Annotated in this window: 53 protein-coding genes, 1 pseudogene and 1 CRISPR repeat array (2 of these 55 only partly in view); of the genes and pseudogenes, 30 read left to right on the forward strand and 24 right to left on the reverse strand. The window is 65.7% G+C overall.

The window, feature by feature from the left end; all coding sequences use genetic code 11:
* The 4 genes from IEV83_RS03290 to IEV83_RS03305 all read left to right on the forward strand — a co-directional run.
* Positions 1-477, forward strand: partial view of an AmiS/UreI family transporter gene (locus IEV83_RS03290; RefSeq protein WP_181761857.1) — the 3' portion only. The gene continues 36 nt to the left of window position 1, outside the view; 477 of the gene's 513 nt are visible here — the last part of the coding sequence; its start codon lies beyond the left edge, outside the window; it ends in the stop codon at positions 475-477.
* Positions 478-557: 80 nt separating this feature from the next.
* A complete protein-coding gene (locus tag IEV83_RS03295; protein WP_181761856.1) occupies positions 558-860 on the forward strand; it encodes an FmdB family zinc ribbon protein in 303 nt (100 codons plus the stop codon).
* A 200-nt stretch (positions 861-1,060) separates the two neighbouring features.
* A complete protein-coding gene (locus IEV83_RS03300; RefSeq protein ID WP_181761531.1) occupies positions 1,061-1,765 on the forward strand; it encodes a Crp/Fnr family transcriptional regulator in 705 nt (234 codons plus the stop codon).
* Positions 1,762-2,349, forward strand: a complete 588-nt coding sequence (locus tag IEV83_RS03305; RefSeq protein WP_181761532.1) for a DUF4202 domain-containing protein — start codon at positions 1,762-1,764, stop codon at positions 2,347-2,349. The genes IEV83_RS03300 and IEV83_RS03305 overlap by 4 nt, the downstream gene beginning before the upstream one ends.
* A 52-nt stretch (positions 2,350-2,401) precedes the next feature.
* On the opposite strand, the gene IEV83_RS03310 is transcribed toward IEV83_RS03305, so the two are convergent.
* The 8 genes from IEV83_RS03310 to IEV83_RS03345 form a co-directional block, all read right to left on the reverse strand.
* Positions 2,402-3,445, reverse strand: coding sequence for a linear amide C-N hydrolase (locus tag IEV83_RS03310; protein WP_181761604.1), 1,044 nt, complete (start codon positions 3,443-3,445; stop codon positions 2,402-2,404).
* A gap of 206 nt (positions 3,446-3,651) precedes the next feature.
* Positions 3,652-3,930 carry a nitric oxide reductase F protein gene (locus IEV83_RS03315; protein WP_181761533.1) on the reverse strand — a complete coding sequence of 93 codons (279 nt, stop codon included), beginning with the start codon at positions 3,928-3,930 and terminating at the stop codon, positions 3,652-3,654.
* Positions 3,931-3,933: 3 nt separating this feature from the next.
* Positions 3,934-4,494 carry a cytochrome c oxidase subunit 3 family protein gene (locus tag IEV83_RS03320; protein ID WP_181761534.1) on the reverse strand — a complete coding sequence of 187 codons (561 nt, stop codon included), beginning with the start codon at positions 4,492-4,494 and terminating at the stop codon, positions 3,934-3,936.
* Positions 4,491-6,428, reverse strand: a complete 1,938-nt coding sequence (locus tag IEV83_RS03325; RefSeq protein WP_181761535.1) for a nitric oxide reductase activation protein NorD — start codon at positions 6,426-6,428, stop codon at positions 4,491-4,493. The genes IEV83_RS03320 and IEV83_RS03325 overlap by 4 nt, the downstream gene beginning before the upstream one ends.
* 8 nt (positions 6,429-6,436) lie before the next feature.
* Entirely contained in the window at positions 6,437-7,243 is an 807-nt protein-coding gene (locus IEV83_RS03330; RefSeq protein WP_181761536.1) for a CbbQ/NirQ/NorQ/GpvN family protein, read from the reverse strand.
* A gap of 5 nt (positions 7,244-7,248) precedes the next feature.
* Entirely contained in the window at positions 7,249-8,619 is a 1,371-nt protein-coding gene (locus IEV83_RS03335; RefSeq protein WP_181761537.1) for a cbb3-type cytochrome c oxidase subunit I, read from the reverse strand.
* A 10-nt stretch (positions 8,620-8,629) separates the two neighbouring features.
* Positions 8,630-9,082 carry a c-type cytochrome gene (locus IEV83_RS03340; protein WP_181761538.1) on the reverse strand — a complete coding sequence of 151 codons (453 nt, stop codon included), beginning with the start codon at positions 9,080-9,082 and terminating at the stop codon, positions 8,630-8,632.
* Between the two features lie 212 nt (positions 9,083-9,294).
* Positions 9,295-11,376: a NosR/NirI family protein gene (locus IEV83_RS03345; RefSeq protein WP_181761539.1), complete on the reverse strand. Its 2,082-nt coding sequence runs from the start codon at positions 11,374-11,376 to the stop codon at positions 9,295-9,297.
* Between the two features lie 131 nt (positions 11,377-11,507).
* On the opposite strand from IEV83_RS03345, the gene IEV83_RS03350 reads away from it, so the two are divergent.
* The 18 genes from IEV83_RS03350 (at position 11,508) to IEV83_RS03435 (ending at position 30,574) form a co-directional block, all read left to right on the forward strand.
* A complete protein-coding gene (locus IEV83_RS03350) occupies positions 11,508-13,265 on the forward strand; it encodes a nitrite reductase (RefSeq protein WP_181761540.1) in 1,758 nt (585 codons plus the stop codon).
* A 71-nt stretch (positions 13,266-13,336) separates the two neighbouring features.
* A complete protein-coding gene (gene cobA, locus IEV83_RS03355; RefSeq protein WP_181761541.1) occupies positions 13,337-14,122 on the forward strand; it encodes a uroporphyrinogen-III C-methyltransferase in 786 nt (261 codons plus the stop codon).
* Positions 14,115-14,477, forward strand: coding sequence for a c-type cytochrome (locus tag IEV83_RS03360; RefSeq protein ID WP_181761542.1), 363 nt, complete (start codon positions 14,115-14,117; stop codon positions 14,475-14,477). The genes cobA and IEV83_RS03360 overlap by 8 nt, the downstream gene beginning before the upstream one ends.
* Positions 14,474-15,637 carry a cytochrome D1 domain-containing protein gene (locus tag IEV83_RS03365; protein WP_181761543.1) on the forward strand — a complete coding sequence of 388 codons (1,164 nt, stop codon included), beginning with the start codon at positions 14,474-14,476 and terminating at the stop codon, positions 15,635-15,637. The genes IEV83_RS03360 and IEV83_RS03365 overlap by 4 nt, the downstream gene beginning before the upstream one ends.
* A gap of 4 nt (positions 15,638-15,641) precedes the next feature.
* Positions 15,642-16,631: a siroheme decarboxylase subunit beta gene (gene ahbB / locus IEV83_RS03370; protein WP_181761544.1), complete on the forward strand. Its 990-nt coding sequence runs from the start codon at positions 15,642-15,644 to the stop codon at positions 16,629-16,631.
* On the forward strand, positions 16,628-17,101 hold the full coding sequence (locus IEV83_RS03375) for an Lrp/AsnC family transcriptional regulator (protein WP_181761545.1): 474 nt from the start codon (positions 16,628-16,630) through the stop codon (positions 17,099-17,101). Before ahbB (IEV83_RS03370) ends, IEV83_RS03375 begins: the two co-directional genes overlap by 4 nt.
* A complete protein-coding gene (ahbB, locus tag IEV83_RS03380) occupies positions 17,098-17,586 on the forward strand; it encodes a siroheme decarboxylase subunit beta (protein ID WP_181761546.1) in 489 nt (162 codons plus the stop codon). Before IEV83_RS03375 ends, ahbB (IEV83_RS03380) begins: the two co-directional genes overlap by 4 nt.
* Before the next feature lie 3 nt (positions 17,587-17,589).
* Positions 17,590-18,816, forward strand: coding sequence for a heme d1 biosynthesis radical SAM protein NirJ (gene nirJ / locus IEV83_RS03385; protein ID WP_181761547.1), 1,227 nt, complete (start codon positions 17,590-17,592; stop codon positions 18,814-18,816).
* On the forward strand, positions 18,791-20,371 hold the full coding sequence (locus tag IEV83_RS03390; RefSeq protein WP_181761548.1) for a cytochrome D1 domain-containing protein: 1,581 nt from the start codon (positions 18,791-18,793) through the stop codon (positions 20,369-20,371). The genes nirJ and IEV83_RS03390 overlap by 26 nt, the downstream gene beginning before the upstream one ends.
* Entirely contained in the window at positions 20,355-21,083 is a 729-nt protein-coding gene (locus tag IEV83_RS03395) for a CbiX/SirB N-terminal domain-containing protein (protein WP_181761549.1), read from the forward strand. The genes IEV83_RS03390 and IEV83_RS03395 overlap by 17 nt, the downstream gene beginning before the upstream one ends.
* Entirely contained in the window at positions 21,080-21,343 is a 264-nt protein-coding gene (locus tag IEV83_RS03400) for a hypothetical protein (RefSeq protein ID WP_181761550.1), read from the forward strand. Before IEV83_RS03395 ends, IEV83_RS03400 begins: the two co-directional genes overlap by 4 nt.
* Before the next feature lie 524 nt (positions 21,344-21,867).
* Positions 21,868-24,021 (forward strand): NosR/NirI family protein, encoded by a 2,154-nt coding sequence (locus tag IEV83_RS03405; protein WP_244628042.1) that lies wholly within the window; start codon positions 21,868-21,870, stop codon positions 24,019-24,021.
* A gap of 29 nt (positions 24,022-24,050) precedes the next feature.
* Positions 24,051-25,976, forward strand: a complete 1,926-nt coding sequence (gene nosZ, locus IEV83_RS03410) for a TAT-dependent nitrous-oxide reductase (RefSeq protein ID WP_181761552.1) — start codon at positions 24,051-24,053, stop codon at positions 25,974-25,976.
* A gap of 2 nt (positions 25,977-25,978) precedes the next feature.
* Entirely contained in the window at positions 25,979-27,256 is a 1,278-nt protein-coding gene (locus tag IEV83_RS03415) for a nitrous oxide reductase family maturation protein NosD (RefSeq protein ID WP_181761553.1), read from the forward strand.
* Positions 27,253-28,158 (forward strand): ABC transporter ATP-binding protein, encoded by a 906-nt coding sequence (locus IEV83_RS03420; RefSeq protein WP_181761554.1) that lies wholly within the window; start codon positions 27,253-27,255, stop codon positions 28,156-28,158. Before IEV83_RS03415 ends, IEV83_RS03420 begins: the two co-directional genes overlap by 4 nt.
* A gap of 3 nt (positions 28,159-28,161) precedes the next feature.
* Entirely contained in the window at positions 28,162-28,992 is an 831-nt protein-coding gene (locus IEV83_RS03425) for an ABC transporter permease (RefSeq protein WP_181761555.1), read from the forward strand.
* Positions 28,989-29,567, forward strand: coding sequence for a nitrous oxide reductase accessory protein NosL (locus IEV83_RS03430; protein WP_209002947.1), 579 nt, complete (start codon positions 28,989-28,991; stop codon positions 29,565-29,567). Before IEV83_RS03425 ends, IEV83_RS03430 begins: the two co-directional genes overlap by 4 nt.
* Positions 29,564-30,574 carry an FAD:protein FMN transferase gene (locus IEV83_RS03435; protein WP_181761556.1) on the forward strand — a complete coding sequence of 337 codons (1,011 nt, stop codon included), beginning with the start codon at positions 29,564-29,566 and terminating at the stop codon, positions 30,572-30,574. Before IEV83_RS03430 ends, IEV83_RS03435 begins: the two co-directional genes overlap by 4 nt.
* 133 nt (positions 30,575-30,707) lie before the next feature.
* Here IEV83_RS03435 and IEV83_RS03440 read toward each other — a convergent pair whose 3' ends face one another.
* Entirely contained in the window at positions 30,708-32,198 is a 1,491-nt protein-coding gene (locus IEV83_RS03440) for a UbiD family decarboxylase (protein WP_181761557.1), read from the reverse strand.
* Between the two features lie 169 nt (positions 32,199-32,367).
* Here IEV83_RS03440 and ubiT point away from each other — a divergent pair, with 169 nt between their 5' ends.
* From ubiT to IEV83_RS03465, 5 genes are all read left to right on the forward strand, one after another.
* Positions 32,368-32,928 (forward strand): ubiquinone anaerobic biosynthesis accessory factor UbiT, encoded by a 561-nt coding sequence (gene ubiT, locus IEV83_RS03445; RefSeq protein ID WP_181761558.1) that lies wholly within the window; start codon positions 32,368-32,370, stop codon positions 32,926-32,928.
* On the forward strand, positions 32,925-33,941 hold the full coding sequence (gene ubiU / locus IEV83_RS03450) for a ubiquinone anaerobic biosynthesis protein UbiU (protein ID WP_181761559.1): 1,017 nt from the start codon (positions 32,925-32,927) through the stop codon (positions 33,939-33,941). The genes ubiT and ubiU overlap by 4 nt, the downstream gene beginning before the upstream one ends.
* Positions 33,942-33,953: 12 nt before the next feature.
* Complete coding sequence (gene ubiV, locus IEV83_RS03455; protein ID WP_181761560.1) at positions 33,954-34,850, forward strand: ubiquinone anaerobic biosynthesis protein UbiV; 897 nt, start codon at positions 33,954-33,956, stop codon at positions 34,848-34,850.
* Positions 34,851-35,083: 233 nt separating this feature from the next.
* Positions 35,084-35,293 carry a cold-shock protein gene (locus tag IEV83_RS03460; protein WP_181761561.1) on the forward strand — a complete coding sequence of 70 codons (210 nt, stop codon included), beginning with the start codon at positions 35,084-35,086 and terminating at the stop codon, positions 35,291-35,293.
* A 154-nt stretch (positions 35,294-35,447) separates the two neighbouring features.
* On the forward strand, positions 35,448-36,518 hold the full coding sequence (locus IEV83_RS03465; protein WP_425332210.1) for a fatty acid desaturase: 1,071 nt from the start codon (positions 35,448-35,450) through the stop codon (positions 36,516-36,518).
* A 61-nt stretch (positions 36,519-36,579) separates the two neighbouring features.
* Positions 36,580-38,041: direct repeats of the CRISPR family, unit length 31 nt; unit sequence GTTTCAATCCACGCCCCCGTGAGGGGGCGAC.
* Between the two features lie 270 nt (positions 38,042-38,311).
* On the opposite strand, the gene cas7c is transcribed toward IEV83_RS03465, so the two are convergent.
* The 12 genes from cas7c to IEV83_RS03525 all read right to left on the reverse strand — a co-directional run bounded on the left by cas7c (position 38,312) and on the right by IEV83_RS03525 (position 51,934).
* On the reverse strand, positions 38,312-39,262 hold the full coding sequence (gene cas7c / locus IEV83_RS03470; protein WP_181761562.1) for a type I-C CRISPR-associated protein Cas7/Csd2: 951 nt from the start codon (positions 39,260-39,262) through the stop codon (positions 38,312-38,314).
* A complete protein-coding gene (gene cas8c, locus IEV83_RS03475; protein ID WP_181761563.1) occupies positions 39,259-41,022 on the reverse strand; it encodes a type I-C CRISPR-associated protein Cas8c/Csd1 in 1,764 nt (587 codons plus the stop codon). The genes cas7c and cas8c overlap by 4 nt, the downstream gene beginning before the upstream one ends.
* Entirely contained in the window at positions 41,019-41,684 is a 666-nt protein-coding gene (gene cas5c, locus IEV83_RS03480; RefSeq protein WP_181761564.1) for a type I-C CRISPR-associated protein Cas5c, read from the reverse strand. The genes cas8c and cas5c overlap by 4 nt, the downstream gene beginning before the upstream one ends.
* 131 nt (positions 41,685-41,815) lie before the next feature.
* Positions 41,816-44,065, reverse strand: a complete 2,250-nt coding sequence (locus IEV83_RS03485; protein ID WP_181761565.1) for a CRISPR-associated endonuclease Cas3'' — start codon at positions 44,063-44,065, stop codon at positions 41,816-41,818.
* A 145-nt stretch (positions 44,066-44,210) separates the two neighbouring features.
* Complete coding sequence (locus IEV83_RS03490) at positions 44,211-45,143, reverse strand: LysR family transcriptional regulator (protein ID WP_244628043.1); 933 nt, start codon at positions 45,141-45,143, stop codon at positions 44,211-44,213.
* A 90-nt stretch (positions 45,144-45,233) separates the two neighbouring features.
* Positions 45,234-46,667: a gamma-aminobutyraldehyde dehydrogenase gene (locus tag IEV83_RS03495; RefSeq protein WP_181761566.1), complete on the reverse strand. Its 1,434-nt coding sequence runs from the start codon at positions 46,665-46,667 to the stop codon at positions 45,234-45,236.
* Between the two features lie 69 nt (positions 46,668-46,736).
* On the reverse strand, positions 46,737-47,786 hold the full coding sequence (locus tag IEV83_RS03500) for an ABC transporter ATP-binding protein (RefSeq protein ID WP_181761567.1): 1,050 nt from the start codon (positions 47,784-47,786) through the stop codon (positions 46,737-46,739).
* A gap of 3 nt (positions 47,787-47,789) precedes the next feature.
* Positions 47,790-48,593 (reverse strand): ABC transporter permease, encoded by an 804-nt coding sequence (locus IEV83_RS03505; RefSeq protein ID WP_181761568.1) that lies wholly within the window; start codon positions 48,591-48,593, stop codon positions 47,790-47,792.
* Entirely contained in the window at positions 48,586-49,410 is an 825-nt protein-coding gene (locus tag IEV83_RS03510) for an ABC transporter permease (protein ID WP_181761569.1), read from the reverse strand. Before IEV83_RS03510 ends, IEV83_RS03505 begins: the two co-directional genes overlap by 8 nt.
* Positions 49,411-49,494: 84 nt before the next feature.
* Positions 49,495-50,532: an ABC transporter substrate-binding protein gene (locus tag IEV83_RS03515; protein ID WP_181761570.1), complete on the reverse strand. Its 1,038-nt coding sequence runs from the start codon at positions 50,530-50,532 to the stop codon at positions 49,495-49,497.
* Positions 50,533-50,602: 70 nt separating this feature from the next.
* Positions 50,603-51,079 (reverse strand): DUF3830 family protein, encoded by a 477-nt coding sequence (locus IEV83_RS03520; RefSeq protein ID WP_181761571.1) that lies wholly within the window; start codon positions 51,077-51,079, stop codon positions 50,603-50,605.
* 93 nt (positions 51,080-51,172) lie between these two features.
* The gene (locus IEV83_RS03525) at positions 51,173-51,934 is read right to left on the reverse strand and encodes a gamma-glutamyl-gamma-aminobutyrate hydrolase family protein (RefSeq protein ID WP_181761572.1); all 762 of its coding nucleotides are present in this window, start codon (positions 51,932-51,934) and stop codon (positions 51,173-51,175) included.
* Positions 51,935-52,190: 256 nt separating this feature from the next.
* Here IEV83_RS03525 and IEV83_RS03530 point away from each other — a divergent pair, with 256 nt between their 5' ends.
* On the forward strand, positions 52,191-53,090 hold the full coding sequence (locus IEV83_RS03530; protein ID WP_181761573.1) for a LysR substrate-binding domain-containing protein: 900 nt from the start codon (positions 52,191-52,193) through the stop codon (positions 53,088-53,090).
* On the opposite strand, the gene IEV83_RS03535 is transcribed toward IEV83_RS03530, so the two are convergent.
* Positions 53,087-53,581: a MarR family winged helix-turn-helix transcriptional regulator gene (locus IEV83_RS03535; protein WP_181761574.1), complete on the reverse strand. Its 495-nt coding sequence runs from the start codon at positions 53,579-53,581 to the stop codon at positions 53,087-53,089. The two genes, IEV83_RS03530 and IEV83_RS03535, sit on opposite strands and share 4 nt — an antisense overlap.
* Before the next feature lie 78 nt (positions 53,582-53,659).
* Between IEV83_RS03535 and IEV83_RS03540 the strand changes: the two genes are divergently transcribed.
* Positions 53,660-54,544: an EamA family transporter gene (locus IEV83_RS03540; RefSeq protein ID WP_181761575.1), complete on the forward strand. Its 885-nt coding sequence runs from the start codon at positions 53,660-53,662 to the stop codon at positions 54,542-54,544.
* The gene (locus tag IEV83_RS03545) at positions 54,541-55,212 is read left to right on the forward strand and encodes an NAD(P)-dependent oxidoreductase (RefSeq protein WP_181761576.1); all 672 of its coding nucleotides are present in this window, start codon (positions 54,541-54,543) and stop codon (positions 55,210-55,212) included. Before IEV83_RS03540 ends, IEV83_RS03545 begins: the two co-directional genes overlap by 4 nt.
* An 85-nt stretch (positions 55,213-55,297) precedes the next feature.
* Here the strand turns inward: IEV83_RS03545 and IEV83_RS03550 are convergent, their stop codons facing one another.
* Both IEV83_RS03550 and IEV83_RS03555 read right to left on the reverse strand, forming a co-directional pair.
* Positions 55,298-56,140 carry a phosphoenolpyruvate hydrolase family protein gene (locus IEV83_RS03550; protein WP_181761577.1) on the reverse strand — a complete coding sequence of 281 codons (843 nt, stop codon included), beginning with the start codon at positions 56,138-56,140 and terminating at the stop codon, positions 55,298-55,300.
* A gap of 13 nt (positions 56,141-56,153) precedes the next feature.
* Positions 56,154-56,181: pseudogene (locus tag IEV83_RS03555) on the reverse strand (Tm-1-like ATP-binding domain-containing protein); its annotated part runs 1,163 nt beyond the window's last position; the annotation flags it as partial.

A 56,181-nucleotide genomic window follows, 5' to 3' on the forward strand; every position in this document is an offset into this window, starting at 1 on the left:
GTTTTGTTTCTCAACGGGCTCTGGCTGCTCGGCAAGATCGAGGATCGCGAGATCGTCGTCATCAATGTCGTCTCGGGGGTCGCCACCCTCGCCGTTGCCTTCAGCTCGCTGTTCGGCGGCGGAGCGGACGCCGCGTCGGTCAAGGCCGGCGCCCTCACCCTCTTGTTCACCACCACCTACCTTTGGGTTGCCTACAACCGGGTCGTGGCCGTCGACGGGCGTGGTCTTGGCTGGTTCAGCCTGTTCGTGGCCATCACCGTTGCCCCGGTCGCCATCCAGGGGCTGAGTTCCGCCCAGTCCTTCACCGATGTCTGGCTGGGGCTCAACTGGGCGATCTGGGCCGTGCTCTGGTTCATGTATTTCCTGCTGCTGGGCCTGCAAAAACCGGTGTTGCGGCCAACGGCGCTTCTGACGCTGGTCGCCGGCATCGTCACCGGCTGGATGCCCGGATACCTGCTCCTGGACGGAGTGTTGTGAGCTGACCGGACCGGGCGGCGGCCGCGCTCCGCCGCCCTCACCCCGAACCGCCCCCCGAACGGAAGGACGAGAAGACAAACATGCCTCTTTACAACTACATCTGCGAAGAATGCGGCCCCTTCGATAGTTGGGAATCGATGAGCAATGCCGCGAACGCCTGCGCCTGCCCCGCCTGCAGCGAACCCAGCGCCCGGGACGTGGCGGCGCCGCGCCTCAACCTGATGAACACCACCTTGCGCCGGGCACATACCCGCTCGGAAAAGAGCGGCAGCGAACCCAAGGTGGTCAAGAGAAGCCACCTTGCCGGCTGCGGCTGCGCGCTGTGCAAGGTCGGACCGCAGAAGCCGACCCCGACCCGGCACAAATGGATGATCGGCCACTGATGGGCCAGTGACCCCGGCCGGACGCGGCGCCATCCCCCCGCATGCGCGCCGCGCCCGGCCGCCTCCATTTCGCTGCCCGCTTCTCTGCTCTGCATCCGTGCAAGGCAATTGCCCCCGCAATGCACGTTGCCCCTGTGCGGCCCCTCCGGTCTGTGGCACAAGGTGTCAGCTAAAAAACGCAGGCATCCAGAGACCCAGGCATGAAACCCGAACACGCAGAGACTGCCCGCCAATCCCTCCTGCTGGCAAGCGCGCCCGCTCAGGCCCAGGAAGCGTTGCTGGCCGGCGCCCATACCCGCGTGTTCGAACGGGGTGCCACCATCTTCCTGCAAGGGGAACGCGCCAACGCGATCTACATCGTCGTCGAGGGCTGGGTGAAGCTGTTCCGCATCGCCCCCAACGGCACCGAGGCGGTGGTCGGCGTGTTCACCAAGGGCCGCAGCTTCGGCGAGGCCGTCGCCTTCCGCCACGATGTCTATCCGGTCGGCGCGGAAGCGGTCACCGATTGCACCTTGCTGCGGATCGAGGCGGATGCCTTCCTGCGGATGATCACCGAGTCTCCCGAAGTGGCCGTCTCGATCCTGTCGGCAACCTTCGTCCATCTGCACAGCCTGGTCGGCCAGGTGGAACAGCTCAAGGCCCAGACCGGCGCCCAGCGGGTCGCCGAGTTCCTGCTGGAACTGTGCGACCGCGACGATGGCTCCTGCACCGTGCTTCTGCCCTACGACAAGGCGCTGATCGCCGGGCGCCTGGGGCTGAAGCCGGAGAGCCTGTCGCGCGCCTTCGCCAAGCTGCGCGACCATGGCGTCACCATCCGCCAGTATTATGCCGAGATCGCCGATGTCGCCGCCTTGCGCGACTATGCTGAGGAAGACACCGCTCTGGCCTGGAACCGTGGACAATGACGCAAGATCCCACCCGCCTTGACGCCGCCCTTGCCGCCATCGACGCGGCCAATGCCGCCGACCCGACGCTGGAAGACGGCCGCCCGGCCGCCCTTGTCTATGGCGAGCGCATGAGCGCGGAGCTGGAGCGGCTGTTTCCGCAAGCCTCGGAAGTGCTGCGCATCGCCGCCCGGGGCCAGCATGTGGAGCGCTGGACCCTTTCCCGTGACAGCTATCCGCAAGGCCGGCCCGGCTACCTCGCCTGGCGCAAGGAACAGGGACGGCGCCATGCCGAACGGGTCGCCGGCATCATGGCCGATGCCGGTTATGGCGAGGAGGAGATTGCCCGCAGCGGCCGGATGCTGCGCAAGGAAGGCATCAAGCGCGACCCGGAAGTGCAGCAGCTTGAAGACGTGATCTGCTTCGTCTTCCTGCGCTGGTACTTCTCCCCCTTCGCCGACGGGCGCGACCCGGAGGAGCTCCTGCGGATCGTCACCCGCACCGCGCGCAAGATGTCCGACGAGGGCCGGGCGCGGGTGCTGGCGGAATTTGACCTGCCGGAGCCCTTCGCCGCGGCCTTCCGCCCGGAGGCGGAAACGCTCTAGCGGCAGACGTGGCCGCCGCTTCGGGCGACGCCACATCCGCTACTGACTGGGATCACTCCCCGGTCACACCGCCTGTTCCAAGGAACTTGAAAGGCTTTGCTTCCTTGAACTGATCATTGGCAACGCCGGAATAGATCTTGGCCTGATTGGGGCCAAGGTCGAGCTTCATCACCTTGCCGGCCTCTGCCGAGAAATCCAGCGTCTTCAGATCGACCCAGAAGGTATTGGGCGTGAGCGCGGACTCGAAGAAATAGAGCTTGCGCTTCTGATCCGACACGGTGCGCCAGCGCGTCGACGAGATATTCGGCTGGTCGGGCGTGGAAATGCCATAGGGCACCGAGACATTGCGGATCACGCTGAAGGCGCTTGCGATCGCCTCGACCGGGTCTTCGCTCTTGGGGATCGCATTCACATAGAAGGTGGCGCGGGCAAAGCGGTCGGACGCGCGATTTGTCCCCGGCAGCATCACCGTGCCGCCGATCTGCGTCCAGTATTCGCTCAAGACAAGCTGCTTCTCGAAAGCAGGAGAATTGGTCATCACATCATAGTCGCGGCTGTGATGGATCACCTGCTTGCCGTCGATATATTCGATGATGGCACTGTCGCCAGTGGCGTCGGACAGGGACAGATGCAAGGTCGCCAGCCGCTCCTCGCCCGGAACCTTGTCCGTCACGATGGTGAAGGGCTCCGAGGCCAGCGCATCGACCGCCTCCTGAACCGTCGCGAAATTGTCGAGCACATACTGCGCCCATGCCGCGATCGTCAGGCCCGGCTTTTCGCCGCGCTCCTGCGGATAGGAGGATTCCACCAGCCACAGCACATTGGCGACAAGTCCCGCCTCGTTCATGCCATCGGTGGTCGAGATATCGTAGCCCGACGCGATCACGCTTCCATATTTCGATGTCCACTGGAGCGAGTTCGGCCCCGCCTCGCCGGAGCGGGCCATGCCCCGCGGGAACACCCAGAGATTGGTCCCGACGTCCACCTTCCAGTCCATGGAGCGCGCGGTGATCACCTCATCGCCGGCGCCATGATAGACGAAGCGGGTACAGGCATCCGCCACAGAGGAAACAAGCGTGCTGGTCGCCAGAAGCATGGCGGTAAAAGCAGCGGCATAAGAGCGTTTTTTGAAAATCACGGTTCCATTCCAGTCAATTTGATCAGGCAGATAGCCAGGAAGGTCCTGCGCGCATGGCGTGTCTTTGCACAGCGGCACATGCACTCCAGCACAGAAGACACGCGAAAGCCACCATGCAAGATTGCTTCCTGCACAGGCGCGCCAATCTCCTGAAAGTGTACCGCCTAAAGCACCGGAATGGTGTAGAGCCCGAGCAGCAAGAGGGCGTAGAGCGCCAGCACGATCTCAAAGCCGCGCCGCCAGAAGGGCGCGGCGGCAAGCCCCAGATACTCTGACAGAATGATGCGCGCTTTCAGCCAGGCCAGCAGCAGGATGGTGGCGCCCGCCCCGGTCGCGGCAAGACCGGCGAAGCTGGTCCGCTCAACGGCCAGCGCAACGAGCGTGGAGGCAAGGCACAGGCCGATCAGAAGACCCCAGGCGCGCAGGAGCGGATTGCGAAGCATGACCTACCTCAACAGATAGATGACGGGGAACAGCAGCACCCAGACCAGATCGACCATGTGCCAGAAGGCCGCCCCCACCTCGACGCTGCGCGGACTGTCCTTCCAGCCGACAAGGCCGAGAATGATCACCCCGGCGAGCACATGCGCGGCGTGGAACCCGGTGAGCAGGTAGTAGAAGGTGAAGAACGGATGGGTTTCGACGCCGATCCCCGCCGCCGCCTTGTCCGCGTATTCCATCCCCTTGATGACGAGGAACACCAGCCCCAGCACCGATGCCCCCGCCAGCAGGCAGCGGGTGCGCAGGCGCTTGTCCGCCTCGCGCGCCCGCACCGCCAGCGCGGCCAGAAGACCGGAGGTGACCAGCACCACCGTGTTGAGGCCCGCCGCCGCCCGGTGCAGGTGATCCTGCGCCGCCGCGAAGCCCGCCGGATCGCCGATCCGCACGGCGAGAAACGCCGCCAGCCCCGCGCCGAACACCAGAAGCTCGGACACGATCAGCACCCACATCATCAGATCGCCCGGCAATTGCTCAAGCGGATGCGGTGTCTCGACGGTTTCGCTCATGCTCCCACCAAATGCCGGTAGATGTCGGGCAGGGCGCTCGGCAACCGGTCCGGATGCGGCACCAGAGCGTAGCCGCCGCGTCCGAACATGCGCGGGAACCAGGATTTGCCGTCCCGGTCGACCGTGATGCCGAACACCGCATGCCCCGCCCGGCGCGCCTCGCGCACCGCCATGGCGCTGTCCTCAATGCCGTGCCGCCCCTCGTAATGGTCCAGATCGTTCGGCTTGCCATCGGTGATGACCAGCAGGAGCCGCCGCTTCTTCGCCTGGCCGGAAAGCTCCGCCGAGGCATGGCGGATCGCCGCCCCGAGCCGGGTGTAGAATCCCGGTTTCAGCCCCGCGATCCGGTCCTCGACCACCGTGCTCATCGGCTCGCCGAACTCCTTGCAGCCGAACAGATAAACCCGATCCCGCCGCAGCGAGGAAAAGCCGTGAATGGCGAAATCGTCGCCGCAGGCGTCCAGCCCCCAGGCCATCGCCGTCAACGCTTCCCGTTCGATGTCGATCACCGCGCGGCCGGTCACCGCGCTTTCGGTCGAGCGCGAGACGTCGAGCAGGATCGATACCGCCAGATTGCGCGCCTGCGGCCGGGTCTGCCGCCAGATCCGGTCCCGGGTCTCGCCCGTCGCCAGGAAATCGGCCCGGGCGCGCACGGCGGCCTCCATGTCGAGATCGTCGCCATCGAGATGACCGGGGGTGGTCACCCGCCCCGGACGCAGCGCCTCGAACTGGCGCTTCACCGCCTTGATCCGCCGCAGCGCCTGCGGATCGTTGCGAAACGCCGGCGTTTCGTCGCCCGGCTCCACCGTGCTGGCCAGAACCCGCGCATGGGCCGGCAGATAGGCCTTCGTGCGCACGTCCCATTCGGGATAGACGTGAACGCCCGACAGGCTCTCCCGGTCGACATCCTCCGGCGCCAGATCGAGATGCAGCTTCAGCCGGGTCGCCGGCGCCTTGGAGATCTGGCCGAGACCGATCTCGTCCTGGTCATCCGCCGCCTTTTTCGCCGAATCGACATCGTCATCCTCCACCCGCCGGTTGAGATTGATGAACTCCGCCCAGCTCAGGATCGCCTCGAACTTGTGCAGGATGAAACTGTCGTTGCGCTCCGCCTGTTCGGATTTGCGCCGCCGCGCCCGGCGGGTGCCGCCCTCGCCTTCCTCCGGTGGCCCCTCGGTCTCGCGGGTTTCCACCTCCGATGGCGCGGAGCTGCCGGTCTCGCGCAGGTCCGGCCAGATCGGCACCGGGCGCAAGGGGCGATAGCCACGCGGCGCGCGAAAGCCCTCCAGATCGTCCGCCCGCACCGCCGCCAGCATCGCCTGCGCCCGATCGGACAGGGCCGCCGGATCGCCGAGCAGATGGCGCGCGACCGCCTCCACCGCCGCCTCCACCGGCGGCAGGGTGAGCTCCGGCCGCAAGCTGAGATAGGCGGCGCACAGGTCGTCGTAGAGCTGGGCAAAGCCCGGCGCCTCGGCAAGGGTCGCCGTGGTCATGCGCAGCGCGCTGGCAAGGTGGCTGAGATCCGTGCGCAGCGGATCGCTTTCCGCCTGCCCGGCACCAGCCTGCGACAGAACGGCGGCAAGCCAGAGGTAGAGGGCGGCATTCGCCTCCCGCGCTGGATAGACGGCAAGGCTCTCCGGCAGACGGACCGCCGCCCCGTCGAAGCTGGCGCGCGGCGCCCGTTCGGCCGCTGTCCCCAGCCGGCGCAGGAAGGAGAGCCGATGCCGGCTTTCCTCCTCGGCCACCGGCTTCAGCTCGACGGACGGATTGCCGCCAAGGCCGCGAAAAAGTACCGCCAGCCGTCCGCCGACCTCGGAAAGGTCGACACGGGCTCCCTCATGCGCTTCCGGCGCATCAAGACGGCTGGCGAGGGCGTGCCACAGTTTCCCGACGGTTTCCTCGGGCTCCCATGGCTCGATTTCGATCCCGGACACGGCCTGCCTCACCCGTAAATGGCCGTGACGAGATCGAGGAGCCCGCGTTTCACATCCTCATCGTCGCTGAGCGGCTCGATCATCGCCGCCAGAATCGCGCGCTCCACCGGCATCCCCTGGGCAATCAGGGTCGCGGCGTAAACAACAAGACGGGTCGAAACCCCCTCTTCCAGATCCTGCCCCTTCAGCGCCCGCAGCTTGCCGGCCAGCCGGACCAGCGGCTTGACCTGCTCCTCGGACAACCCGCTTTCGCGCGCCACCACCGGAATCTCGTTGGCCGGGGTCGGGAAGTCGAACTCAAGCCCGACGAACCGCTGCCGGGTCGACGGCTTCAGGGTCTTCAGGATGTTCTGGTAACCCGGGTTGTAGGAGGCAACCAGCATGAAGCCGGGCGCCGCGGCCAGTTCCTCGCCGGTCCGGTCGATCGGCAGGATGCGGCGGTCGTCGGTCAGCGGATGCAGGACCACGGTCACGTCCTTGCGCGCTTCCACCACCTCATCGAGATAGCAGATCGCCCCTTCCCGCACCGCGCGCGTCAAGGGGCCATCGACCCAGACGGTCTCCCCGCCCTTGAGCAGATAGCGGCCGATCAGGTCGGCGGCCGACAGATCGTCATGACAGGCGACCGTGTAGAGCGGCCGGCCGAGACGGGCCGCCATATGGGTGACGAACCGGGTCTTGCCGCAGCCGGTCGGCCCCTTCAGAAGCGCCGGCAACCGGTTGGCATGGGCGGCGGCAAACACCTCGCATTCGTCGCCCTGCGGCAGATAGAAGGGGGCCTCCGCCCCCTCCTGCAAGTTGACATGAGCGTTCATGCGCTTCACTCCGCCGCGGCACGGACCGTCGGGCCCGGCTCGATGACTTCACGACCCGGCACCCAAATCGCGTAGAGAAACAGGAACACCCCGATCACCACGGCCACGCCCGAGCCAAGCCGCATCCAGAAGAAGATGGCGATCTGGTCCTGCACATCCATGAAGGCCTCGCCCACGACCCGCTGCATGTGGGTCTGCACGGTGCCGGCGAAGGTCAGGGTGAAGGTCATGAACACCATGCCGCCCGACATCAGCCAGAAGGAGGCCATGTTGAGCACCTGGTTGTAGGGATCGCGCCCCTTCAGGATCGGCATGGCGTAGGTGAAGATCGCCAGGTTGAGGCACACATAGGCACCAAAGAAGGCCAGGTGACCATGGGCCGCGGTGATCTGCGTGCCGTGGGTGTAGTAGTTCACCCCGTGCAGCGTGTGCAGGAAGCCCCAGACGCCCGCGCCGAAGAAGGCCAGCGTCGCACAGCCCAGGCTCCACAGCAGCGCCGCCTTGTTCGGGTGGTCACGCCGCCCTTTCCAGACCATGACGAAGGCAAAGGCCATCATCGCGAAGAAGGGAATGACCTCCAGCGAGGAGAAGATCGAGCCGATCCACTGCCAGTATCCCGGCGTGCCGATCCAGTAGTAGTGGTGGCCGGTGCCCAGAATGCCGGAGAACAGGGCGGTGGCGACGATCACATAGAGCCACTTTTCCACCACCTCGCGGTCGACGCCCGTCAGCTTGAGCATCAGATAGGCGAGGATCGAGGCCATGATCAGTTCCCAGACGCCTTCGACCCACAGATGGATGACATACCACCAGTACTGCTTGTCGAGCGCCAGGTTGGACGGGTTGTAGAAGGCGAACAGGAACAGCAGCGCCAGTCCCCACAGGCCGATAAGCAGGATGTTGGAGATCGCCGTCTTCTTGCCCTTCAGCACCGTCATGGTGACGTTGTAGAGGAAGATCAGCGCGGCAACGACGATGCCGACCTTGACCCAGCGCGGCTGCTCCAGGAACTCGCGCCCCTCCTTGCCGAGGAGGAAGTTGCCCTCGAACAGGTTGAACAGATAGGTCACCACCACGCCGGCGGTGCCGATCACCAGGATCGCGAGCTGGAGATAGGCCAGCTTCGGCGAGTGAATTTCGCGCTCCGATTCCTCGGGAATGAGGAAATAGGCGGCGCCGAAGAAGCCGGTCAGCAGCCAGACCACCAGGCTGTTGGTGTGCAGCATGCGGCCGATGTTGAACGGCAGGATTTCAGCAAGGAAGTTCGGCTGGACATAGATATAGCCAAGCACGAGCCCCATGGTCACCTGAACGGCGAACAACGCCATCGCGACCGCGAAATACGCATACGCGATCTTTTGTGTTTGGTACTTCATGGGTCTCTCCTCAGCCCGCGTCGTTCGGCGGCCAGTCCTGCGCGCGGATCCTGTTGGTCCACAGCAGGAAGTCGGCAAGTTGGCGATATTCTTCATCGGTGAGCTTGAAGCTGGGCATCTGGCGACGCCCCTCGATGCCGGTCGGCATCGCCTGCATCCAGGACTTGAGCGCCTCATAGGCGCCTTCCGGATCGTCGTTCACCCCCCAGCGGGTCATGACATTGGCAAGCTCGGGCGCGAAATACGCCCCTTCGCCCAGAATGGTGTGACAGTTAACGCAGCCGTGCTTTTCCCACAGGTGCTTCCCGGCCGCGACATTGTCCGTCAAACCGGCACGATCCGTCGAAGTCGTGACGATGTAGTAGTGGCTGTGTATTGATAATCCGATGAAAATGACGATGAAGAACAGTGACCCGCCATAAAATATGTTACGGGCCATGCTCTTGGTCATGACTTCGCGCATTGCGCCCTCCTTCGCGGAGCGGTTGATGGTGCTGGCACATTCGTCGGAGTGCCGGCGCAACTCCTTAACGAAAGTCAACTGCCAGGATTTATCCGCACCTCATCATGCTGCAACGAAACGACGTTGTCTTCTACTTGAAACTGTCCTCTTGCAGAGCTGCGTCATTGGTGGGCGGGCCGCGAACAGCACGATGAACTCCCGCACCATGCGGATCAGGACTTGGCGCCTGCGGGCGGCGAAGGCGGCGCGCTCACCCCTGGGGCCGGACGCACCCGGCGCTTCAGCACCGTACAGGTGGCCGGGTCGTGATAGATCACCTGACAGCGCAGGCACAAAACGCATTCATTGGGATTGATGCGCCCCAGCGGATCGATCGCCCCGACGGTGCATTTGGTCTCGCACAGCCGGCATTCGCGTCCGCATTGCGGCCGGCGCCGCAGCCAGTCGAAAATCTTCAGCTTGGCGGGAATCGCCAGTGCCGCGCCGAGCGGACAAAGATAGCGGCAGTAGAATCGCTCGATGAACAGCCCCGCAACGAGCAGCACACCGACGAAGGCGAGGAACGGCCAGGCGCGCATCATGCGCATGGAGATCGCCGTCTTGAACGGCTCCGCCTCGGCCAGCACCAAGGCATCGTGCATGGAGTAGAACGACAGCGCCAGAATGGCGACGAACAGGGTGTATTTGATCACCCAGAGCCGCTCGTGCAGCGCCTGCGGCACCGCGATTTGCTGAATGCCGAGCCGTTGCGCCGCCGTATTGAGCAGCTCCTGCAAGGCACCGAACGGACACAGCCAGCCGCAATAGACCCCGCGCCCCCAGAACAAAAGCCCAAGCGCGACGAAGGACCAGAGCAGGAAGATCACCGGCTCGATCAGGAAGGTTTCCCAGCGAAAGCCGGTCAGCAGCGAGTGGATGAAGGCGACAACCTGCACCACGGACAGCTGGCCGTTCAGCCCCCAGCCGAGCACGACCAGCGTCACCGACAGGAAGCCGATGCGCCCCCAGCGCCAGAGCTTTGGCCGGCGCACGATGCTTTCCTGGAAGAACAGGATCAGCGTCAGCACCCCAAGCATGGCGCCGGTCGCCACCGTCGCCGGGCGCTTGGCCATCCAGATCTCCCGCCACAACGGTTCGGCCGCTGGCGGCGGGGTCGCGCGCAGCGCCTCGGGGAGGGCATAGTCGGCGGTCACGGTCAGGACCGCCGTCCCGCCGGAGGTGGTCGGACGCCGCGCCGTGACCTCGACCTGGAAAGGCTGAGTCGGGTCGATCCCCTCCCCCAGCCGGAACACGCTGAGTTCCTTCAGCGCCGGTGCGCCCTCGATCGCAAGCCGCTTCACGAAAACGTAGTCGCCGGCGGTGGGCCGAACCAGCCGGTCGCCCTGGCGGATCTCGATCCGGTCGAACAGCCCCGTGCGTTTCCAGGCGGTGCCCCGATGGGAGTGCAAGCCGCCGGACAGGACGGCCAGCGCCGCCTCCCCCGGCCCGAGCGCGGCCACTGCCCGGGTATAGACCTGCTGGCCCAGCAGATTGCGGCCCACGGTCGGCGGATCGATCAACCCGACGTAAAGGTCGAGGAACGCCGCATCGCCGGGCGGCAGCGGCACCTTGGCCTCAGCCAGCGCCTCGCCCGCCTCGTCCATCGTCACCCGCCGGCGCGTCAACGCGCCCATGCTCGTGAGCTCGTCCCAGGTGGCCGGAGCGTAGGACAGCCGGTCGATCCCGTCGCCGCCGGGCAGCACCCCGCGCGACATCGCCAGCGTGCGCGCGGTTCTGAGAATCCCGTCGCGAATGACGCCGGTGGAGACGGTGGCACGGGAAATCACATCGGGAAGGTCCGCCTGCGGAGTGAGGATTTCCGCCCGCGGCGCATCGAGAGCGACACCGGCGAAACCGTTCACATAGGCGGCAATGTCCTCATCGGAGATGCCAAGCGTCAGCACCGGTTCATTGTGCTGGACGAGGCGGGCGCCGGCGATCTTTGCATCGAGGCCGACGCCGACCAGCACATCGAGCGGCCGCCCCGAATAGCCGACGGAATTGGCGATGTCCCAGGTGGAGCCGATATGGCCGATCACCTTGCCGCCGGCACTGACGGTCCAGCCCGGCACGCCGGCTTCCTGCCGGATCACGCTGAGCGGCCCGTCGGTGTTGAACAGCGCCGCCGCCAGTTCCGCGTCCGGCGCCGCCCTCTCCACCGATGCAACGTGAGGTTCTACGGCATGGACTGGAGAAGAAATAAGTGCAAGGCTGAGCGTCGCCAGTAGGCCGAAGATGAAGAGGAGTGAATGCATGTCGAATTCCGGACCTCCATTGCACAACTCTGCGGCGCGGATGGCGCCCCAGCCTTAACGAAAGTCAAGGAGAGCGATCCCCCTCGGGCGCATGGTCGCACACGCCTCACTACCCGAACGGAGACTCCGTTATGAAAAGCAAGTCAACTACCGCCAGGCGCTCGCTGTTCTCCAGCGCTGCGCTGGCGCTTGTGCTCGCTGCGGGTCCTGCCTTCGCGCAGGACAAGCCCGCCGACCATGGTGACACACCTGCGGCCGCCTATGAACCGAGCATGACGACGCTGGGCGAGATCCAGGTTGAGATTCCCGGCCGCAAGGCGGACGACCCCGTCATCACGGACGAGGAATTCCAGCGCGGTGCCAAGATTTACTTCGAGCGCTGCGCCGGCTGCCACGGAGTTCTTCGCAAGGGCGCCACCGGCAAGCCGTTGACCCCGGACGTCACCCGGGCGCTCGGCTACGACTACCTCCAGAACTTCATCACCTATGGTTCGCCCGCCGGCATGCCCAACTGGGGCACCTCCGGAGAGCTGACCGAGGCCGATGTGGACCTGATGGCACGGTACATCCTGATGGAGCCGCCGGCACCTCCTGAATTCGGCATGCCGGAAATGAAGGAGACCTGGAAGCTGATCGTTGCGCCGGAAGACCGGCCGAAGGAGAAGCTGAACGACATCGACATCGACAACCTGTTCTCCGTCACCTTGCGTGATGCCGGCCAGATCGCCCTGATCGACGGCAAGACCTACGACATCCACGCGATCATCGACACCGGCTATGCGGTGCATATTTCGCGCATTTCCGCCTCCGGCCGCTACCTCTTCGTCATCGGCCGCGATGCCAAGATCGTGATGATCGACCTGTGGATGGAAACCCCGGCGGCCGTTGCCGAGATCAAGATCGGCACCGAGGCGCGCTCCGTCGAGACCTCCAAGTTCGAGGGCTACGAGGACAAATACGCCATCGCCGGCGCCTACTGGCCGCCGCAATACGTCATCATGGATGGCGACACGCTGGAGCCGAAGAAGATCGTCTCCACCCGTGGCAACATCTATGACGAGCAGACCTACCATCCCGAGCCTCGCGTCGCGGCGATCCTGGCCTCTCACTACAAGCCGGAATTCATCGTCAACGTGAAGGAAACCGGCAAGATCGTCATGGTCGACTACACCGACCTGAAGAACCTGAAGACCACGGAAATCGAGGCCGAACGGTTCCTGCATGACGGCGGTCTGGACAGCACGCACCGCTACTTCATCACGGCGGCGAACGCGCGCAACAAGCTGGTGGTGATCGACACCAAGGAAAGCAAGCTGGTGGCCATCACCGACACCGGCGGCGCGACCCCGCATCCGGGTCGTGGTGCGAACTTCACCCATCCGGAGTTCGGTCCGGTCTGGGCGACCTCGCACCTGGGCGATGAAAGCGTGGCGCTGATCGGCACCGATCCGGAAGGACATCCGGACAACGCCTGGAAGATCGTCGACAGCTTCGAGGCCCTGGGCGGCGGCTCGCTGTTCATCAAGACCCATCCGAAGTCGAACCACCTTTATGTCGATGCGACGCTGAACCCGGATGCGGAAACTTCCGCCTCGGTCGCGGTGTTCAAGATCGACGAGATGAAGGCGGATGCGGAGCCGGAGTACACCACCCTGCCGATCGGCGAGTGGGCCGGCATCGCCGAGGGTCAGCCCCGCGTCGTCCAGCCGGAGTTCAACCGCGAGGGCACCGAAATCTGGTTCTCGGTGTGGAACGCCAAGGACAAGGAATCGGCCATCGTTGTCGTCGACGACAAGACGCTTGAGCTCAAGAAGGTGATCAAGGACCCGCGCCTGATTACCCCGACGGGCAAGTTCAACGTCTTCAACACGCGCGGCGACGTCTACTGACGGTTTCGCCTTCGGGGAGGGCCGCGCCGGCCCTCCCCCTCTTTTTCCCTTATCGGACAAGAGAGGCTTCCATGACCGGAAAAGTCTTCCTCATCGGCGCGGGACCCGGCGATCCGGAGCTTCTGACGCTCCGCGCGCTCAAGATCATCGAACGGGCCGACGTGGTGGTCTTCGACCGGCTGGTGTCGCCCGAGATCCTGCGCCTCGTTCCCCCCGCCACCCGCCGCATCAGCGTCGGCAAGTCTCCCAACTGTCATTCGGTCCCGCAGGACCGCATCAACGCCCTGCTGGTCGCGCTCGCCCGGGAAGGACTGGTCGTGGCCCGGCTGAAGGGCGGCGATCCGCTGATCTTCGGACGCGGCAGCGAGGAAGCCGCCGTTCTCGGCGATGCCGGCATCCCCGTCGACTACGTGCCCGGCATCACCGCCGCGCAAGGGGCCGCCAGTTCCACCGGCATCCCGCTCACCCATCGCGGCCTTGCCACCGGCGTGCGCTACGTCACCGGTCACAAGGCCGCCGACGCGCCGCTCGACCTCGACTGGGCCAGCCTTGCCAGCGAGGAAACGACGCTGGTGGTCTACATGGGCGTTGCCAACATCGCCGAGATTTCCACCTGTCTGATCGGCCATGGCATGCCCGAAAGCCTGCCGGTGATGGCCGTGGCCAACGCCACCACCCCGCGCGAGCGCCGGCTGATCTCCCAGCTCGACCAGATCGCCGGTGAGTTGGAAACCGCCGGCTTCGAAGCGCCGGTGCTGTTCATCATCGGCCATGTGGTCACGCTTTACCGCGAGCTGCCCGCCTGTCTCCCGGCCGGCCAGTTGCTCGACGAGGTGCGGATGGCGGCTCATGCGTAGCCTGCCGCTCCTGCTGCTGCTTGCCGCCGCAGCCCCTGCCTTCGCCCTTGCCTCCGCGCTCGCGGAGAACGCCGCGCCGGCCTTGCCCGGCGCACCGGCCCTTGCGCCAGAACAGGCGCAGAAGCTCGCCCATCTGGTGGAGCAGGACTGCGGCTCCTGCCACGGGCTGACCCGCAAGGGCGGGCTCGGCAGCCCGCTGACCGCCGAAGCACTCAGCCATATCGAGCCGGAAGGCATTGCCGGCATCATTCTCGACGGCGTGCCCGGCACCGCCATGCCGCCCTGGCGCCCGCTGATGAGCGAGGATGAAGCCCTCTGGATTGCGTATTACCTGTTGAAGGACGAAGGCAAATGATCCGCTTCGCTGCCCTGGCGCTCTGCGCCGCCCTGCTCGCCCCCGCAGCCCATGCGGGCTCGCAAGAGGCGCCCTGCTGCGCCACTGGCGATCTGGGCCTGATCGTCGAGCGGGCCAGCGGCTCCCTGCTGGTGGTCGACCAGTCGGAGCGGGCGGCCATCGGCCGGATCGAAGGGCTCGGCGATCTGTCCCACGCCAGCCTGGTCTATTCCCCGGACGAGCGTTTCGCCTTCGTCTTCGGACGCGACGGCGGTCTCACCAAGGTCGACATTCTGACCCAGAAGATCACCGGCCGGGTGATGCAGGCCGGCAATTCCATCGGCGGCGCGATTTCCGATGACGGCACGCTTATTGCGGTGGCCAATTACGAACCCGGCGGCGTGCGGGTCTTCGACGCCGGCACCCTGGAGATGGTCGCCGACATTCCCACCGGCTCCAAGACCATCGGCCTTGTCGATGCTCCGGACCGGCGCTTCGTCTTTACTCTTTGGGACGCGGGCGAGACCTGGATCGCCGATTTCAGCGGCGATGCGCCGAAGATCACCAAGGTGCCGGGGATCGGCAAGAACCCCTATGACGCGCTGATCGCCGCGGACGGGCGGACCTATATCGCCGGCCTGTTCGGCGAGGACGGGCTGACCGCCCTCGACCTTTGGGACGAGACGCCCGAGCCGCGCCGGATCCTGCCCGGCTATGGCAAGGGCCGCGAGGGGCTTCCCGTCTACAAGATGCCGCATCTGGAGGGCTGGGCACTGGCCGGAGAAGAGTTCGTTCTGCCCGCCGTCGGCCAGCATGAGGTGCTGTGGGTCGATGCCCGCGATCTGACCGAAACCGCCCGCACCAAGACCCACGGGCAGCCGGTGTTCGCCATGTCCCGGCCCGGCGGCCGTCAGGTCTGGGTCAATTTCGCCCACCCGCTCAACGACACCATTCAGGTGATCGACACCCGCAGCCATGAGGTGATCCACGAGCTGACCCCGGGACCGGCGGTGCTGCACATGGAGTTCACCGCGCGCGGCACCGAGGTCTGGGTGTCGGTCCGCGATGCCGACCGGGTGGATATCTACGACGCTGCCACCTTCGAAAAAATCGGCGAAATCGCCGCGAAAAGCCCCTCGGGCATCTTCTTCACCGCCCGCGCGCACCGGATGGGACTCTGACGCCATGGAAAACCGCCGCGATCCGCTCGACCAGCGCTTGCTCGACGACTTCCAGCGGGACCTGCCGCTGGTCTCCCGCCCCTTCGCCGCCATCGCCGACCGGCTCGGCGTTGCGGAGGCCGAGGTCATCGAACGCCTTGCCGCCCTGAAGGCGCTCGGCGTCATCGCCCGGGTTGGCGCCACCTGCCGCCCCAACACCGCCGGCGCCTCGACGCTGGCGGCCCTGTCCATCCCCACGGATGCGGATATCGACGCGGTGGCCGCCGTGGTCGGGGCCGAGCCCGGTGTCAATCACTCTTACTTACGCGAACACGACTGGAACCTCTGGTTCGTTGCCACCGCCCCCAGTGCCGACGAACTGGCGGCGAGCCTTGCGCGGATCGAACGAAACACCGGCTACCGGGTTCTCGACCTGCCCCTGGTGCGCCCGTTCAACATCGACCTGGGCTTCCGTCTTTCCGGCCCGCGCCATGCCCTGCCGGATGCTGGGGCGGTCGATCTCGACGCCCTGCGCCCCGACGACCGGCCGATCATGCAGGCGCTGGCCGCCGGGCTTCCCCTCGTCCCCCGGCCCTTCGCCGAACTGGCCGAAAAGCTTGGCCGCAGCGAAGAAGACATTCTGGAGCGGATCGACCGGCTGTTGCAGGCCCGGCTCCTGACCCGGGCCGGCGTCATCGTCCGCCACCGGGCGCTCGGCTGGCTCTCCAACGCCATGGTGGTCTGGCAGGTGCCGGAAGAGCGGATCGAGGCGGCCGGCACCGCGCTCGCCGCCCTGCCCGGCATCACCCTGTGCTACCAGCGCCGCACCGTGCCCGGCGTCTGGTCCTTCCCGCTGTTTTCGATGATCCACGCCCGCAGCCGCGCGGAGGCCGGAAAGGTGCTGCGCGCCGCGGCCGACCTGCCGGAACTGGCGGGCGTCCACCATGAAGCGCTGTTCTCCGTGCGCTGTTTCAAACAGACCGGGGCGTTGCTTCAGGCAGGAGCTTCCACATGAGACGCGCACCGCTCCCCGCCGAGAGCCTCGATGAGGCCGACCGTGCCATTCTCACCGCGCTGCAGGATGGCTTTCCCCTGTCCTCCCGCCCCTTTGCCGAGGCCGGCAAGCACCTGGACCTTGGCGAACAGGACCTGATCGACCGGATCGTCCGCCTGCGCGAGATCGGCGCCATCACCCGGTTCGGCCCGTTCTTCGACGCCGCCGCCATGGGCGGAGAGCTGTGCCTGTGCGCCATGGAGGTGCCGAAGGAACGGTTCGACGACGTCTTGGCTTTGGTCAATGCGCATCCGGAGGTGGCGCATAATTATGAGCGCAGTCACCGCCTGAACATGTGGTTCGTGCTCGCGGCCGAGGCCATCGGCGACATCGAACGCACCGCGACGGCAATTGAGCGGGAAACCGGCCTTACCGTGCTAAGGTTTCCCAAGCTCGAAGAGTATTACATCGGATTTCGGGTGCCTCTATGAGCGTTGATGCCACCGACCGCCGTCTGATCGCCGCCACACAGGCGGGGCTGCCGCTGACCCAGGCGCCCTATGCGGAGGTGGCCGGCTGGCTGGGGCTCAGCGAGGAGGAGGTGATTGCCCGCCTCAAAGCCCTGCAAAAGCGCGGCATCGTCCGGCGCATCGCGCTCGCCCCCAATCACTACGCCCTCGGCATGACCGCCAATGGCATGAGCGTCTGGGATGTATCCGACGAGCGCATCGGCACCCTCGGCCCGAAGATCGGCGCCCTCGATTTCGTCAGCCATTGCTACCAGCGGCCGCGCGCCCTGCCCGACTGGCCCTACAATCTCTTCGCCATGATCCACGGCACCAGCCGTGAGGAGGTGGAGGAAAAGCGCAAGCGCATCGCCGAACTGCTCGGCCCGGATTGCCGGGCACATGACATTCTCTATTCCACGCGCATCCTGAAGAAGACCGGCCTGCGCCTCAAGGACAGGAAGGGATAAGCCATGTTTCGCCTGAGCCAATACATGCATCAGCTGATCGACCCGACGCCGGTGCGCGGGCGGCGCGGCAGCGGCCCGGTCAAGCCGGTGGTGATCTGGAACCTCACACGGCGCTGCAACCTGCGTTGCCGCCATTGCTACACCACCTCCGCCGATGTGGCCTTTCCCGGCGAACTCACACATGAGGAAGCGCTCGGGGTGCTGGACGATCTGGCCGGCTTCAACGTGCCGGCGCTGATCCTGTCCGGCGGCGAACCGCTGTCACGCTTCGATTTCTTCGAACTGGCGGAACGGGCGCGGGCGCTGCGGTTCAAGTATCTGGCCCTGTCCACCAACGGCACCCGCCTGACCGGCGAGACCGCCGACAAGGTGGCCGATCTCGGCTTCGACTATGTCGGCATTTCCCTTGATGGCATCGGCGCGACCAACGACTGGTTCCGGGGTGTCGAGGGTGCCTTCGCCGAGGCGCTTGCCGGTGTGCGGGCCTGCAAGGCGCGCGGCGTCAAGGTGGGCCTGCGTTTCACCGTCACCGACGCCAATTCCGACCAGCTTCCGGCCATGCTTGACCTGTGCGAGGCCGAGGGCGTCGACAAGTTCTACCTCTCCCACCTTGTCTATGCCGGGCGCGGCGACAAGCACCGGGGCGAGGACACCGGCCACGACCACACCCGCCGGGCGATGGACATTCTGATCGAGCGTGCCTGGTCGGCGCTCTCCGCCGGCCGGCCGCTGGAGATCGTCACCGGCAACAACGACGCCGACGCGGTCTATTTCCTGAAATGGGTCGCGGCCAATTTCAGCGCCGAACAGACCGCCCATGTGCGCGACCATCTGGAAGCCTGGGGTGGCAACTCTTCCGGACTGGGGGTCGCCAACATCGACACCCAGGGCAAGGTTCATCCGGACACCTACTGGTCCGACTACACGGTCGGCTCCGTGCGCGAGCAACCCTTTTCCAAGATCTGGACCGGCGACGACCCGATGCTGGCGACCTTGCGCCAGCGCCCCCGGCCGCTGCAGGGACGCTGCGGCGCCTGCGCCTACAAGAGCGTGTGCGGCGGCAACACCCGCATCCGCGCCCTGCAACTGACCGGCGACCCGTGGGCGGAAGATCCCGCCTGCTACCTCTCCGCCGACGAAATCGGCCTCAAGGCGGACACCGACACCGGCCGCCTGACGGTCACGCCATTCCGGGGAAAGAGCCATGATCCGGCCCATCGCTTCGTTTAGCCGCCTCGCCCTTGCCACTGTGGCCGCCGGTCTGCTGGCGCCCGTGTCCCTTGCTTCGGCCGAACCGGATGCAGTCGCCCTGTTTGCCGAGCATTGCGCCACCTGCCATGCCGCCAGCCGGCTTGGGGGCACCGGTCCGGCCCTGATCCCGCAGACCCTTGGACGCATGCGCGGCCCGGTGCTGGAAACGGTGATCGCCAATGGCCGTCCCGCCACCCAGATGCCCGCCTTCGCCGACACGCTCGACACGGGCGAGATCGCCGCGCTGGCCGCCTATCTGCGCACGCCGCTCGCCGAGGTTCCGAGCTGGAGCGCGGAGGACATCGCCGCCAGCCGCGAGATGGTGGAGGACTACACGCCCGCCCCGGCCCCGGTCTTCACCGCCGACCCCATGAACGTAACGCTGGTGGTGGAAACCGGCGACCATCATGTCAGCGTGCTCGACGGCGACACCTTCGAGGTGCTGGACCGCTTCGCCACCCCGTTCGCCGTTCATGGCGGCCCGAAGTTCACCCCCGACGGGCGCTACGTGTTCATCATGTCGCGCGACGGCTTCGTGCAGAAATACGACGTCTGGTCGCTGCAGGAGGTGGGCCGGGTGCGCGCCGGTCTCAACAGCCGCAACATCGCCATGAGCCATGACGGCAAATGGCTGGCGGTGGCCAACTACCTGCCGATGACCGTGACGATCCTGTCCACGGCGGATCTCTCCGTTGCCAAGGTGATCGACGTGGTTGCCCGCGACGGCACCGCCTCCCGGGTCTCGGCGGTGTATCAGGCGCCGCAGCGCAAGAGCTTCATCCTCGCCCTGAAGGATGCCCCGGAGATCTGGGAAATCGCCACCGACCCGGGTGCCGGCCCCTATTACGATGGTTTCGTGCACAGCCACGAGGCCGGCATGAAGGAGGCATTGGGCGCCGAGGAAGGGCTGTTCGCCCGCCGCCGCATCGCCATCTCCGAACCGCTCGACGATTTCTTCTTCACCCCCGACTACACCAACCTGATCGGCGCCAGCCGCGAGGGGGACCGCGGCGTGGTGGTCAACCTGATCGTCGGCCGCGAGATCGCCGAACTGGCGCTGCCGGGCATGCCGCATCTGGGCTCGGGCATCACCTGGATGTCGGGCGGACGCCGGGTAATGGCCACCCCGCATCTGAAGGAGGGCAAGCTCTCCGTCATCGACATCGACAATTGGGAGACGGTGAAGAGCATCAAGACCGAAGGGCCGGGTTTCTTCCTGCGCAGCCACGAGAACTCGCCCTATGTCTGGGCGGATGTGTTCTTCGGTCCCAACAAGGACGCGATGCACATCATCGACAAGGAAAGCCTGGAAATCGTCAAGACCCTGCGTCCGCAGAAGGGCGCCACCGTCGCCCATACCGAGTTCACCCGCGACGGCCGCTACGCGCTGGTCTCGGTCTGGGAGGATGACGGCGCCGTGATCGTCTTCGACGCCAGGACGCTGGAAGAGGTTCGCCGCCTGCCCATGCGCAAACCGTCGGGCAAGTACAATGTCTGGAACAAGATCAGCTTTTCCGATGGCACAAGCCACTGACCCCCGCCGGGCGGCGGTGATCGTCGCCCATGGATCGCCGAAGAACCCGCAGCCGCAGGAACGCGCCCTGACGGCGCTGGCGGAGCGGGTCGCGACCCGTGTCCCGAGCCTGACCGTGCGCGGCGCGACCCTGGCCGCCGAGGGCGCACTGGAAGCCGCGCTCGACGGGCTCAACGCCCCGCTGGTCTACCCATTCTTCATGGCCGATGGCTGGTTCACCCGCAAGCAGTTGCCGCGCCGACTGGCCGCCGCCGGGCAGAATGGCGCGCGTTGCCTTGCCCCATTCGGCGCCGATCCCGCGCTCATCGACCTTTTGGCGCGCACCGCGCTCGATACCGCGCGCGCCGCTGGCCTTTCACCCGCCAACACCACGCTCGTTCTCGCCGCCCATGGTTCGGGCCGTCATGGCAGCTCCGATGTCACCGCATGGCAGGCCGCCCGCGCCCTCAGTGCCTGCGGTCATTTCCGCCAGGTGGTTACCGGCTTCATCGAGCAGCCGCCCTTTCTCGCCGATGTCACCCGGCGCGTCGGCCCGGCCCTGTGCCTGCCGTTCTTCAGCCTGCGGGCCGGACACGTTCTTGAAGACATTCCCGACGCATTGGCCGCCGCCGGTTTTGACGGGCCGGTTCTGCCGCCGATCGGGACTCATGGCGACGTGCCGGGCCTGATCGCCGCCACCCTCACCAAAACCCTGCAAGAGGTTCCCCAATGACTGCCATCGACCCCACCTCCACGCCCGCCGACAATGGCCGCTGGCCGCTGTGGAAGCTGGCCCTCCTCCTCTACCCGTTCACGGCGGCGGCGGTGGCCATCAACCTGTTCATGCTGGCCCTGATGGGACAGGCCATCGGTCTCAGCGCCCTGTCGCCGGAAGCCGCCCTGGCCCTCTCCGTCGTCCTCGGCATCCCGGCCACCTGGGCCGCCGCCCGCTGGGTGCGTCATCTGATCGACGAGGCGGAAAAGAATCCCTGAAGCCCGATTCCCCCATTCCGAGGCACGGACAAGGAATTGGATTCGAAAATTCCCGCTTATCATCGAATTTATTTCGCAGCGGAAAACACAACCTGACGATGATCTGGCAGCCGACAGCAATGCGGTGACCGGCAACCGCTGTCACGAAATGCTGCTCTGCAGACCATCAGGCCAGGCCGGCCGGCTCCGGCGCCGAAACGACTTACGCTACGTCTTCAGCGCCTTCGCCGGGGAACGAAAAAGCCCTGTGCCAGAAAATCCGGAACGCCAGCTAAAAAGAACATTGAAATTTTAATTACTCAAAAGTTTCAATCACAAGTATTTTGTTTCATACATTCATGAATTCGAATTTATATTGTCTCGGAATATTGACTTTCATCAATGTGAGAATCTGGCATCCCTTGGTAATCCCTCCTAACATCGAGGGATCGACCCTGGAGTTCGAAACAGTGTCCTCAAGAATTCTATATCGCATTATGGGGGTCGTCGCGGCGGTCCTCTTCGCGCTTGCCCCAGCGACCACGATGGCCGCGACGGGCGAACTTCCCACCTTTCTCGCCAAGGTCCCGGCCGGCGAGATCGTTCCCGGCGCGACGTCCTATGGCGCGCCGCGCGAAGACGTGCCGGTGGTACCGGCCATGGCCGATGGCAAGACCCTCGGCTGGGTGTTCCTGACTTCCGATTTCGTGTCCACCACCGGCTACTCGGGAAAACCGATCCACACGCTGGTCGGGCTGAACGACGACGCGGTCATTACCGGCGTGAACCTGGTCAAGCACTCCGAGCCGATCGTGTTGATCGGTATTCCCGATTCCGAGATCAAGGCGGTGACCGAAAACTACACCGGTCTTGACCTCAAGGTCGAAGAAGCCGCCGGCGGCTCCGCCCATGAGCTCGACATCATCTCCGGTGCCACCGTCACGATCATGGTCATCGACGATTCGATCATTCGCTCGGGCCTGAAGGTGGCGCGCGCCATCGGCCTTGGCGGCCTCGCACCCGATGCGGTGGCCACGGGTCCGAAGAAGATCATCGATCCGGACAAACAGGATATCCGCGACTGGAACGAGTTGACCGGCGACGGATCGGTCCGCCGCATGTCGCTCGATGTCGGTCAGGTGAACGCCGCCTTCGTCGCCCAGGGCGATGCCAAGGCGATTGCCCGTCCCGAACCCGGCCCGGAAACCGACACCTACATCGACATGTATGCCGCGCTTGCCGACGCCCCCAGCATTGGCCTGTCGCTGCTCGGGACCGCTGAATACAACAACCTGAAGGCTCGTTTGAAGGAAGGTGAACACGCTGTCCTGATGCTCGGACGTGGGCGCTACTCCTTCAAGGGCTCGGGCTACGTGCGCGGCGGCATCTTTGATCGCATCCAGCTGATCCAGGATGATGTCTCCGTCCGCTTCCGTGACAAGCAGCATGTCCGGATCGGCGAAATCACCGCCGAGGGCGCCCCTGCCTTCACCGAAATGGACATCTTCATCATTCCCGCCGATGTCGGTTTCGATCCGGCCAAGGAATTCCGGATTCAGCTGCTTGCCCAGCGGGCGATCGGCGCCATCGACAAGGTGTTCCTGACCTTCGATCTGGGGTATCGGCTGCCCGACAGCTACCTGAAGAGCGAAGCACCGGCCGCCGCCGTTGCCGACACCACCGCTGCCCCGCAGGCACCGGCCTCCTCCGTGACCACGGCGGCCATCACCGACGATGCCGGCGAGCCGAAGCTGTGGGTGCGGATCTGGCAGAACCGCAAGGTCGACGTCATCATTCTCGGCACCGCGCTTGCGGTCCTGACCGGCGTCTTCTTCTTCCAGATGCAGATCACGCGCAGTGAGCGCTTCACCTTCTGGTTCCGCATCGCGTTCCTCACCTTCACTCTGTTCTGGCTGGGCTGGACCCAGAATGCGCAGCTGTCGGTGGTCAACGTGCTGGCGTTCTTCTCCTCGCTGACGACCCATTTCAGCTGGGATGCGTTCCTGATGGACCCGCTGGTGTTCCTGCTGTGGTTCTCCGTTGCCGCCGCCCTTCTGTTCTGGGGACGCGGTGCCTACTGCGGCTGGCTCTGCCCCTTCGGCGCGCTGCAGGAGCTGACCAACCGGATCGCCAAGGTGTGCCGCATTCCGCAGTTCGAGGTGCCCTGGGGCCTGCATGAGCGGCTCTGGCCGATCAAGTACATGATCTTCCTCGCGCTGTTCGGCCTGTCGCTCTACTCGCTCGATGTCGCCGAGCACTATGCCGAGGTTGAACCGTTCAAGACGGCGATTATCCTGAAGTTCCAGCGCGCCTGGCCCTTCGTCGCCTTCGCCATCGTGCTCTTGATCATCGGCCTGTTCGTGGAACGCTTCTACTGCCGCTACCTGTGCCCGCTGGGCGCGGCGCTCGCCATCCCGGCGCGCATGCGGATGTTCGACTGGCTGAAGCGGTACCGCGAGTGCGGCAACCCCTGCAAGCGCTGCGCCAACGAGTGCATGGTTCAGGCCATCCACCCGGAAGGCAACATCAACCCCAACGAGTGCCTGAACTGCCTGCATTGCCAGGTGCTGTATCAGCACGACCAGAAATGCCCCGTCTGCATCAAGAAGGCTGCCAAGCGCAAACGCTTCGAGACGCAGATCGGCATAACCAAACCGGATACTGCAAAGCCAGCGGCCGTGCTGGATCCGGCTGAATGACTCCGACCCCTCAACAAAGGAAGAGTGCCATGACGGAGAAAACTGAACAGGCCGGTGTGTCGCGTCGCGACCTGCTGGGTGGAACCGCCAAGACAGCTCTCGTGGCTGGCGTCGGCGCGGCAACCGGTGCCGGAGCGGTGGCGACCCTCTCGCCGGAGCAGGCCGAGGCCGCTGCCGGTGCGAAATACGCCCTCGCCCCCGGTGAGCTTGATGAGTACTACGGCTTCTGGTCGTCCGGTCAGACGGGTGAGCTGCGCATCCTCGGCGTGCCGTCCATGCGTGAGTTCATGCGCATCCCGGTCTTCAACCGCTGCTCGGCGACGGGCTGGGGCCAGACCAACGAGTCCCGCAAGATCATCATGGAAAACATGCTGCCGGAGACCCGTGCGTTCCTCGCCGCCCAGGGCAAGGAGATGTACGACAACGGCGACCTGCATCACCCGCATATGTCGTTCACCGACGGCACCTATGACGGGCGCTACCTGTTCATGCAGGACAAGGCGAATACGCGCGTTGCCCGTATCCGTTGCGACGTGATGAAGTGCGACAAGATCCTCGAGATCCCGAATGCCCATGACATTCATGGCATGCGGCCGCAGAAGTACCCGCGCACCGGCTACATCTTCGCCAATGGCGAGCATGAGGCGCCGCTGGTCAACGACGGCAAGATCCTCGACGATCCCTCCCAGTACGTGAACATCTTCACCGCCGTCGACGGCGACGAGATGCAGGTCGCCTGGCAGGTGATGGTCACCGGCAACCTCGACAACCTCGACTGCGACTACCAGGGCAAGTACGCCTTCTCGACCAGCTACAACTCGGAAATGGGTATGAACCTTGCCGAGATGACCGCGAACGAGATGGATCACGTCGTGGTCTTCAACATCAAGGAGATCGAGAAGGGCATTGCCGAGGGCGACTATCAGGAGCTCAATGGCGTCAAGGTGATCGACGGCCGCAAGGGCAAGAACAAGAAGTACACCCGCTACATTCCGATCCCGAACAGCCCGCATGGCTGCAACACCGCGCCGGACAAGCGCCACGTCGTCATCAACGGCAAGCTGTCGCCGACCTGCTCGGTGATCGACGTGACCAAGCTCGACGCCGTGTTCGACAGCGATGCCGACCCGCGTTCGGCCATCGTCGCCGAGCCGCAGCTGGGCCTTGGGCCGTTGCACACCGCCTTCGACGGCAAGGGCAACGCCTTCACCACCCTGTTCATCGACAGCCAGGTGGTGAAGTGGAACATCGACAAGGCCGTTCGCGCCTATGCCGGTGAGGACATCGACCCGATCATCTCCAAGATCGACGTGCACTACCAGCCGGGTCACAACTCGACCTCCATGGGCGAGACCGCGGAAGCCGATGGCAAGTGGCTGCTGTCGATGAACAAGTTCTCCAAGGACCGGTTCCTCAACGTCGGCCCGCTGAAGCCGGAGAACGAGCAGCTCATCGACATCTCCGATGACAACATGACGCTGGTGCATGACGGTCCGACCTTCGCCGAGCCGCATGACGCCATCATCGTCCATCGGTCCAAGGTGAACCCGCTGACGGTCTGGAAGCGTGACGATCCGATGTTCGCCGACGCGGTTGCACAGGCCAAGGCCGACGGCATTGACCTGGAAGACTGTGCGGATGTCATCCGTGACGGCAACAAGGTCCGGGTCTACATGTACTCGGCAGCTCCGACGTTCAGCCTGGAGAAGTTCACCGTCAAGCAGGGCGACGAGGTGACCATCTATGTCACCAACATCGACGACATCGACGATTTGACGCATGGCTTCTCCATCTCCAACTATGGCATTGCCATGGAGCTGGCGCCGCAGGCGACCGCTTCGGTGACCTTCATCGCCGAACGGCCGGGCGTGCACTGGTACTACTGCAACTGGTTCTGCCACGCGCTGCACATGGAAATGCGCGGCCGCATGCTCGTCGAACCGCGGGAAGCCTGATCATGACTTGCGTCCGACCTCTTTGCATCCTTGCCCTTGCCGCGGGCCTGTTCGCAGGCTTCCCCGGCGCGATGGCGGCTGAAATCGCCGTGCCAAGCGGGTCGGACGCATTGATCAAGGCCATTGAAAACGCTCAAGCCGGAGACATTCTCCGGCTTGAGCCCGGCATTCACAACGGACCGGTCGTCCTCGACCGCCCCCTCACCCTCAAGGGCGATGGCAAGGCGGAGATCCGGGGCAACGGCACCGGCAGCGTCATCACCGTCGATGCGCCCGACAGCGCTGTGATCGCCATCACCGTGACCGGCTCCGGCCTGTCGCAGGAAACCATCGATTCCGGCATCAAGCTCACCAAGAAGGCCACACGCGCCCGGGTGCTGAACAACCGCGTTCTCAACAATCTCATTGGCGTCGATGTGCATGGGCCAAAGCAGGCCCTTGTCGCCCGCAATGTGATCGAGGGGCGCCGCGACATGCGCAAGAATGAGCGCGGCAACGGCATCTATGTCTGGAACGCCCCGGAGCTTGTCGCCGAGTTCAACACCATTCGCTATGGCCGCGACGGCATCTTCGTCAACACCAGTCACAAGGACACCTTCCGCAACAACCTCTTCGAGGAGGTGCGCTTCGCCATCCACTACATGCATGGCAACGACGGCGTGATCAGCGGCAACGTCTCCATCGGCAATGACATCGGCTATGCGCTGATGTTCTCCGACCGGCTGACCATCGAGAACAATCTCTCCGAGGGCGACCGTGATCACGGATTGATGCTGAACTACGCAAATTGGGCGAAAATTTCCGGCAATCTCGTGCGCGATGGCGGCGAGAAATGCCTGTTCATGTACAATTCCAACAAGGGCTCGGTCGCGGGCAACCGCTTCGAGGGCTGTCCGATCGGCATTCACTTCACCGCCGGGTCGGAGAACAACGCCTTCAGCGAAAATGCCTTCATCGGCAACAAGACCCAGGTAAAATACGTCGGCAGCAAGCACCACGACTGGAGCAAGGACGGGCGCGGCAACTTCTGGAGCGACCACGCCGCCTTCGATGCCGATGGCGATGGCATTGCCGACACCGTCTACCGGCCCAACGACATGGTGGACCAGATCCTCTGGACCCAGCCGGCCGCGAAACTCCTGCTCGGCAGTCCGGCCGTGCAGTTGCTTCGCTGGACGCAATCGCAGTTTCCGGCGCTCTTGCCCGGCGGCGTGGTCGACACCGCACCGCTGATGCACGCGCCCACCTTCACCACACCGAATGCGGGAGCAAAGGGATGACCCCTGCCGCCCTTACCCTCGACGGCATCACCAAGACCTTCGACAAACGTCCGGCGGTCGATGGCGTCGGCTTCACCCTTGAGGCCGGCGAGCGTATCGCCCTGCTCGGCCACAATGGCGCGGGCAAGACCACCCTGTTCAAGATGATCCTGGGGTTTTTGCACCCCGACGCCGGCGATATCCGCATCTTTGGCGCCGAGCCCGGCTCCGCCGCGGCCCGTAACGCCATCGCCTACCTGCCCGAGGCGGTCGCCTTTCACAAATCTCTGACCGGCGAGGAAGTCCTGCGCTTCTACGCCCGGCTGAAGAGCGAGGATCCGGTCGCGGCCGTCAAGCTGCTCGACCGGGTCGGCCTTGGCGAAGCGGGCCGGCGCCGGGTCGGCGGCTACTCCAAGGGTATGCGCCAGCGCCTCGGCCTCGCCCAGGCGCTGATCGGCAGCCCGCGGCTCGTCTTGCTCGACGAGCCCACCAGCGGCCTCGACCCGATTTCCCGGCAGAACTTCTACGAAATCATCGATGAAGTCGCCGCCCGGGGCGCGACCGTGCTTCTGTCCTCCCACGCCCTGACCGAGGTGGAGGCCAAGACCGACCGCATCCTCATCCTGTCGAAGGGCAAGCTCGTCGCCAACGACACCCTTTTGAGCCTGCGGGAAGCGGCCGGCCTGCCGATCCGCCTCAAGGTTCAGGGCGCGGAAGACAGCGCCGACGAGATCGCCTCGCGCCTTGGCGGCGAGCGCATCAACTGCCGTTCGGTCGAGCTTCTGTGCACCCCGTCCGACAAGGTGTCGCAACTGGCCGCGATCACCGCACTTGGGCCCCTGATTGCCGATGTGGATGTCAGCCTGCCCAGCCTCGATGATATCTACCGGCATTTCTCCGGCGAAACCGCCAAGGAAGGTTGAGCCATGTTTACCCGTATCCTCACCGTCGCGATCCAGGAATTCCGCATTGGCCTGCGCAATCGCTGGATCATGCTGGCCGCGCTGATCCTGGCGGCGTTTTCCCTCGCCCTTGCCTTGCTCGGCTCGGCCCCGGCCGGCACCCTTGGCGTCGACCGGATGACGATCACCATTGCCTCGCTGGCGACCCTTTCGGTCTATCTGGTGCCGCTGATCGCCCTGTTGCTGGCCTTCGATGCCGTCGCCGGCGAGATCGACCGGGGCACCCTGCTGCTGGTGTTCTCCTGCCCGATCTCCCGCGCCGAATTCCTGCTCGGCAAGGCGCTGGGGCATGTCTGCGTGCTCGCGCTGGCGCTTCTGTTCGGCTACGGCGTCACCGCCGGCCTGCTGATCGTGTCCGGCACGGGCACCGTCGCCGGTCTGGTGGACTTCGCCCGGCTGATCGGCTCATCCGTGCTGCTTGGCTTCGCCTTCCTGGCGGTCGGCTACACCTTGAGCGCGCTGACCCGGCAGTCGAGCACCGCCGCCGCCCTGTCGATCGGTGTCTGGCTGGTGCTGGTGGTCCTTTATGACCTCGCCCTGCTCGGCGCCCTTGTTGCCGACAGCAGCGGCACCTTCGCCGCCAAGGTCTTCCCCTTCGCCATTCTCGCCAATCCGGCCGATGCCTTCCGCCTGTTCAACCTCGCCGCGCTCAACGCCAGCGATCTGGTCGGTGGCATGGCCGGTGTCGGCGAAAGCTTGCCCTTCCCGCCAGCGGCCGCGCTTGGCTCGATTGTCGCCTTCGCGGTTCTGGCCCTGTCCCTTGCCATCGTCCTTGTCCGGAGGATCGCACCATGACCCGCACAGCGCCGCTGCTCGCCGCCCTGATCGCCGCCCTTGGCCTCGGCCTTGCCGGCTGCCAGGAGGAGACGGTGGCCGAGAAGCCGCAGCCCGTCGCCCTCACCACGGAGGCCGCTGGTCATTATTGCCAGATGACCGTTCTGGAGCATGGCGGTCCGAAGGCGCAAATCCATCTGGCCGGGAACCCGTTCCCGCTCTGGTTCACCCAGGTGCGCGACGCGGTGGCCTTTACCCGCCTGCCCGAAGAGCCGAAGGACTATGTGGCGATCTACGTCAACGACATGGCCAAGGCCGAAACCTGGGAAAATCCCGGCGAGGGCAACTGGATCGATGCCGACGACGCCTGGTTCGTCATCGGTAGCCGCACCCGTGGCGGCATGGGCGCCCCCGAAGCCATCCCGTTCGGGACGGAGGCGGACGCCGATGCTTTTGCCGCAGAGAACGGCGGCGCGATCATGCGGTTCGATGCCATCCCGACAGATTACGTGCTTGCCCCGGTTGCCTCCGAAGGATCCGCCGCAGGCATGACCCCTCCCCAACTTCCAATCCGGGTCTCGGAGAACGAGCGATGACCACTTCCCCTCTTTCACGGCGCCGCTTCCTGATGATTTCCGCCGCAGCGGTCGGCGTAGCCGGCGCGGCCGGCGCGGCACTTGCCCTGCCGGCACAGGCCGGCGTGCAGCAGGTGCGCTGGCGCGGCATTGCCTTGGGCGCGGCCGCCGAAATCCGGTTGATGACCACCGACACCGCACAGGCGGACGCCCTGCTGGCGGCGACGGAACGGGAGATCCGCCGGCTGGAGGCGATCTTCAGCCTTCATGACGCAAGCAGCGCCCTGGCCCGCCTCAACCGGGACGGCCGGCTCGATGGCCCGCCGCTGGAGATGGTGGAACTGCTCGCGCTCTCCGCCCGCCTGCACGGCGCCACCGACGGTGCCTTCGACCCGAGCATTCAGCCGCTCTGGGCGCTGCACGCCGAAAGCCACGCCGCCACCGGCAAGGCTCCGAGCGCCGAAGCCATTGCCAAGGCGCATCGCCTGGTCGGCTTCGACAAGGTCGGCATCGACAGTGACGGGATCCGCTTCGGCCAGACCGGCATGGCCCTGACCCTCAACGGCATCGCCCAAGGCTTCATCACTGACCGGATCAGCGCGCTTCTGCGTGCCGGCGGCATGACCGATCTTGTGGTCGACATGGGCGAGATCCGCGCCAATGGCACCAACGGCGGTACCGGCGGTTGGCCAGTGCGGCTCGACCCCGATCACAGCGCCGGCTCGGCGGCCGAACGGCTGCAGCTTGTCGACCGGGCGGTCGCCAGCTCCCACGCGCGCGGCACCACCTTCGACAAGGACGGCCTCGCCGGGCACATCCTTGATCCGCGCACTGGCGCGCCGACCAAGAGCAGCATCACCGGCGCCAGCGTCGTTGCCGGCAATGCCGCGCTCGCCGATGGTCTGTCCACCGCAGCATTGGTCGCCGGCGAAGCAACCTTCGCCGAGGCACTGCAGGCCTTCCCCGGCACCCGGGCCCGCCTCGTCGCCGCCGACGGCACGGCGCGCTGGCTCAAGGCCGAGGGCTGAAGGGCGGAAGGCTGACGCCCTGCCCCTTTGGCAGACCCACGAACAAAGGGCGGAGGAGCGATCCTCCGCCTTTTCGCGTCATGACAAGGCTTTCTGGAAACGGCGGCGAGACAGATTCTGTCGATACCCGCCGTCAGGTGCCGCCGAACAGCTCCTCCCAGCGCCCATCGACCCGCGAGACCAAATCCTCGGGCATGGTCAGCCTGTCGGCGAAGGGGCGGTTGGTTTCCGCGCCGATCTTGATGGTGGCGTCGATCCCCAGCTTGCCACCGAGCCCGACTTCCGGACTGGCGAAGTCGAGCTGATCCACCGGCGTACGCTCCAGAACCATCAGATCGCGCTGCGGATCGGCACGGGTCGCCACCGCCCACATCACATCGGACCAGTTGCGAATGTCGATGTCCCGGTCCACCGCGATCACGTATTTGGTCATGGTGAATTGCGGCAAGAGCGACCAGAAGGCCATCATCGCCCGCCGCGCCTGTCCCGGATAGCGCTTGTCGACGGAAAGCACCGCCATCCGGTAGGAGCAGGTTTCCGGCGGCAAATGCACATCGAGGATATCCGGCACCGCCTGGGTCAGAAGCGGCGCGAACACATCGCTCATCGCCGCGCCGATCACCGCCGGCTCGTCCGGCGCCCGGCCGGTGAAGGTCGACAGATACGGTGCGTCCGCGCGCGCATGCAGCGCGGAAAGCTGCAGCACCGGATAGCACTCCGCATCGTTGTAATAGCCGGTGTGGTCGCCGAACGGCCCTTCCAGCGCGCTGTCGCCCGGCTGTACCGTGCCTTCCAGTACGATCTCCGCACTTACCGGCACATGCATCTCGATGCCGCGGCACGGGGCAAGACAGGTGCGCCGGCCATTGATCGCCCCGGCCAGCGCCAGTTCGCCCACCCCTTCGGGCGCCGGCAGTACGGCGGAAAGCAGCGTCGCCGGGTCGCAGCCGATCACCACCGCCACCGGCATCGGCTCACCCAGATCCTCCCACATGCGGTAATGCTTTGCCCCACCGCGCATCGGCAGCCAGCGCAGGATCGCCCGATCCGGCCCCAGCACCTGCATCCTGTAGATGCCGAGATTGTAGGAACGCGGATCGTCCACCCCCGGCGGCCGGGTGATCACCATGCCCCAGGTGATCAGCGGGCCGGCATCGCCCGGCCAGCAGGTCTGCACCGGCAACGCCGTCAGATCCACCTGCTGCGGCTCCAGCGCCTTCGGCCAGGACACCAGCTTCGGCCGGGCCGCGAGCCCGGCCCGGACCACTGGCAACAACTCGCGCCAGGCGCCCAGCCCCTTGGGCGGAGACGGGGCGCGCAAGGCAGCGAGGAACTGGCCGAATCTCCGCAAGTCAGCCGCATCCAGCCCGAGCCCGGCGGCAACCCGTTCCCGCGTGCCGAAAAGGTTGGTCACCAGCGGGCGTGTGAAGGGTTTCCCCGCGCTATTGCAGGGTGTGTCGAAACGTAGCACCGGCCCGCCGGCGGCGATCACCCGGCGGTGGATTTCGGTTGCCTCCAGCTCCACCGCCACCGGTGCGGCGATCCGGGTCAGCTCTCCCCCGCTCTCGAAATGGTTCAAAAACGCGGAAAGATCGGCAAAGGGCGGCAGGGAACGCAGGTGCATGGGCGGAGACTTCATCGAGGACAGCCGGGCCGGCGGATCGCATAGCGCGCGCCCGGGCCCGAGCGTGGCACGCGAGGATGCGACAAAATCGACACTCCGCCTTGACCTTGATCAAGGGGCGCGCCTCGGAGCGAGCGGTACAGTCCGGCACGCGAGCAAAGAGGCCCCCATGACACGCCATCGAGACTGCGGAGAACTCCCGCCCGTTGTCGCCCTTCTGACCAAACCGCTTCCCCGCCGTCCGCTGGAACTGATCCTCACCCGCCTGGTGCGCCAGTTCGTGGAGCGGCGCCCGGAGCTGATCGAACGGCTCGGCCCCACCGCCCAGGTGCCCATCGCCGTCGTTCCCACCGACCTGCCCCATGCCTTCATCGTCAACCTGGACGGGCCGCGCTCGCGCATCGACGTGGTCGCCAGCGATCAGGCAACGCGCGCGGCGGCGCGGATCGAGGGGCCGCTATTGATTCTGCTCGGCCTGTTCGATGGCAGCTATGACGGCGATGCGGCCTTCTTCGCCCGCGATATCGCCATCGAGGGCGCGACCCAGCACGTGCTGGCCCTGCGCAACACGCTGGAGGAAGCCGACCTCACCCCGGCCGAATTCGCCGGCCTCAGCGGCAATCTCGCCGAGATCGTCAACCGCCGCACGGGCGAGGCGCTCGGCCTTGCCCGCCGTATGCTCGGCGCGCCCGCCGCCGACACCCATGGAACTCCGGAGCATGGCCGATGAGCTGTCAAGCTGAAACCGCCGCGCCGTTCGAACTGGTCTGCCCAGCCGGAACGCCCGCGGCCCTGCGCGCCGCCGTGGACGCCGGCGCCCACGCGATCTACTGCGGCTTCAACAACGAAACCAACGCCCGCAACTTTCCCGGCCTGAACTTCTCCGAGGCCGAGATGGCCAAGGGCGTCGACTATGCCCATCGCCATGGCGCCAAGGTGCTGGTCGCCATCAACACCTTCGCCCGGGCCGGCTCCGTGGAGATCTGGCAGCGCGCGGTGGATGCGGCTGCCGAGGCCGGCGCCGATGCGCTGATCGCCGCCGATCTCGCCGTGCTGGAACACGCCGCCCGGCACCAGCCCGGCACAAGGTTGCACCTCTCCGTCCAGGCCGCCGCCAACACGCCCGAGGCGATCCGCTTTTATGCCGAGACCTTCGGGGTCAAGCGGGTGGTGCTGCCCCGGGTCCTGTCGGTGGAGGAGATCGCCCGGCTCAATCGCGAAATCGCGGTGGAAACCGAGGTGTTCGTCTTCGGCGGTCTTTGCGTGATGACCGAGGGGCGCTGCGCCCTCTCCTCCCACGCCACCGGCAAGTCGCCGAACCTCACCGGCGTCTGCTCGCCGCCGGATCATGTGGCCTATGAGGAAAACGCCGATGGCACTCTGCTGGCGCGGCTCGGCGGCTTCACCATCGACCGTTTCGCCGCAGGGGAGCCGGCGGGCTACCCGACCCTGTGCAAGGGCCAGTTCAGCGCCATGGGCAAGACCGGCTATCTGTTTGAGGATCCGGTGAGCCTCAATGCCGCCGCCCTGCTGCCGGCCCTGCGCGATGCGGGCGTCACCGCGCTGAAGATCGAAGGACGCCAGCGTGGCAAGGCCTATGTGAGCAGCGTCGTGCGCGCCTTCCGCCGGGCGGTGGATGCGCTGGCGCGCGGCGAGCCGGAAACCGATCTGGCCGGCGAACTGGCCGCCCTTGCCGAAGGGGGCCGGCAGACCACCGGCGCCTACCGCAAAACCTGGCGCTGAGGACCAATCGCCATGACCGCAATCGAACTGGCCATCGGCCCCTGCCTCTTCAACTGGTCGCCGGAGCATCTCACCGATTTCTACGCCCGCATCGCCGACGAGGCGCCGGTGGAGCGGGTCTACCTGGGTGAGGTGGTCTGCGGCAAGCGCATGCCGTTTTCCGATCCGGTGTGGCCCCAAGTGATCGAGCGACTGCAGCGCGCCGGCAAGACCGTGGTGCTGTCGTCGCTGGCACTGCCGGCCACCGTGCGCGAGCGCAAGGCCATGATCGGGCTCGCCGAGGCCGGACTGCCGCTGGAATTCAACGACATGTCCATGCTGGCAACCACCGCGCCCGGTCCCTTCGTCGCCGGACCGTTCCTCAATGTCTACAACGAGGCAGCGCTTGGCGCCCTCGTTCGCCATGGCGCCAGCGACTGGTGCCCGCCGGTGGAGGTGCCGCTTGCCTCGATCGCCGCCGTTGCCCGGGCTCACCCGCAGGTGACGGTGGAGCTGTTTGCCTTCGGCCGGCTGCCGCTGGCGCTCTCCGGCCGCTGCTACCATGCCCGCGCCCACGGATTGTCCAAGGATTCCTGCCAGTTCGTCTGCGAAAAGGACCCGGACGGCATGAACGTGGCGACGCTGGACAAGGCCCGCTTCCTCGCGGTCAACGGCATCCAGACCCTGTCCGACAGTTGTCAGGTGGTGACTCTTGGTCCGGAACGGCTGATGGAGAACGGCGTCTCCCGCCTGCGCCTGTCGCCGCATACGGTGGATATGGTCGAGGTTGCCCGCGCCTATCGCGATCTCTTGGACGGCACGGCATCGGAAGCGGAAACGGAAGCGCGGCTGACCGCGATGGACCTGCCCGGCCCGCCCTGCAACGCCGCCCTTGCCGGTGAGGCCGGCTGGCGGCAGGTCGCCCTCTGACCATCGGTTTGGCGGGTTTCCGCGCCCCACCCCGGTCAGCGCAGGTGTTGTTCGTTTCTCATCTTGTGCTGGCCGGAGAACGTGCCTATATAGGGATCATCGATCTTGGCTGACGAATTTTGTTCCGCGCCGATGGCGCTCTGACGATCTTCCCTATCAATGTCGACGCCATCCGTTCATCCTGGAACATCTGGGGTGGGCATTTTTCTCTGAGCGATTGAAAGGAAATCGTCATGAGCATTGGAACCGTAAAATTCTTCAACACCACCAAGGGCTTCGGCTTCATTCAGCCGGATGAGGGCGGTGCGGACGTGTTCGTTCACATCTCCGCTGTGGAGCGCTCCGGCATGCATACGCTGGTCGAAGGCCAGAAGGTTTCGTTCGACGTTGTCAAGGACAACCGTTCGGGCAAGAACGCTGCTGAAAACCTTCAGTCTGTGTAATTACGTCTTATTCAATCCATGACCGCTCTTGTGCTGGCACGGATTGTCGAGATGAAGAAGAGGTCGGGCTCACGCCCGGCCTTTTTTGTTTTGGGGGCGCCCGCCTTGTGACCGGATCCCCGCGCCCACGCCGCATGCCGGCGAAAAACCCGTTTTGACTGGGCGCATGTCCCAGCCTGGAGGTCTTGTGAAAAATGATGCCGCCGCGCACACCGCCCCCGTGCGCGATGCCCGCTCCTGGAGTGCCGTTCTGGCGAATTACCGCCATCCGAGCACGGCCCGCAGCATCTTCGAGGTCGTCGTCACCGTGCTTCCTTTCGCCAGCCTGTGGGCGCTGGCCAGCTATTGCGCTGTTCATGGCATCTGGTGGGGCCTGCTGCTGACGATCCCCGCCGCCGGCTTTCTCATCCGCATGTTCATTCTCCAGCATGACTGCGGCCATGGCGCGCTGTTCACCCGGCGCAATGCCAATGACTGGACCGGGCGCATGATCGGCGTTCTCACCCTCACCCCTTACGACTACTGGCGCCGCACCCACGCCATCCATCACGCCACCGCGGGCAATCTGGACAAGCGCGGCATCGGCGACGTCGATACCCTGACGGTCGCCGAATACCGGGCGCTGTCGCGCTGGGGCCGCCTGCGCTACCGGCTGTACCGGAACCCGGTGGTGATGTTCGGACTGGGGCCCGCCTGGCTGTTCATCTGCCAGTACCGCCTGCCGGTCGGTTTGATGCGCGCCGGGGTGCAGCCCTGGGCCTCGACGCTCGCCACCAATCTGGGCATCGCCCTGCCGGTCGCCGGGCTGATCTGGCTGATGGGCCTCGGCCCGTTCCTGATGGTGCAATTGCCGATCACGCTGATGGCCGCCACCGGCGGTGTCTGGCTGTTCTACATCCAGCATCAGTTCGAGGAGACCCACTGGTCGGAGGGCGACGACTGGACCTTCCAGCATGCCGCCTTGCATGGCAGTTCCCATTACGACCTGCCGGCGGTGCTGCAGTGGATCACCGGCAACATCGGCATCCACCACGTGCATCACCTGTCCAGCAAGGTGCCGTTTTACCGCCTGCCGCAGGTCTTGCGCGACCACCCGCAACTGCGGGACATCGGCCGCATCACCTTCCGCCAGAGCCTTGGCTGCATCAAGCTCGTCCTGTGGGACGAACAGGCCCGGCGGCTGGTCTCCTTCCGCGAGGCCCGCGCCCTGCCCGCCCCGGCCTGACCCCGCCCCCCCCAATCAGGGGGCGACGGATCCGTGCGAACAGAGCCTTGCGGCCGTCCATGTTTCAATCCACGCCCCCGTGAGGGGGCGACCGTCAACGGCCGTCAGGCCTCCTTCGCGCTTGAACAGTTTCAATCCACGCCCCCGTGAGGGGGCGACCTGGAGATTCAGTCGGGCGCGCTGGTGCTGGTGGTTTCAATCCACGCCCCCGTGAGGGGGCGACCGGCTAGGGCAAGCGGCGTGCCGTAGGAGTCCAGTTTCAATCCACGCCCCCGTGAGGGGGCGACTGGGGTGGCGGCCGGTGGCCTTTTCAGAAATCGAGTTTCAATCCACGCCCCCGTGAGGGGGCGACGGCTCGTGTCATTGCAGAGGAAACCCCAGACGCGGTTTCAATCCACGCCCCCGTGAGGGGGCGACCCTTGTATTCTCGCGGTCTTGCGTAAGCCGCCGTGTTTCAATCCACGCCCCCGTGAGGGGGCGACGATCCAGGCGCTCAATGAGCGGATCGCCGAGATGTTTCAATCCACGCCCCCGTGAGGGGGCGACCGCCGGCGGCTGCGGCTCGGCCGCCTCAACGCCGGTTTCAATCCACGCCCCCGTGAGGGGGCGACGCGATCCGCGGTCGATGCGATCGCTTGGGGGATGTTTCAATCCACGCCCCCGTGAGGGGGCGACCGGATGATGTTGATCTTGGCGCGTACCAGATCGAGTTTCAATCCACGCCCCCGTGAGGGGGCGACGCGAGGTGCTGACCGCCGGGCACTACGTCTACTGGTTTCAATCCACGCCCCCGTGAGGGGGCGACCGTCGGAGATTTCAAGGACCTTTCCCGCTCCGACGTTTCAATCCACGCCCCCGTGAGGGGGCGACACGTCCTTACCGAGCGCGCACGGCAAATCGCCGAAGTTTCAATCCACGCCCCCGTGAGGGGGCGACGTCTCATCGAGCACCCATGTGAGCGTGAGCGCGGTGTTTCAATCCACGCCCCCGTGAGGGGGCGACAAGTTGCCGCGCGTCACGTCCCCCGTAACGGTGGTTTCAATCCACGCCCCCGTGAGGGGGCGACGATCCGCGTCCTCCATCGCCGCTACGGCGCTGAGGTTTCAATCCACGCCCCCGTGAGGGGGCGACATCAACGCTGTATCTTTCATGTATTGGATTGTCTGTTTCAATCCACGCCCCCGTGAGGGGGCGACCGCGCCTTGGCCCAGTGCTGATCCATGCCAGCGCGTTTCAATCCACGCCCCCGTGAGGGGGCGACGCGCCCGATTTTGAAATCCAGACCTCTTGCGAAGCGCGTTTCAATCCACGCCCCCGTGAGGGGGCGACTATCTCGCAATAGATCGCTGTCCCTATCGCTAGCGGTTTCAATCCACGCCCCCGTGAGGGGGCGACCGCCAAGCCGCAGGATCTGCCGATGATCATGGCGTTTCAATCCACGCCCCCGTGAGGGGGCGACTCGTTCCGGGTCATCAGGCCGTTCTGCGTCATCGTTTCAATCCACGCCCCCGTGAGGGGGCGACGTCCCCTTGCTATCATATTGAGGGACCAAACAAAATCGGGCGCGTTGCGCGAACCTGCCTCGCTTGACGCGCAGCGCAGGGTCGGGCGGCCCCGCCCGTAGAAAAAAGATCAGCGATTTCAATAACCTAGAAGGAGCGCGAACCTCCCGGGGTTTTCCGGCACGCTTGCGGTTCGCGCGGGGCGAGCGACGCTTCCCCGCTCCCCCAACGGCACGGCGGCGCCCTCCGGATCGGGGGCGCCGCCACGCAACTTTGCAGCAAAGACAAGAGCTACAGCACCTCGATCAGCTCCACCCCCTCCGGCAGGGCCTCGCGGTGAAGCAGCACCTCGTAGTCCTCGAAGCGCCGGGCCGGCGGCTGGTTGTCGAGGCGCGGATCACCGAGCGGATAGCAATCGCCATTGGAGCGGCGCCGCACCTCGACCCGGTCGAACAGGGTATGAGCCGGCGCGTTGCCGAGCGGGGACGCGTGCTTGAAAGCGATCACCCGCCGGGCCGCCATCTCGCCGCGCGCGGCGGAGCGGTCATGCTCGAACATCATCTTCAGCGCCTCGAACAGATGGTCGAGGTCCGCCTCGGTGAAGCCGGTCTTTTCCGCCAGCTTGGCATTGACAAACACATGCGCCCGGTAAAGCCCGTAGGGCACGATGTGCTTGCGCCCCATGGTGCGGTTTTCCGTGCGCTCCTCGCCATCGCCCTTGTCCCGGTCCTCCTTTTCCTTGGCGGTGGTGGCCGCCATGCGGGTGATGGAGATTTCCAGCGGCAGGATCGCCTCCTGTGAGCGGGCGAAGGCGACTTGCACCGGACCGCGCACCTGCCCGGCGTTGATCCCCGTGCTCATCACCGCGCCAAAGGCGCGCACATCGAAGAAATTGTCGCACATGAAGCCGGTGATCTTGCGCGCCTCGTCCTCCCCTTGCGGGTTCAGCTTGGCCGCCTTGGCAAGTTTGTCATCCTCGCCGCGCACCGCCGTGTAGGCTTCGCGGTGCCTTTCGTTGAGGACCGAGCCTTCCTGCACATAGATCCGCCAGCCGGGCTCCTCGCCCCTGGCCAGTTCGGTGTAGTTGCGGATCTTGCGCTTCAGGCAGACATCGGACACGAGCCCCATGTTGGTTTCCGGGTCCATGCGCGGCAGGTTGCCCGCATCCGGGTCGCCATTGGGGTTGCCATTGACCACATCGAACAGAAAAACAATGTCATAGCGATTGGAAAGTACGGTCATTGGGTGTCCTCTCCGGCCTCATGCCCGGTCTCAGATGAAGTGTGTTTGCGAAAAAAATCATTGCGCTGGTGGTAATAGCCGAGCGCGAACAGCCCCTGCTGCCGGTCCGGCAGATGCGCCGGGAATGGGTCGCCCCCCGGCTCCATCAGGTCCATGATGCCGCCGAGCTGCTTTTCCAGGGCGATCCTCTGCCCCGGCCGCTGCTTGCCGATCTTCGACAGATGCGGCGCGGCGCCGGCATCCAGATGGCGAAACACCTTGCGCGGCTGCGCCGAGGCGGAGCCGTAGAACTTGTCCTTGATGGTCGCATTGAGATTGCGGCCAAGCGCCGCCGTCTGGATATGCTCATAAACGGCGAACAACCGCCCCAGCAGATAGCCGGTTTCCTGAAATTCGGTATCGAGCGCCACGGGCACCTCTCCTTTGAAGGTCTTGCCAAAATTTCGGATCAGAACGGATTTGAGAATGGCCACCCGCAGCGCGTTGACATCGCCGTCGGCCCGCAGCCGCATGATCAGGCTGGCCAGCAGCGTCAGCGGATAGGGGGTGTCCGACAGGATCGCCCGCATCCACTCACCGGCAAGGTTGGGCTGGATGTTTTCGCTCTTGCGCAAGGTGGCGGTTTCGATCAGCATCCGCCACATGGACGGCGCCTCGTCCTTCGGCGGCGGTTCGATCCGCATCCGCTGCAGGTGCCGCAGATAGCGCGCGGCGATCACACCGAAATCGTCTTCCAGATAGAACCGCACCGACAGCCGCGATGCATTGGGCGCCAGCCCAAGCACGTAGAACCGGACCCCTTGCAGGTCCCCCAGCACCTCGCCGAGCGGCCGGCCCTCGCGGATCCGCGCCAGGATGTCGCCCACCTTGCGCGCCTCGGCCTTCTCATCGACCCCCATGAAGCTGGAGAACACATCCTCCGCCTCGCCGGCCTCTGGTCCCTCGGCCCAGAACACGGTCGAGGCATCGCCGATCTGGATGCGGTGCGTGCTGCCGGTTTCCAGAAAGTGGTTGAGCGCGGCGGTATAGGCAAAGGCCGCCGCTTCCGACACCGGCGCATTGGCGCCCTGCTCATGGCCATAGGACGTGAAGGCATCCAGATTGAAGGAGACGATCGAACCGCCGGACGACTGCCCGCCCCACACGCCCTTGATCGCCGGATGCAGCCGCGCCACCGCCCCCGGCTCGCCGGTGACGAGGCAAACCGCCTCGCCGCCTTCCGCCCCGCTCGACAGGTCCGTCCAGAGCGCCCGCGCGGCGGGCCGGTCATGCAGATGAACACCATCCAGACGCTCGCTTTCCAGCGCGAAGACGAGGTTCTGGTCCACCATCTCCTCCGGCCAGCCAAGCTCGGCGAAGCGTTCCGGCCGCCACCAGGCGAGGAACCGGAGCAGCGCCGTCAGCCCCTCATCCTGCGTCCCGGCCAGCCACTCCTCATGCCTGGCGATGAAGGCCGCGTGCTCCTTCGCCGTGCGCTTGCCCTCGCCCGCCGTCACCCCCAGCACATAGGCGGTCTTGTCCCACAGGAAGTTGGGGGCGATGCCCGAGGTGCGCTTGGTCGGCTGCGGCACGGCGATCAGCCGGGGCCGGGTCTTGCGGCCCTCCTGTTCGCGCAAATCCACCGGCGGACCGGCGGGCTGGCCGTCGGCCAGGAGGGGGATCAGATAGGCGATCTTCTGCTGGCTGTAGCCCTGGGCCGGCACCTCGCCCGCCTCGGCCAGCCGGTCATAGGCGCGCGCCAGCGCCGCCAGCGGGCTCATCGCCGGATCTCCGGCGCCCCGGGCCGGGGCACCCGCACCACGCCCTGGTCGAGGCCTGCCCGAAAGAACAGCGGCGCCCCGCCCCGGCCATGGTCGATGTCCCACAGCATGAAACCGAGATCGCGGCTTTCGCCAATGGCCTCCGGCACCGACGCGCCCGGCTCGACCAGTTCGAACCTTGCCGGAAACTCCCGCGTGCCGAGGCAGGGCTGGTGAAAGCACTGCCCCTTGCGGGCGCGGCGGTTGAAGATATCGAGATGCTTGCCCTCGCTGTCCTCCGCGCCCGCCCGCTCGGTCAGGGTGAAATGCGCGCTGATCACATAGTCCACATCGCGCAACACGGTCGCCGCCCGCTGCTGCCGGTTGTCATCGGCCACCAGCACCAGATCGCCGACCCGGCCGGATTTCATCGCCGAGCGGACCTTGGCGGCGGGCGCCTTGGCGCCAACCTCGTTGCGCCGGATCGACTGGAAGCGGATGGGCTCCAGCACCCGGATTTCGTCAATGACCCAGCGGATCGCCGGTTTCCAGTGAATGGCTTCCAGAATGCCCCGCGCCGCCGAGGGCGTCATGACATCATAGGAAACCCGCTCCACCTTCATCTCCGGGCGGGTAAAACAGGCGAAATCGCCCGAAACACGCAACTGGATGCCGTAGGGCATACCCCCTCCACTTGTTTCCTGCCGGCTCCGCATCACCGGCTCCGATCACAATCCTTCGCGAGCGCTTCACGCTCCATCAGCCGCAATGCCGCCCGGGGCCTATTCCCTTCAGCTTGCGGCCCTTTTCACGGTCACAAGATCCCGTTCTCGACCCCCAGTTCCCCGGCCTGCTCCCAGGCAAGGCCGGTTTCCATGGTGTAGAGGCGATCGCTCTCCAGCACCGCGAACTGATCGCCGAAGCCCTCGACAAAACAGGCATGACCATTGTCCAGCAGTTCCTTCCGCTGCTGCGGCGGCACCTGCACCACATGAGGCTGCAGCTTGCGAGCGGCGGCAGCCGGAGACAGCCCTTTCGCCAGCGCCGCAAGGACAGACTGGGCCGCCTTGTCGTGCCGAATGATCACCGCCGCCATGCCGCTTTCGATCATGCGGAACTTCTCCGCCGCCGAGCGGTAGGAAAAGTCGAGGGTTCCCCGGCTCACACCGAAGGCCTTGGTGAGGATTTCCTCTCTGTCGAGGCCGGGCCCCTTCTGCCAGTAGACCTCCTCGAAATAGCGCTGGATCGCCGCTGGATCGTCGAGCGTCTTGCCGCTGGCGAGCACCCGTCCGGTGGCGGCGGCAAAGCCAGCAATCTCGCGCGGAGGCTTCATCTCAGCCGGGCGGAACACCGTCACCACGCTGTCTTCCACCGGCCGCCGCCCTTCCCGGTTGCAGCGTCCGGCCGCCTGCATGATCTGATCGAGCCCCGCCTCGGCCCGCCACACCCGGGGAAAATCCAGATCGACACCGGCTTCCACCAGCGACGTGGCGATCACCCGGCAGGGCTGGGGCCGGTCGGAAACAAGCCGGCCGCGAATATCCGCCAGGATCCGCCGCCGGTCCGCCGCCGTCTGCCGGGTGGTGAGATGCACCACCCCCTCAAGCCCGGCGGCCACCGCCTCCCGATAAAGCATCAGCGCATGGGCGCGGCTGTTGACGATCACCAGCCCCTGAGAGACCTCGCCGAGCGCGCCGACCAGATCGGTATCGGTCATCTCCTCCGGCACCACCTCCAGCCGCACCCGCTTCAGCCTGGCGTGCAGGTCCGCCGGATCGGGCGCCAGTTCACGCGCCAGATCGAGCGCCAGCCCACCGGCAAAGCGCGGCGCGGCCAGCGCCGGCTGGGTCGCGGTGCACAAGACGATGGTCGCGCCGTAGTTGCGCGCCAGCTCATCGAGCGCGGCGACACAAGGGCGCAGCACATGCAGCGGAATGGTCTGTGCCTCATCGAGAATGATGACGCTCCGCGCCAGATTGTGCAGCTTGCGACAGCGCGAGGTGCGCGCGGCAAAAAGGCTTTCGAACAGCTGCACATTGGTGGTCAGAACGAGGGGCGCCGCCCAGTTCTCCATTGCCAGCCGCAGCTTGTCCCGCCCCCAGCGCTGCTCATCGCGGGACGGCACCTCCTCCTCGATCGCCGAATGGTGCTCCAGGATCACCTCATCGCCCAACACCTCGCGGAACACCGCCGCCGTCTGGTCGATCACCGAGGTGAAGGGAATGGCGTAGACGATCCGCTCCAGCCCGTGCCGGCGGGCGTGATCGAGCGCAAAGCCGAGCGAGGCCAGCGTCTTGCCGCCGCCGGTCGGCACGTTGAGCGTGAACAGGCCCGGCGAAAGCTCTGCCTGCGCCCGCGCATGGGCGAGGATATCGGCCCTGAGCCGATTGACCGGCGAGGTCGGCGCGCCAGCCTGCTTGGCCGCCATGAACCCGTCGAAGCGGGCGATCAGGCCACCGAGTTCATCCTCCAGCCGGGGCCAGGACCGGTCGACCTCAACCCCGTCGACGGATGCGTAGAACGCTTCGGTATCGAGGAAATCCGCATCGACCAGACAGGAGAACAGCATCCGCCCGAGGAAGGCGAGTTGAAAGGCGCTCCGCTCCTTGTCCCGGCTCCAGTCAAAGCCCGCCGGCACCAGCGGCCCGTCACCCGGGGATATCTCCTGGCGCCAGATCTCGTCCAGCGGCTCGGTTCTCTTGTCCAGCCGGCTGCGCAAGCCGCCACTTGCCCCGAGCCAGTCCGCCAGCCCGGCGTGATGCCCGGCGATAACGAAGCTCAAGAGATCGGCCATCAGCCGGTCCATCTTCTGAAACGGCAATCCCCGCACGCACTGCGCCCCGGCGGTGGAGTGATCGACGCTCCCGCCCCACCCTTCCAGGTAGGCCTGAAACGCGGCGGAGTATTTGCCAAGGTCATGCAACAGCCCGGCCAGCTCGGCCGCGTGCCCGCCGCCGAAGGACGCGGCGAAGGCTCGTGCCAGAGCGGCGACGGCGGTCAGATGATCGGAAAGCGGCTGCCAGTTTTGCCGGTCTGGATCCGGCGTGGAATGGGCGAATTGCACGCGCTGAAAAACCTCAAGAAAAGCACAAAAAGACGAAAAAGAGTGCCGGAGTTGCACGAGAAATTGTCGATATTCGCAAGCCTAGCGCGAGTCTCCGAACGCACGCAAGCATCCGCACTCCGCCCGCGAAAAATCGCGGGGCCGGTCAGTCGATCCAGACCATCTCCGGATTGGCGCTGGCGCAATAGTCGGCGGTGCAGCGCTTGGCCTGACGCACGATTTGGCGGATGAACTCCTGGCGCAGGCTCGCCTGATAGGAGGCAATGATCGGCATCGGCGGAAAGCGCTTGGTCACCCGGATAGGATGCAACAGGCCCATCTGCAATTCACGTGCGATGGTCACCGTCGGCACCGCGCCGACGCCGAAGCCGTCGATCAGAAGGTTGATGATGGCGAACAGCGAATTGCAGCTCGTCAGCTTCGAGGCGAGCGCCTGCTCGTCGTGAAAATAGGGCGCAACCATCTGATATGGCGGCGAATTCTTCGGGAAGGAGATGATCGGCAGATCCGCCAGCGCCGCCACCGAATAGACCCGTTCCGGGTCGATCAGCTTGGGCGAACCGGCCCAGCTCATCTGGAAGACGCAGGCCGTGTAGCTGCGAAATCCCTCATCGAGCACCGGATGCAGGCAGAAGACCAGGTCGAACTCGCCCTTGCGCATCCCGGCCACCAGCGGCTTGGTGCCATCGACGGTCAGTTCGATTTTCAGCCCCGGAAACTCCCGGTGCAGCGCCTCGATCAGCTGCGGCATCCAGGTGGAGGAAACCGAGTCGATCGCCCCGATCCGCAAGGGTTCATGGCTGTTGTGATCGGCGCCGGACAAGGAGTCCTTGAGAGAATCCATCCCCGCCAGCACGGATTCGAAATGCTGGAGAACGTTCTCCCCGTCGGAGGTCAGCGCGAAGCGCCCCTCGCCGCGGATCACCAGCTTGCAGCCCAGCTCGCGCTCGATCGAGGCCAACCGGCTGGAAATCGCCGGCTGGGTCGTGTTGAGCTCCTCCGCCGTCCGCCCGAAATGGCGGTTCCGGGCGAGCGCGACATAGGTTTTCATGTCCAGCAGGCGCATCAGGAGATCCATGGCAGTTGCCCGCATTCCCTAGCAGATCGCACCGGCTGGCCCCAGGCTTTTCGTGAAGGGCCGGCCCGAAAACCGGGCCGGCAGCCGCCGTCAGGAGGCGATCATCACATGGCGGGCCTGGGTGTACTCCAGCAGGGATTGCATAGACAGATCAGAGCCGTAGCCGGAGTTCTTCATGCCGCCATGCGGCATTTCGGTGGCAAAGACGCCATGGGTGTTGACCCAGGTGACGCCATATTCCAGCGCATTGGCCACCCGCATCGCCGCCGAGGCATCCCGCGACCAGACCGAGGAGGCGAGCCCGTATTCGGACGCATTGGCGAAGGCGGTCGCCTCCTCCGGCGTGTCGAACGGGGTCAGCGTCACCACCGGCCCGAAGATCTCCTTCTGCACGATCTCGCTTTGCAGATCGGCGCGCACCAGCGTCGGCTGGTAGAAGAACCCGGCGCCATCAGGCTGGGCACCGCCGGCGACGATCTCCGCCCCATCCGCACGCGCGCGGTCAACGAAGCCGGCGACCCGGGCCTGCTGACTGGCGCTGATCAGCGGACCGAACTCGACATCATCGCGCTCCGGCTCGCCATAGACGAGGCTTTCGACCATGTCGCCGAGACGGCGGGTCAGGGTCTCGGCGATGCTCCGCTCGGCGAACACCCGGCACGCGGCGGTGCAGTCCTGCCCGGCGTTGTAGAAGCTGGCCTCGCGCAGGGTTTCCACCACCGCATCGAGATCGGCATCCTTCAGCACGATCACCGGCGCCTTGCCGCCCAGCTCCAGATGGGTGCGCTTGATGTGCTCGCCCGCCGCCGCCTTGAGAATGGCCCGGCCGGTGCGCACATCGCCGGTGAGCGAAATCATCCGCACCAAGGGATGGGAGATCAGCGGCTGGCCCACATCCGGCCCGTTGCCGCACACCACGTTGACCACACCGCGCGGCAGCACCGTGTCGAGGATCTTGGCGAAGGCCAGAAGGCTGAGCGGCGTGTTCTCCGAAGGCTTGATCACCACGGTGTTGCCGGCCGCCAGCGCCGGCGCCAGCTTCCACGCGGCCATCAGCAGCGGATAGTTCCACGGCGCAATCGAGGCGATCACCCCGAGCGGATCGCGGCGCAGCATCGAGGTCATACGGTCGGAGCGATAGCCGTTCGCGGCGACGCCGGGAATGTTGCGCACAGCGGTCGCGAAATAGCGGAAGACGTCGGCGACATTGGCAAGCTCGCCAGCAACGACGAACCGCAAGGGCTTGCCCGCATTGAGCGATTCCACCCGCGCCAGCGCATCCGCATTGGCCTCGACCGCATCGGCGATGGCCCACAGCATCCGGCTGCGCTCCTTCGGCGTCGTCCGCCGCCACTCGGCAAAGGCCTCATGGGCGGTGCGCACCGCAAGGTCCACCTGCTCGGCGCTGGCCGACGGCACCTCAGCCAGCACCGTGCCGCGTGCCGGATCGTGCGCCGGCTCCGACGGGCCTTCGCCCGCGACAAAGGCTCCGCCGATGAACAGACGGGTCTCAAACTCGCTCATAATCCATGTCTCCGTTCAATGTCAGCAGCCTGCCCGCCCCGGTCAGCGCCGGGCGGCGACAGGCGAAAATCACGACTGCGGCAGCGCCCGGATCCGGGCCGGGTCGACCGTGAGGCCAACGCGGCTGCCATCCTCAAAGACGGTCTCGGTGCCGGCGAGCACGCGGATCTCGGTCCCGGCGACATGCACCACATAGCGGTTGCGCGCGCCCAGATAGATGCGGGTGCCGATCTCGCCGACGATCTGCCCCTCGCCTTCCGGACACAGGATGACGTCCTCCTGGCGCAGGGCGAGCGTCGCCGCGCCGCGCCGGCTCTCGTCGGAGGAAAGCGGCAGCGACTGGCCGTCCTCCAGCCGCGCGGACAGCGTATCGCCGGTCTCCGAAATCACCGCCGGCAGCAGATTGGCCGCGCCGAGGAAGTTGGAGACATAGCCGCTCGCCGGGTTGGTGTAGATCTCGCTGGGCGCGCCCTGCTGCTCCACATTGCCGCCATTGAGCAAGACGATACGGTCGGACAGGCTCAGCGCCTCTTCCTGATCGTGGGTGACGAAGATCGTCGTCAGGCCAAGCCGTTTGTGGATCTCGATCAGCTCCACCTGCATGTCCTCGCGCAGCCGTGCGTCGAGGTTGGACAGCGGCTCGTCGAGAAGCAGCACGCTCGGCCGGGAGACAATGGCCCGCGCCAGCGCCACGCGCTGCTGCTGGCCGCCGGAAAGCTGGGTCGGCTTGCGGTCGGCGAGATGCCCGAGCTGCACCGTCTCCAGCGCGTCGCGCACCTTCTCGGCCTGCTCCTCGCGGCTGCCGATGCGGCGCATGCGCAAGGGGAAGCGAACGTTTTCGGACACCGACAGATGGGGCAAGAGCGCGTAGGACTGGAACATCATCGCGATGTCGCGCTTTTCCGGCGGCAGCGCGGTGACGTCGCGCCCGGCCAGTTCCACCGTGCCGCTGGTCACCCCTTCGAGGCCGGCGACGATGCGCAGCAAGGTGGTCTTGCCGCAGCCCGAGGCGCCAAGCAGGCTGATGAACTCGCCGGACGGAATGTCGAGGGTGATGCCATGCAGCACCTCGACCTTGCCGAAAGCCTTCTTGATCTGTGTGAGACGGACATCAGCCATGGGTTAGGAACTCGCGAATTTCTGCACGCCGAGCAGGCGGTCGATGATCAGGATCAGGGCGATGGTCAGACCAATCATGATGGTCGAGACGGCGGCGACCGACGGGTCGGGACTGAACTCAAGCTGGCCATAGATCTGGACCGGCAGGGTGGTCAGCCCGGGCTTGCGCAGGAAGAGAGCCAGCACCGCCTCATCGAAGGAGATGTTGAAGGCGAAGAACGCCCCGGCCACCAGGCCCGGCCGGCACTGGGGCACCACCACCAGCCACAGCCGCTGCAGCCGGTTGGCGCCCATAGTCTGCGCCGCTTCCTCAAGAAACGGATTGGATTCGGACAGTACCGCCAGCGTGGTGCGCACCACATAGGGAATGGTGATGACCGTATGGCTGAGCCAAAGGGTGACGATGGAGACCGGCCCGAACACCGCGCTCCACAGCATCAGCATGCCGATGGCATAGATGATGGTCGGCAGCACCAGCGGCGACAGGAAGAAGGTGGCCAGCGATCCGGAGAACGGCAGCTTGCGCCGATGGATCGCAATGGCCGCCGCCCCGCCGACCAGCGTCGCGGTGAGCGTGACCAGGATCGCCACCCGCAAGCTGATCCAGGCGGCGCTGACATAGCTGTCCGAGGACAGGACCTGCTCATACCAGCGCAGCGACAGGCTCGACGGCGGAAAGGCGATAAACTGGCTTTCGGAGAGCGAGACGCCCACCACCACCACCAGCGGGGCCAGAAGGAAGATCGCGGTCAGCACCACGAAGATCACCACGGCAATGCGCAGCGGGGTCGAAATGGCCTTAACCATTGGAGCGTCCTCCGGCCAGACGTGCATAGGGCACGAGAATGAGCAGGATGCCGGCGAACAGGATGACGGCCTGCGCCGCGGCGAAGGGCCAGTCCAGCGTCTGGGTCACCGACCGGTAGATCGAGGCGGCCAGAACCTGGATGCGCGACCCGCCAAGCAGGTTGGGCGTCACGAAGGAACTGGCGGACAGGGTGAAGACCAAGAGCGACCCGGCGACGATCCCCGGCACGGCCAGCGGAAACACCACGGTGCGCAGGGTCTGCATGAAGGTGCAGCCCATGGTGCGCGCGGCTTCCTCAAGGCGCCGGTCGATGCGGGTCACCACACCCAGGATCGACAAGGTCATGAACGGCAACAGCACCTGCACCATGCCGATGACGATGGCCAACTCGGTCTGCATGATCGAGAAATTGCGCTCGGCAAGGCCAAGGTCACGCAACACCTGCGGCACCAGCCCGGAGCGGCTGAGAAGCACCATCCAGCCGAAGGTGCGCACCACCACGCTGGTCATCAAGGGCAGGATGACGAGAACGATCAGCCAGAGCCGCAGGCGCGGGCCGACCCGCGCCATGATATAGGCAAGCGGAAAGCCGACCGCCGCGCAGATCACGGTGATGATCAGCGACAGACGCACGGTCCGCCAGAGCACGTTGAGATAGTAAGGGTCGCCCAGAAAGCGAGTGAAATGGTCCAGCGTCGGCCCATTCTCCCCGGACACCGACAGCACCAGCATCTGGGTGATCGGCACGAAAAAGGCCAGGGCGAGCAACAATAGGCCTGGTAAGACCAGCAGCGTATTTTCCGCGCGATCGCTCATCGGGGTCCCGTACTCCTTGCTCGGTCTCATTTAAAAAACCACCGCGCGGCCCGAGCGGCCGCGCGGTGGCAGGTTGGGTATCGATCAGCGCGCGATGGTGCGGTTCCAGGCGTCGACCCACTCGGAGCGCTTGGCCTCGATGACGGTCGGGTCGAAGCGGATCAGACCGGCAACGGCCTCCTCGCCATAGGCGACGTCGGCGGCGACCTCACCGTCCAGCACCACCTTGGCGTTGGTCGGCGAATAGCGCAGCTGCTCGGCGAAGCAGGCCTGGGCCTTGGCCGAGATCGACATGTCGATGAACTTCAGCGCCAGCTCCTGATTGTCGCGGCCCGCGACCAGATTGGCGGTAATGAAGCTCGCCGGCGTGCCTTCCTTGCCCTGGACGAACGCCGCCGGCAGACCGGCCTTGCGCAGGGTGTAGGCATAGTCGGAGGCGTAAGGCGCGACCCATGCGTCGTTCTGGGCGAACTCCTGCTGGATCTCCGGCGAGGTCGACACCACGATGGCACCGTTGTCCAGAAGCTCGGTGACCGCGTCGAGACCCGGCTGGATGTTGTCCAGGCTGCCGCCCTTCACCTTGTTGAGCATCAGGAAGCCGAGCATGCCGTAGCCGTTGGAGATGTCGGTCAGCACGATGTGATCGGCATAGGCCTTGTCGAGCAGGTCGGACCAGGAGGCGGGCTCCTTCGGCACCGTCACGCTGTTGTAGACGAGCCCAATCGCCGCGATCGAGTAGGCCGGGCCTTCGCCGGCGGCAAGGTTTGCCTTGGCGAAGTCGTAAAGGTCGGCCGCATTCGACAGGCTGGCCGGGTCGATGGGGGACAGCAGCCCTTCTTTCGCGCCAACGATTTCCTGGCCGCCGGAGAAGTGGATGACGTCGAACTGGGGCGCTTCGGCCTGGGCCCGCAACTGGGCGAAGGCGTCCGCCGAATAGGCGGTGACAACCTGAACTTTGGCGCCGGTGGCCTCCTCGAACGGGGTGATCACGCAGGCCCGGTGCGCTTTTTCATACGCGCCGCCAAAGGAATTGATGGTGATGGTCTCACCCGCCGCGAAGGCGGTGGAGGCCATCAGGGTTGCCAGGCCGGAAACGGCAATCGTCGAAATTACCTTCTTCATCACAGTGCTCCTCTCCTTGATTATCGCAGCTAACAAAGGGTGCGGCCGAAGCCCGACCGCACCCTGAAGATCATCCGAGGCGACCAAGCTCAATGGTCTTGACGCCTTCCTTGCGGATCAACCGGCACTGCTCGGCGATGGCATCGAGGCCTTCGGTCATCCGGGCGAAATAGGTGCAAGGAATCCAGCCGGTCGGCCCGAAGGTACGCCCGCCCACGCCGTAGAACATGCCGATCTCCCAGAACTCGTCCGGGTCGATCTTGAAGAAGTTCTTCGGCTGGTAGAACCACAGCATATCGCCGGGCTCAGGCAGCACGGTCTGGTTTTCCGGCGGCAGGGCGGTCGGGTCGAAATTGCGTGCGCTCTCCGGCAGCCCCATCATGATTTCCGGACCGGAGAAAATCGCATGACTGGCGGGAACCTGGATCGGCGTTTCCAGCGCGCCCCACAGGGCCTTGCAGGTCTCCGGAGCGTTTTCCCAATAAAGGGAAATGATGCCCTGGACGCCGGATTCGATAAATTTCAGATAGAGCTTCTTGTCTGTCATGGTACCTTCACCGCTGTAAGATACAGGCATTTCAAGGCATCCGCGGCATTCTGTCCAATTCGAATGCGGAATTCTGCCGATAGATTTTTTTTATCACGAAGCATCCGGACGTAGGGTCATTGCCTTGCGTGCCTGCGTACCGACATATCGCCAGAATGCAAGGTCGTGATGTCGCCCTTCCGGCTGCCATTCCGGGTGCCATTGCACCGCCAGCACCGGCGCCTCTCCTTGCGTGGCCGACAGCGCCTCGATGACCCCGTCCTCGGCGCGCGCCTCGACCGTCAACCCCTGGCCCACCGTGTCAACCCGCTGGAAATGCACGCTATTGATGGCAATCGGCCCGGTGCCGACCAGATCGGCCAGCACGCCGCCAGCCTCGGCCCGCGCCCGATGGCCATAGGTGAACATTTCCTGCAGATCCGCCTCCGCCGGCGCATGGTGCGAGACCTCCACCCCATCGATGGCGCGCTCGTCCGCCAGCGTGCCGCCGAAGGCCACGTTGAGCTCCTGCAGGCCGCGGCAGATGCCGAACAGCGGCTTTTTCGCCGCGATGGCCCCGGCGATCAAATGCAGGGCCGTTTCATCGCGCGGCGGATCGAACGGTGGCGCACCAGCCGCACCACCCCCATAGCGGGAGGGCTCGATGTTGGAATTGGATCCGGTCAGGAGCACCGCGTCGACCCGGGCAAGCAACGCCTCCGCTTCCGCCGGGCTGGCGGTCGGCGGAACGATAATCGGCAGCGCATCGGCATAGCGCGACACCGCATCGAGATAGCGCTGCTTGACGATGCTCGCGGGCTCGCCTTCCACCTCGCGACTGCAGGCGATCACGGCAATTACGGGCTTGTTCGACATCAGCACTTGGGGCCTCCGGTCAGGACGTCGTTGCAATGGGTTAGCGCAAGGAGAAGCGGACCGTGTACGCACCGCCGGCGATCCGCGAAGCGAATCGCGCCCGCTGGCACTGTCGCGAAGCCACCGCTGCTCCCGACAAGGTCATGCACCTTGCGCGGCGACACGATCTAGCAGTTTCTGCCGGTGCGGAAAGCAGAGATTGTTTCCCCCTCCCCGGTGCACTAGGGTTTCCACCCCATTTCGGACCCATGCCATCATGCCCCTGCCCAACCTCCCCCCGCTCCACCTGATCCGCGCCCTGCATGCGGTCGGCCGCACCGGCAGCATTCGGCGCGGGGCGACAGCGCTCGGGCTCTCGCACACGGTGGTCAGTCGGCACCTGCGCAATCTCGAAGCCTGGGTGGGGACGAAGCTGCTTGCGCGCGGCCCGCTCGGCGCGACCCTGACGCCGCAAGGACGAGCACTGTTCGAGGCCGCCGACCATGCCTTCGCCGCGCTGGAGGCCTCCTTGGAAAAGCTGATGCCGCAGCGGGACGCGGCCAGCCTGCGCATCTGGGCCATGCCCGGATTTGCCGGGCGCTGGCTCGGCCCGCGCCTTGCGGAGATCGAACGGCTGCTGCCCAATCTGGAGGTGGCGATCCGGGCCACGGAGACCCTGCCCGATTTCAGCGCCCATGAAGCGGATCTGTTCATCGGCTTCGCGCCCGATGCGGTGATCCCGCAGGCAGCGCAGGTGCTGGTGACACCGCGCATGTTCCCCGTTGCCAGCCCGGGATGGATCGCCCGCAATGGGGTGCCCGCCTCCCTTGCCGCCCTGGCCGAACAATCGCTGATTCACGAGCGCGACCATGGCCAGTGGCGTCGCTGGCTGGCCGCTGCCGGGGTGGAACCGCGCGGCCCGCTCTCCGGTCCCAGGTTGTGGACGGCAAGTCTCGGGCTCGATGCCGCCGCCGCCGATCAGGGCATCGCCCTGGCCACCCAGCTCAGCGTCGCCCGGGAGATTGCCGATGGCAATCTGGTGGAGGTTCTGAACACCGACATCACCATCGGCAGCTACTATCTTCTGGCCGCGCCGGAGCGAAAGAACAAGTCGCCGGTGGTCGCCTTCCGCGCCTGGCTGACCGAGCAGCTCGCCGCCGCTGATCTTGCCAATTAGCCTTCGGGCGGCTCGAATCCCGCAAGCCATTTCGCCAGCAGCCGATCGAGCGTCCGCCGCTCCTCGGGCGTAAGCGGCGCCATCATCCGGTGCTGATTGTCCACATGGGCACTCACCGCCGCATCGATCAGCGCGAATCCGGCCTCGGTCAGGGCGACGACAAAGCCGCGCCCATCCTCCGGATTGCGGTCGCGCCGCACCAGGCCGGCCTTTTCCAGCCGGTCGATGCGGTTGGTCATCGTGCCTGAGGTGACCATGGTCCAGGCCACCAGATCGGACGGGCTGAGCGCGTAAGGCGGCCCCGCCCGGCGCAGGGTCGCCAGCACATCGAAGCTCGCCGCATTGAGCCCATGGGCCTCGAACACCCGGTCCATGCCCTTGCCCAACTGCGCCTGCAAGCGCTTGAGCCGGCCGATGGTGCCCATGTCCGCCACATCGAGATCGGGACGCTCGGCCCGCCACTGAGCGAGAATTCTGTCTACCTGGTCCATGGCGACACCATCTGAAGATTTTATCTTGACGTCAAGCTTTCTCGACTTATTTTGACATCAAGATAAATGAGGAACGCCATGTCCCGCACCGCCGATCTCATCACCACCGCCGCCGCCCCGACGATCTGGGGCAGCACCTACATCGTCACCACCACCCTGCTGCCCGACGGTTTCCCGCTGACGGTCAGCCTGTTGCGCGCCCTGCCCGCCGGCCTCCTGCTGCTGCTCTTGGTGCGCCAATTGCCGCCCGTCGACTGGCTCGGGCGGCTCGCGATCCTCGGCGCGGCGAATTTCGCCGTGTTCTGGTCGCTGCTCTTTGTCGCCGCCTACCGGCTGCCCGGCGGGGTCGCCGCCACGCTCGGGGCGACCCAGCCGCTGCTGGTCCTGCTGCTGGCCCGCGCCGCCCTGGGCCAGCCCGTCCGGCCGGCCGGCGTTCTCGCCGCGCTTTCAGGGATTCTCGGCGTTGGCCTGTTGATTCTGACGCCTGCCAGCGAGCTGGATGCGCTCGGCATCGCCGCAGCCCTCGGCGGCGCGCTCTCCATGGCGGCGGGCACCGTGCTGACCCGCAAATGGCAACCGCCGGTCTCGCCGCTCACCTTCACCGCCTGGCAACTGACGGCGGGCGGGCTGCTGCTCCTGCCGGTCGCGCTGCTGGCCGAACCGGGCTTTCCCCTGCCGACGGCCACCAACATGGCCGGGTTTCTCTGGCTCGGCCTGATCGGCGCGGCGCTGACCTACTTCTTCTGGTTTCGCGGCATTGCCCGGCTCGGCCCGGCCAGCGCCACCGCCTTCGGTTTTCTCAGCCCGTTGAGCGCCATCCTGCTCGGTTGGCTGCTGCTGGACCAGAGCCTTTCCACCACCCAGGCACTCGGCGCGGTGATCGTCCTCGCCAGCGTCTGGTTCGGCCAACAGGCCGGACGCCTGCCCCGTTCCCCCTCCCTCACAGAAGGAAAGACAGCATGAAAATCACGATCTTCGGAGCCACCGGCGACGTCGGACGTCAAACGGTGCGTGAAGCCCTCGACCGGGGCCACACGGTCACCGCCATTGCCAGATCCCTGAAAGCGCTGGAGGCGTTGCCCGGGCCCCTCACCCGCGTCACAGCCGACCTTCTGGCGGATGGCGGCACCGCCGCTACCCTTGTCAGCGGACAGGATGCGGTGATCGGCGCCCTGCGCCCGCCGGCCGGACATGAACCGGATCTGGTCCGGCTGACCGAAGCGCTGCTTGTGGCGGGTGAGAAGACCGGCGTCCCCCTCTTCATCACCGGCGGCGCGGCCACGCTGAAGCTTGCCGACGGCAGCGGCCACACGGTGCTGAGCGCGCCGGATTTCCTGCCCGATGCGGTGCGCCCCATTGCCGAGGCCTGCGCCGCCCAGGACGCGCTGCTGGATCGCGTCAAGACGGCCAACTGGACCTGCCTGCGCCCGCCGGCGATGCTGCTGCACGGGCCGCGCACGGGAAACTATGCCCTCGGCAGCGACACGCTGGTCACCGACGCACAAGGCCAGTCGCAGATTTCCTATGCGGATTTCGCGGTGGCGATGCTCGATCTGGTCGAGGCGCCGGCAGCGCCGCATCGCAAGCTGACCGCCGGCTGGCGGGCCGTGCCCCAGGCGCTTGTGAGCTAGGCGATCGAGCGGCAGACAGCAAAAGGGCCGCCCCGCCTTTTCGACAGGCGGGACGGCCCCTGACCTTCGCTTCGCAAGCGCCCGGTTACCCGGCCTTCGTCATCGTGATGGCCTTGAACGCCCGGGTCTGCTCGGTCATCGCCACCTCGGTCGGCAGCCGCTCCATCGACGAGGCCCCATAGAACCCGTGACAATGGCGAGTGTTGGCCAAGACGTATTCCGCATCCGAGGGCATGGAGATCGGCCCACCGTGGCACAGGACGATGAGGTCCGGATTGACGGCAAGCGCCGCTTCCGCCCATGCGTCGATCAACGGCGGGCAGGCCTCCAGCGTCACGGCGGTATCGGCGCCGATGCTGCCGCCGGTGGTCAGACCCAGATGGCAGACGATGATATCCGCGCCGGCCCTGGCCATTGCCTCCGCATCGGCCTCGCTGAACACATAGGGCGTCGTCAGCATGTCCTTTTCCGCGGCAAGGCGGATCATCTCCACCTCAAGCGCGTAGGACATGCCGGTTTCTTCCAGGTTCTGCCGGAACACCCCGTCGATCAGACCCACGGTCGGGAAGTTCTGCACGCCGGAGAACCCCAGCCGCTTCAGGTCATCAAGGAACATGTCGAAGTTGCAGAACGGATCGGTGCCGTTCACCCCGGCCAGAACCGGCGTCGATTGGGTCACCGGAATGACCTCGGAGGCCATGTCCTTGACGATCTCGTTGGCGTTGCCATAGGCCAGAAGCCCGGAGAGCGAGCCGCGCCCGGCCATGCGATAGCGCCCGGAATTGTAGATCACGATCAGGTCGATCCCGCCCGCTTCCTCGCATTTGGCCGACAGGCCCGTGCCGGCGCCGCCGCCGACGATCGGCACGCCCCGGGCCTTCATGTCCTGGAATTTCGCAAGCAGTGCCTTGCGGTCGAATCTCGGCATGGTCCTGTCCTTCTCAGTCGATGTCACGCAGCGCCGCAATG

Origin of the sequence: Stappia taiwanensis (assembly GCF_014635285.1) — a bacterium.
Lineage (GTDB): Bacteria > Pseudomonadota > Alphaproteobacteria > Rhizobiales > Stappiaceae > Stappia > Stappia taiwanensis.

What these genes read in the sequence shown, in the direction of transcription:
- IEV83_RS03295 (WP_181761856.1), top strand. Translation starts at nt 558, where the DNA reads ATGCCTCTTTACAACTACATCTGCGAAGAATGCGGCCCCTTCGATAGT.
- IEV83_RS03300 (WP_181761531.1), top strand. Translation starts at nt 1,061, where the DNA reads ATGAAACCCGAACACGCAGAGACTGCCCGCCAATCCCTCCTGCTGGCA.
- IEV83_RS03305 (WP_181761532.1), top strand. Translation starts at nt 1,762, where the DNA reads ATGACGCAAGATCCCACCCGCCTTGACGCCGCCCTTGCCGCCATCGAC.
- IEV83_RS03310 (WP_181761604.1), bottom strand. Translation starts at nt 3,445, where the DNA reads ATGCTTCTGGCGACCAGCACGCTTGTTTCCTCTGTGGCGGATGCCTGT.
- IEV83_RS03315 (WP_181761533.1), bottom strand. Translation starts at nt 3,930, where the DNA reads ATGCTTCGCAATCCGCTCCTGCGCGCCTGGGGTCTTCTGATCGGCCTG.
- IEV83_RS03320 (WP_181761534.1), bottom strand. Translation starts at nt 4,494, where the DNA reads ATGAGCGAAACCGTCGAGACACCGCATCCGCTTGAGCAATTGCCGGGC.
- IEV83_RS03330 (WP_181761536.1), bottom strand. Translation starts at nt 7,243, where the DNA reads ATGAACGCTCATGTCAACTTGCAGGAGGGGGCGGAGGCCCCCTTCTAT.
- IEV83_RS03335 (WP_181761537.1), bottom strand. Translation starts at nt 8,619, where the DNA reads ATGAAGTACCAAACACAAAAGATCGCGTATGCGTATTTCGCGGTCGCG.
- IEV83_RS03340 (WP_181761538.1), bottom strand. Translation starts at nt 9,082, where the DNA reads ATGCGCGAAGTCATGACCAAGAGCATGGCCCGTAACATATTTTATGGC.
- IEV83_RS03345 (WP_181761539.1), bottom strand. Translation starts at nt 11,376, where the DNA reads ATGCATTCACTCCTCTTCATCTTCGGCCTACTGGCGACGCTCAGCCTT.
- IEV83_RS03350 (WP_181761540.1), top strand. Translation starts at nt 11,508, where the DNA reads ATGAAAAGCAAGTCAACTACCGCCAGGCGCTCGCTGTTCTCCAGCGCT.
- cobA (WP_181761541.1), top strand. Translation starts at nt 13,337, where the DNA reads ATGACCGGAAAAGTCTTCCTCATCGGCGCGGGACCCGGCGATCCGGAG.
- IEV83_RS03360 (WP_181761542.1), top strand. Translation starts at nt 14,115, where the DNA reads ATGCGTAGCCTGCCGCTCCTGCTGCTGCTTGCCGCCGCAGCCCCTGCC.
- IEV83_RS03365 (WP_181761543.1), top strand. Translation starts at nt 14,474, where the DNA reads ATGATCCGCTTCGCTGCCCTGGCGCTCTGCGCCGCCCTGCTCGCCCCC.
- ahbB (WP_181761544.1), top strand. Translation starts at nt 15,642, where the DNA reads ATGGAAAACCGCCGCGATCCGCTCGACCAGCGCTTGCTCGACGACTTC.
- IEV83_RS03375 (WP_181761545.1), top strand. Translation starts at nt 16,628, where the DNA reads ATGAGACGCGCACCGCTCCCCGCCGAGAGCCTCGATGAGGCCGACCGT.
- ahbB (WP_181761546.1), top strand. Translation starts at nt 17,098, where the DNA reads ATGAGCGTTGATGCCACCGACCGCCGTCTGATCGCCGCCACACAGGCG.
- nirJ (WP_181761547.1), top strand. Translation starts at nt 17,590, where the DNA reads ATGTTTCGCCTGAGCCAATACATGCATCAGCTGATCGACCCGACGCCG.
- IEV83_RS03390 (WP_181761548.1), top strand. Translation starts at nt 18,791, where the DNA reads ATGATCCGGCCCATCGCTTCGTTTAGCCGCCTCGCCCTTGCCACTGTG.
- IEV83_RS03395 (WP_181761549.1), top strand. Translation starts at nt 20,355, where the DNA reads ATGGCACAAGCCACTGACCCCCGCCGGGCGGCGGTGATCGTCGCCCAT.
- IEV83_RS03400 (WP_181761550.1), top strand. Translation starts at nt 21,080, where the DNA reads ATGACTGCCATCGACCCCACCTCCACGCCCGCCGACAATGGCCGCTGG.
- IEV83_RS03405 (WP_244628042.1), top strand. Translation starts at nt 21,868, where the DNA reads ATGGCCGCGACGGGCGAACTTCCCACCTTTCTCGCCAAGGTCCCGGCC.
- nosZ (WP_181761552.1), top strand. Translation starts at nt 24,051, where the DNA reads ATGACGGAGAAAACTGAACAGGCCGGTGTGTCGCGTCGCGACCTGCTG.
- IEV83_RS03415 (WP_181761553.1), top strand. Translation starts at nt 25,979, where the DNA reads ATGACTTGCGTCCGACCTCTTTGCATCCTTGCCCTTGCCGCGGGCCTG.
- IEV83_RS03420 (WP_181761554.1), top strand. Translation starts at nt 27,253, where the DNA reads ATGACCCCTGCCGCCCTTACCCTCGACGGCATCACCAAGACCTTCGAC.
- IEV83_RS03425 (WP_181761555.1), top strand. Translation starts at nt 28,162, where the DNA reads ATGTTTACCCGTATCCTCACCGTCGCGATCCAGGAATTCCGCATTGGC.
- IEV83_RS03430 (WP_209002947.1), top strand. Translation starts at nt 28,989, where the DNA reads ATGACCCGCACAGCGCCGCTGCTCGCCGCCCTGATCGCCGCCCTTGGC.
- IEV83_RS03435 (WP_181761556.1), top strand. Translation starts at nt 29,564, where the DNA reads ATGACCACTTCCCCTCTTTCACGGCGCCGCTTCCTGATGATTTCCGCC.
- IEV83_RS03440 (WP_181761557.1), bottom strand. Translation starts at nt 32,198, where the DNA reads ATGCACCTGCGTTCCCTGCCGCCCTTTGCCGATCTTTCCGCGTTTTTG.
- ubiT (WP_181761558.1), top strand. Translation starts at nt 32,368, where the DNA reads ATGACACGCCATCGAGACTGCGGAGAACTCCCGCCCGTTGTCGCCCTT.
- ubiU (WP_181761559.1), top strand. Translation starts at nt 32,925, where the DNA reads ATGAGCTGTCAAGCTGAAACCGCCGCGCCGTTCGAACTGGTCTGCCCA.
- ubiV (WP_181761560.1), top strand. Translation starts at nt 33,954, where the DNA reads ATGACCGCAATCGAACTGGCCATCGGCCCCTGCCTCTTCAACTGGTCG.
- IEV83_RS03460 (WP_181761561.1), top strand. Translation starts at nt 35,084, where the DNA reads ATGAGCATTGGAACCGTAAAATTCTTCAACACCACCAAGGGCTTCGGC.
- cas7c (WP_181761562.1), bottom strand. Translation starts at nt 39,262, where the DNA reads ATGACCGTACTTTCCAATCGCTATGACATTGTTTTTCTGTTCGATGTG.
- cas8c (WP_181761563.1), bottom strand. Translation starts at nt 41,022, where the DNA reads ATGAGCCCGCTGGCGGCGCTGGCGCGCGCCTATGACCGGCTGGCCGAG.
- cas5c (WP_181761564.1), bottom strand. Translation starts at nt 41,684, where the DNA reads ATGCCCTACGGCATCCAGTTGCGTGTTTCGGGCGATTTCGCCTGTTTT.
- IEV83_RS03490 (WP_244628043.1), bottom strand. Translation starts at nt 45,143, where the DNA reads ATGGATCTCCTGATGCGCCTGCTGGACATGAAAACCTATGTCGCGCTC.
- IEV83_RS03495 (WP_181761566.1), bottom strand. Translation starts at nt 46,667, where the DNA reads ATGAGCGAGTTTGAGACCCGTCTGTTCATCGGCGGAGCCTTTGTCGCG.
- IEV83_RS03500 (WP_181761567.1), bottom strand. Translation starts at nt 47,786, where the DNA reads ATGGCTGATGTCCGTCTCACACAGATCAAGAAGGCTTTCGGCAAGGTC.
- IEV83_RS03505 (WP_181761568.1), bottom strand. Translation starts at nt 48,593, where the DNA reads ATGGTTAAGGCCATTTCGACCCCGCTGCGCATTGCCGTGGTGATCTTC.
- IEV83_RS03510 (WP_181761569.1), bottom strand. Translation starts at nt 49,410, where the DNA reads ATGAGCGATCGCGCGGAAAATACGCTGCTGGTCTTACCAGGCCTATTG.
- IEV83_RS03515 (WP_181761570.1), bottom strand. Translation starts at nt 50,532, where the DNA reads ATGAAGAAGGTAATTTCGACGATTGCCGTTTCCGGCCTGGCAACCCTG.
- IEV83_RS03520 (WP_181761571.1), bottom strand. Translation starts at nt 51,079, where the DNA reads ATGACAGACAAGAAGCTCTATCTGAAATTTATCGAATCCGGCGTCCAG.
- IEV83_RS03525 (WP_181761572.1), bottom strand. Translation starts at nt 51,934, where the DNA reads ATGTCGAACAAGCCCGTAATTGCCGTGATCGCCTGCAGTCGCGAGGTG.
- IEV83_RS03530 (WP_181761573.1), top strand. Translation starts at nt 52,191, where the DNA reads ATGCCCCTGCCCAACCTCCCCCCGCTCCACCTGATCCGCGCCCTGCAT.
- IEV83_RS03535 (WP_181761574.1), bottom strand. Translation starts at nt 53,581, where the DNA reads ATGGACCAGGTAGACAGAATTCTCGCTCAGTGGCGGGCCGAGCGTCCC.
- IEV83_RS03540 (WP_181761575.1), top strand. Translation starts at nt 53,660, where the DNA reads ATGTCCCGCACCGCCGATCTCATCACCACCGCCGCCGCCCCGACGATC.
- IEV83_RS03545 (WP_181761576.1), top strand. Translation starts at nt 54,541, where the DNA reads ATGAAAATCACGATCTTCGGAGCCACCGGCGACGTCGGACGTCAAACG.
- IEV83_RS03550 (WP_181761577.1), bottom strand. Translation starts at nt 56,140, where the DNA reads ATGCCGAGATTCGACCGCAAGGCACTGCTTGCGAAATTCCAGGACATG.